This is a genomic window from Pseudomonas cichorii (assembly GCF_019719005.1).
Taxonomy (GTDB): domain Bacteria; phylum Pseudomonadota; class Gammaproteobacteria; order Pseudomonadales; family Pseudomonadaceae; genus Aquipseudomonas; species Aquipseudomonas cichorii_E.
On record NZ_JAIGPJ010000035.1, the window covers coordinates 375 to 58,045 of the forward strand.

General features: G+C 55.8%; 48 protein-coding genes, 1 tRNA gene and 4 pseudogenes (1 of these 53 only partly in view). 17 read left to right on the top strand and 36 right to left on the bottom strand.

Features of this window, described 5'->3' with window-relative positions; genetic code table 11:
* Nucleotides 1-153: 153 nt before the first annotated feature.
* The 10 genes from K5D32_RS20835 to K5D32_RS20880 all read right to left on the bottom strand — a co-directional run bounded on the left by K5D32_RS20835 (nt 154) and on the right by K5D32_RS20880 (nt 13,690).
* Nucleotides 154-2,646, bottom strand: a complete 2,493-nt coding sequence (locus tag K5D32_RS20835; RefSeq protein ID WP_221601675.1) for a TonB-dependent siderophore receptor — start codon at nt 2,644-2,646, stop codon at nt 154-156.
* A gap of 85 nt (nt 2,647-2,731) precedes the next feature.
* A complete protein-coding gene (locus tag K5D32_RS20840) occupies nt 2,732-3,730 on the bottom strand; it encodes a FecR domain-containing protein (RefSeq protein ID WP_260407485.1) in 999 nt (332 codons plus the stop codon).
* Complete coding sequence (locus tag K5D32_RS20845; protein WP_221601676.1) at nt 3,727-4,227, bottom strand: sigma-70 family RNA polymerase sigma factor; 501 nt, start codon at nt 4,225-4,227, stop codon at nt 3,727-3,729. The genes K5D32_RS20840 and K5D32_RS20845 overlap by 4 nt, the downstream gene beginning before the upstream one ends.
* Before the next feature lie 133 nt (nt 4,228-4,360).
* Nucleotides 4,361-4,837, bottom strand: coding sequence for an SRPBCC family protein (locus tag K5D32_RS20850; protein WP_221578476.1), 477 nt, complete (start codon nt 4,835-4,837; stop codon nt 4,361-4,363).
* A 38-nt stretch (nt 4,838-4,875) separates the two neighbouring features.
* Complete coding sequence (locus K5D32_RS20855; RefSeq protein WP_221601677.1) at nt 4,876-8,331, bottom strand: non-ribosomal peptide synthetase; 3,456 nt, start codon at nt 8,329-8,331, stop codon at nt 4,876-4,878.
* Nucleotides 8,328-9,275, bottom strand: a complete 948-nt coding sequence (locus tag K5D32_RS20860; RefSeq protein WP_221594714.1) for a diiron oxygenase — start codon at nt 9,273-9,275, stop codon at nt 8,328-8,330. Before K5D32_RS20860 ends, K5D32_RS20855 begins: the two co-directional genes overlap by 4 nt.
* Nucleotides 9,276-9,310: 35 nt before the next feature.
* On the bottom strand, nt 9,311-10,087 hold the full coding sequence (locus K5D32_RS20865; RefSeq protein WP_198729209.1) for a DUF3050 domain-containing protein: 777 nt from the start codon (nt 10,085-10,087) through the stop codon (nt 9,311-9,313).
* A 788-nt stretch (nt 10,088-10,875) separates the two neighbouring features.
* Nucleotides 10,876-11,616, bottom strand: a complete 741-nt coding sequence (locus tag K5D32_RS20870; protein WP_216704413.1) for a GntR family transcriptional regulator — start codon at nt 11,614-11,616, stop codon at nt 10,876-10,878.
* A gap of 233 nt (nt 11,617-11,849) precedes the next feature.
* Entirely contained in the window at nt 11,850-12,857 is a 1,008-nt protein-coding gene (locus K5D32_RS20875) for an aldo/keto reductase (RefSeq protein WP_198729207.1), read from the bottom strand.
* 143 nt (nt 12,858-13,000) lie between these two features.
* On the bottom strand, nt 13,001-13,690 hold the full coding sequence (locus K5D32_RS20880; RefSeq protein ID WP_221528442.1) for an HAD-IA family hydrolase: 690 nt from the start codon (nt 13,688-13,690) through the stop codon (nt 13,001-13,003).
* A 313-nt stretch (nt 13,691-14,003) separates the two neighbouring features.
* On the opposite strand from K5D32_RS20880, the gene K5D32_RS20885 reads away from it, so the two are divergent.
* Entirely contained in the window at nt 14,004-15,488 is a 1,485-nt protein-coding gene (locus K5D32_RS20885) for a YdgA family protein (RefSeq protein WP_221601678.1), read from the top strand.
* Nucleotides 15,489-16,073: 585 nt separating this feature from the next.
* Here K5D32_RS20885 and K5D32_RS20890 read toward each other — a convergent pair.
* The 5 genes from K5D32_RS20890 to K5D32_RS20910 form a co-directional block, all read right to left on the bottom strand.
* Nucleotides 16,074-16,910: a hypothetical protein gene (locus K5D32_RS20890; protein ID WP_221601679.1), complete on the bottom strand. Its 837-nt coding sequence runs from the start codon at nt 16,908-16,910 to the stop codon at nt 16,074-16,076.
* Between the two features lie 162 nt (nt 16,911-17,072).
* Nucleotides 17,073-17,549: a YMGG-like glycine zipper-containing protein gene (locus K5D32_RS20895; RefSeq protein ID WP_025262507.1), complete on the bottom strand. Its 477-nt coding sequence runs from the start codon at nt 17,547-17,549 to the stop codon at nt 17,073-17,075.
* Nucleotides 17,550-17,752: 203 nt separating this feature from the next.
* Entirely contained in the window at nt 17,753-20,089 is a 2,337-nt protein-coding gene (locus K5D32_RS20900; RefSeq protein ID WP_221601680.1) for an FdhF/YdeP family oxidoreductase, read from the bottom strand.
* Complete coding sequence (gene fdhD / locus K5D32_RS20905) at nt 20,086-20,925, bottom strand: formate dehydrogenase accessory sulfurtransferase FdhD (protein ID WP_221601681.1); 840 nt, start codon at nt 20,923-20,925, stop codon at nt 20,086-20,088. The genes K5D32_RS20900 and fdhD overlap by 4 nt, the downstream gene beginning before the upstream one ends.
* A 101-nt stretch (nt 20,926-21,026) precedes the next feature.
* Nucleotides 21,027-21,908: a LysR family transcriptional regulator gene (locus tag K5D32_RS20910; RefSeq protein WP_216704407.1), complete on the bottom strand. Its 882-nt coding sequence runs from the start codon at nt 21,906-21,908 to the stop codon at nt 21,027-21,029.
* Nucleotides 21,909-22,061: 153 nt separating this feature from the next.
* On the opposite strand from K5D32_RS20910, the gene lysM reads away from it, so the two are divergent.
* Nucleotides 22,062-22,508, top strand: a complete 447-nt coding sequence (gene lysM, locus K5D32_RS20915; protein WP_216704406.1) for a peptidoglycan-binding protein LysM — start codon at nt 22,062-22,064, stop codon at nt 22,506-22,508.
* Nucleotides 22,509-22,562: 54 nt separating this feature from the next.
* On the opposite strand, the gene yrfG is transcribed toward lysM, so the two are convergent.
* Nucleotides 22,563-23,225, bottom strand: coding sequence for a GMP/IMP nucleotidase (gene yrfG, locus K5D32_RS20920; protein WP_216704405.1), 663 nt, complete (start codon nt 23,223-23,225; stop codon nt 22,563-22,565).
* 99 nt (nt 23,226-23,324) lie between these two features.
* Between yrfG and nudE the strand changes: the two genes are divergently transcribed.
* Together nudE and cysQ are read left to right on the top strand one after the other, a co-directional pair.
* Nucleotides 23,325-23,891, top strand: a complete 567-nt coding sequence (nudE, locus tag K5D32_RS20925) for an ADP compounds hydrolase NudE (protein WP_198729196.1) — start codon at nt 23,325-23,327, stop codon at nt 23,889-23,891.
* On the top strand, nt 23,888-24,727 hold the full coding sequence (gene cysQ / locus K5D32_RS20930) for a 3'(2'),5'-bisphosphate nucleotidase CysQ (RefSeq protein ID WP_221601682.1): 840 nt from the start codon (nt 23,888-23,890) through the stop codon (nt 24,725-24,727). Before nudE ends, cysQ begins: the two co-directional genes overlap by 4 nt.
* Nucleotides 24,728-24,753: 26 nt before the next feature.
* Here cysQ and K5D32_RS20935 read toward each other — a convergent pair whose 3' ends face one another.
* The 6 genes from K5D32_RS20935 to rfbB all read right to left on the bottom strand — a co-directional run bounded on the left by K5D32_RS20935 (nt 24,754) and on the right by rfbB (nt 31,068).
* Nucleotides 24,754-25,224, bottom strand: a complete 471-nt coding sequence (locus K5D32_RS20935; protein WP_221601684.1) for a YiiD C-terminal domain-containing protein — start codon at nt 25,222-25,224, stop codon at nt 24,754-24,756.
* The gene (locus K5D32_RS20940) at nt 25,211-26,596 is read right to left on the bottom strand and encodes a sigma-54 dependent transcriptional regulator (protein ID WP_221578466.1); all 1,386 of its coding nucleotides are present in this window, start codon (nt 26,594-26,596) and stop codon (nt 25,211-25,213) included. The genes K5D32_RS20935 and K5D32_RS20940 overlap by 14 nt, the downstream gene beginning before the upstream one ends.
* Nucleotides 26,593-28,407: an ATP-binding protein gene (locus K5D32_RS20945; RefSeq protein WP_221594719.1), complete on the bottom strand. Its 1,815-nt coding sequence runs from the start codon at nt 28,405-28,407 to the stop codon at nt 26,593-26,595. The genes K5D32_RS20940 and K5D32_RS20945 overlap by 4 nt, the downstream gene beginning before the upstream one ends.
* Nucleotides 28,408-28,571: 164 nt before the next feature.
* Nucleotides 28,572-29,117, bottom strand: coding sequence for a dTDP-4-dehydrorhamnose 3,5-epimerase (rfbC, locus tag K5D32_RS20950; RefSeq protein ID WP_122321602.1), 546 nt, complete (start codon nt 29,115-29,117; stop codon nt 28,572-28,574).
* The gene (gene rfbA / locus K5D32_RS20955; protein WP_025262495.1) at nt 29,114-29,989 is read right to left on the bottom strand and encodes a glucose-1-phosphate thymidylyltransferase RfbA; all 876 of its coding nucleotides are present in this window, start codon (nt 29,987-29,989) and stop codon (nt 29,114-29,116) included. The genes rfbC and rfbA overlap by 4 nt, the downstream gene beginning before the upstream one ends.
* Nucleotides 29,986-31,068: a dTDP-glucose 4,6-dehydratase gene (rfbB, locus tag K5D32_RS20960; protein ID WP_221601686.1), complete on the bottom strand. Its 1,083-nt coding sequence runs from the start codon at nt 31,066-31,068 to the stop codon at nt 29,986-29,988. The genes rfbA and rfbB overlap by 4 nt, the downstream gene beginning before the upstream one ends.
* A 260-nt stretch (nt 31,069-31,328) precedes the next feature.
* Here rfbB and K5D32_RS20965 point away from each other — a divergent pair, with 260 nt between their 5' ends.
* The 5 genes and pseudogenes from K5D32_RS20965 to K5D32_RS20985 form a co-directional block, all read left to right on the top strand.
* On the top strand, nt 31,329-34,241 hold the full coding sequence (locus K5D32_RS20965; RefSeq protein ID WP_221601688.1) for an aminotransferase: 2,913 nt from the start codon (nt 31,329-31,331) through the stop codon (nt 34,239-34,241).
* A gap of 198 nt (nt 34,242-34,439) precedes the next feature.
* Nucleotides 34,440-35,318 carry an N-carbamoylputrescine amidase gene (gene aguB / locus K5D32_RS20970; protein ID WP_221537285.1) on the top strand — a complete coding sequence of 293 codons (879 nt, stop codon included), beginning with the start codon at nt 34,440-34,442 and terminating at the stop codon, nt 35,316-35,318.
* Nucleotides 35,319-35,323: 5 nt separating this feature from the next.
* Nucleotides 35,324-36,436, top strand: a complete 1,113-nt coding sequence (gene aguA, locus K5D32_RS20975) for an agmatine deiminase (protein WP_221601718.1) — start codon at nt 35,324-35,326, stop codon at nt 36,434-36,436.
* 638 nt (nt 36,437-37,074) lie between these two features.
* Nucleotides 37,075-38,376, top strand: coding sequence for an OprD family porin (locus tag K5D32_RS20980; protein ID WP_221601690.1), 1,302 nt, complete (start codon nt 37,075-37,077; stop codon nt 38,374-38,376).
* Nucleotides 38,377-38,561: 185 nt separating this feature from the next.
* Nucleotides 38,562-38,902 (top strand): annotated as a pseudogene (locus tag K5D32_RS20985) (zinc-binding alcohol dehydrogenase family protein); the annotation flags it as partial.
* Nucleotides 38,903-38,906: 4 nt separating this feature from the next.
* On the opposite strand, the gene K5D32_RS20990 reads toward K5D32_RS20985, so the two are convergent.
* Entirely contained in the window at nt 38,907-40,535 is a 1,629-nt protein-coding gene (locus tag K5D32_RS20990; RefSeq protein ID WP_221601692.1) for a methyl-accepting chemotaxis protein, read from the bottom strand.
* A 99-nt stretch (nt 40,536-40,634) separates the two neighbouring features.
* Here K5D32_RS20990 and K5D32_RS26140 point away from each other — a divergent pair.
* The 3 genes and pseudogenes from K5D32_RS26140 to K5D32_RS21005 form a co-directional block, all read left to right on the top strand.
* Nucleotides 40,635-41,515: pseudogene (locus tag K5D32_RS26140) on the top strand (Fic family protein); the annotation flags it as partial.
* 667 nt (nt 41,516-42,182) lie between these two features.
* Nucleotides 42,183-42,959 (top strand): hypothetical protein, encoded by a 777-nt coding sequence (locus tag K5D32_RS21000; protein ID WP_221601694.1) that lies wholly within the window; start codon nt 42,183-42,185, stop codon nt 42,957-42,959.
* A 145-nt stretch (nt 42,960-43,104) separates the two neighbouring features.
* Nucleotides 43,105-43,428 (top strand): helix-turn-helix domain-containing protein, encoded by a 324-nt coding sequence (locus K5D32_RS21005; RefSeq protein WP_221578455.1) that lies wholly within the window; start codon nt 43,105-43,107, stop codon nt 43,426-43,428.
* Here the strand turns inward: K5D32_RS21005 and K5D32_RS21010 are convergent.
* The 3 genes from K5D32_RS21010 to K5D32_RS26035 all read right to left on the bottom strand — a co-directional run bounded on the left by K5D32_RS21010 (nt 43,418) and on the right by K5D32_RS26035 (nt 45,071).
* Complete coding sequence (locus K5D32_RS21010) at nt 43,418-43,768, bottom strand: type II toxin-antitoxin system RelE/ParE family toxin (RefSeq protein WP_221578480.1); 351 nt, start codon at nt 43,766-43,768, stop codon at nt 43,418-43,420. The genes K5D32_RS21005 and K5D32_RS21010 overlap by 11 nt on opposite strands.
* A 91-nt stretch (nt 43,769-43,859) precedes the next feature.
* A complete protein-coding gene (locus K5D32_RS21015) occupies nt 43,860-44,138 on the bottom strand; it encodes a DUF6124 family protein (RefSeq protein ID WP_221601696.1) in 279 nt (92 codons plus the stop codon).
* Between the two features lie 633 nt (nt 44,139-44,771).
* On the bottom strand, nt 44,772-45,071 hold the full coding sequence (locus K5D32_RS26035) for an Abi family protein (RefSeq protein WP_260407487.1): 300 nt from the start codon (nt 45,069-45,071) through the stop codon (nt 44,772-44,774).
* 621 nt (nt 45,072-45,692) lie between these two features.
* Between K5D32_RS26035 and K5D32_RS21025 the strand changes: the two genes are divergently transcribed.
* Entirely contained in the window at nt 45,693-46,247 is a 555-nt protein-coding gene (locus K5D32_RS21025; protein ID WP_221601698.1) for a Panacea domain-containing protein, read from the top strand.
* 1 nt (nt 46,248) lies between these two features.
* Nucleotides 46,249-46,677 (top strand): hypothetical protein, encoded by a 429-nt coding sequence (locus K5D32_RS21030; protein ID WP_221601700.1) that lies wholly within the window; start codon nt 46,249-46,251, stop codon nt 46,675-46,677.
* Nucleotides 46,678-46,854: 177 nt separating this feature from the next.
* On the opposite strand, the gene K5D32_RS21035 is transcribed toward K5D32_RS21030, so the two are convergent.
* The 4 genes and pseudogenes from K5D32_RS21035 to K5D32_RS21050 form a co-directional block, all read right to left on the bottom strand.
* Complete coding sequence (locus K5D32_RS21035) at nt 46,855-49,047, bottom strand: helicase-related protein (protein WP_221601702.1); 2,193 nt, start codon at nt 49,045-49,047, stop codon at nt 46,855-46,857.
* A complete protein-coding gene (locus K5D32_RS21040) occupies nt 49,044-49,907 on the bottom strand; it encodes a DUF1837 domain-containing protein (RefSeq protein ID WP_221601704.1) in 864 nt (287 codons plus the stop codon). Before K5D32_RS21040 ends, K5D32_RS21035 begins: the two co-directional genes overlap by 4 nt.
* A 239-nt stretch (nt 49,908-50,146) precedes the next feature.
* Nucleotides 50,147-50,470: a hypothetical protein gene (locus K5D32_RS21045; RefSeq protein WP_260407488.1), complete on the bottom strand. Its 324-nt coding sequence runs from the start codon at nt 50,468-50,470 to the stop codon at nt 50,147-50,149.
* Nucleotides 50,467-50,985 (bottom strand): annotated as a pseudogene (locus K5D32_RS21050) (integrase domain-containing protein); the annotation flags it as partial. The pseudogene K5D32_RS21050 and the gene K5D32_RS21045, both read right to left, overlap by 4 nt.
* 102 nt (nt 50,986-51,087) lie before the next feature.
* Here K5D32_RS21050 and K5D32_RS21055 point away from each other — a divergent pair.
* Nucleotides 51,088-51,570, top strand: a pseudogene (locus tag K5D32_RS21055) (hypothetical protein); the annotation flags it as partial.
* Nucleotides 51,543-52,514 (top strand): hypothetical protein, encoded by a 972-nt coding sequence (locus tag K5D32_RS21060; RefSeq protein WP_221601706.1) that lies wholly within the window; start codon nt 51,543-51,545, stop codon nt 52,512-52,514. The pseudogene K5D32_RS21055 and the gene K5D32_RS21060, both read left to right, overlap by 28 nt.
* 126 nt (nt 52,515-52,640) lie before the next feature.
* Here the strand turns inward: K5D32_RS21060 and K5D32_RS21065 are convergent, their stop codons facing one another.
* The 6 genes from K5D32_RS21065 to K5D32_RS21090 all read right to left on the bottom strand — a co-directional run bounded on the left by K5D32_RS21065 (nt 52,641) and on the right by K5D32_RS21090 (nt 56,917).
* Entirely contained in the window at nt 52,641-53,249 is a 609-nt protein-coding gene (locus K5D32_RS21065; RefSeq protein WP_221601708.1) for a hypothetical protein, read from the bottom strand.
* Nucleotides 53,250-53,299: 50 nt separating this feature from the next.
* Nucleotides 53,300-54,112, bottom strand: a complete 813-nt coding sequence (locus K5D32_RS21070) for a hypothetical protein (RefSeq protein ID WP_221601711.1) — start codon at nt 54,110-54,112, stop codon at nt 53,300-53,302.
* A gap of 3 nt (nt 54,113-54,115) precedes the next feature.
* Nucleotides 54,116-54,940, bottom strand: a complete 825-nt coding sequence (locus K5D32_RS21075; RefSeq protein ID WP_221601712.1) for a phage antirepressor N-terminal domain-containing protein — start codon at nt 54,938-54,940, stop codon at nt 54,116-54,118.
* 318 nt (nt 54,941-55,258) lie between these two features.
* Nucleotides 55,259-55,417: a hypothetical protein gene (locus K5D32_RS21080; protein ID WP_221601713.1), complete on the bottom strand. Its 159-nt coding sequence runs from the start codon at nt 55,415-55,417 to the stop codon at nt 55,259-55,261.
* 648 nt (nt 55,418-56,065) lie between these two features.
* The gene (locus K5D32_RS21085; RefSeq protein ID WP_221601714.1) at nt 56,066-56,305 is read right to left on the bottom strand and encodes a hypothetical protein; all 240 of its coding nucleotides are present in this window, start codon (nt 56,303-56,305) and stop codon (nt 56,066-56,068) included.
* A gap of 536 nt (nt 56,306-56,841) precedes the next feature.
* Nucleotides 56,842-56,917 (bottom strand) — tRNA-Thr (locus K5D32_RS21090).
* 662 nt (nt 56,918-57,579) lie between these two features.
* On the opposite strand from K5D32_RS21090, the gene K5D32_RS21095 reads away from it, so the two are divergent.
* On the top strand, nt 57,580-57,671 hold the 5' portion of the coding sequence (locus K5D32_RS21095; protein ID WP_221601715.1) for a J domain-containing protein. Its footprint extends 925 nt past the window's final position; the window shows 92 of its 1,017 coding nt (coding positions 1-92); its start codon is at nt 57,580-57,582; the stop codon falls past the right edge of the window.

The following is a 57,671-nucleotide window of genomic DNA, read 5'->3' on the forward strand; positions in this document are numbered from 1 at the left end:
GTGGGTCAGCCAAAAATTCCTCCCCACCCCCCCTGTCTGCTGCCGCAGACATGGGTTTTGTCTTTCTGCTTCCTGCAAACGTGTACTCAATCAGCGCCCATGAAAAAGCCAGCCTCCATTGTCGAAGGCTGGCTGCTGAGTAAGAGCGGCTGTTTAGAACTGATAACTCAGGGTCGCACTCACATTTCGCTCTTCGCCCATGTAACAGAAGCTCAGGCTTGCGCATGACGCCACATAGGATTCGTTGGTCAGGTTGTTGGCATTCACCCGCACATCAACACCTTTCAGCCCGACCTTGCTCAGGTCATATCCCACGGATGCATCCAGCAATGTGTAAGCCGGGACCTTCATGGTGTTTTCAGCGTCCGCCCAGCTATAGCCGACATACCGCACACCACCGCCCAGACGCAGCCCGTCGAGAGCGCCGCTGTCGAATGCATAATCACCCCAGATCGAAGCCATTTGTCTGGGTGCCTGCGTAGGAGAGTTGCCTTTGTTCTCGATGAGATTGGTGGCGGTACTCAATGTGCTGATCATCGACTTCGAGTATTCGATGTCCGTCAGTGTGTAACTGCCCAGCACCTTGAAGTTGTCGGTCAGTTGCATATGCGCTTCAAGCTCCAGCCCCCGGGAACGTACCGCGCCAACAGGGCGATAGAAGTTCTCTTGAGGCAGCTTGGAAGCCAGGTTCTCCTGATCGATATGGAACACCGAGGCGGTAAACAGATTCTCGGTACCTGGCGGCTGATACTTGATCCCGGCTTCCCATTGGGTGCCGTCCGTGGGTGCCAGCGGGTTACCGCTGCTGTCGGAGTAAGAGTTCGGGTTGAATGACTCGGAATAACTCAGATACGGCGCAATCCCGTTATCGAACAGGTAAAGCACACCAGCCCGGCCAGTGAGCTTGGTCCGCTTGTCACTGATTTCGGTCCCTGCCGGACGCCCGGTCTCGGCCAGTCGGTTCTCGTCCGAGGTTTCCACCCAGTCCTGGCGCAGTCCCAGGGAAAAACGCCACTTGTCCAGCTCGATCAGGTCCTGCACATAAAGGCCTGTCTGTTCCAGGCGACGCAGGTAGCTGGTTGGGCTGTAATAACTGATGGCGGAATTGCCATACACGGGATTGAAAGCATTCAGGGGGGCTGCCTGGCCGCTGGTCCAGTCAACCACGGTCTTGCGCCGTTGATAGTCTATGCCGAGCAATGTCGTGTGCTTGGCCGAGCCGGTAAAGAACTCCGCCTGCAACATGTTATCGACGATGAATGCATGCAGACGCTCATCGCCTCCCGAGTAATAACGGTTCAGTTCATTGCCCGTCGCACTGGTCCAGCCATAGGCGTAAACCTGGTCGTTCTTCACTTTGGAGTCCAGGTAGCGAAAGTTCTGCCGGGCTGTGAAGACATCATTGAAGCGATGCTCGAATTGATAGCCGAATGACTGCTGGTCACGGCTGAAACCATCCACGCCTGGCTCGCCATCGAAGAAGTTCTGTGAAATGCGCTGGCCGTTGCGTTGATGAAGTGCGCCATCTGCCGGCACACCACCGTGATAACCGCCTTCGGGATCATGCTGCAGATAAGCTTGCAGTGTCAGCGACGTGTCTTCGTTGAAATCGATGCTGACGGTGGGGGCCAATGCATAGCGCTTCTCCTCCACATGATCGAACTGAGTGTCGGATCTGTCGGTCAGCCCGATCAGACGATACGCAATGCGTTTGTCTTCATCCACTGGGCCACTGAAATCGAAGGCCAGGCCTCGCTGACCTTGTGTGCCGGCAGTGGCCTGGATCTGGTGATAGGGCTCATAGAGAGGTTTCTTGCTGGTCAGCGCCACCAGACCGCCCGGTGAGCTTCGGCCATAAAGTACCGATGAAGGACCCTTGAGGATATCGACCCGCTCAAGGAAGTACGGATCGACCTGCATGGTGCTGTAGGTCCCGCTATCCCCCATGGACTTCAAGCCATCCAGATAGATGTTATCCACAGACCCGTCATTGAAACCGCGCATCGCGACATAGTCGTATCGATGAGTAGCGCCATAGGGATTGGTCAGTACGCCAGGTGTGTAGCGCATGGCTTGGGAAACCGTCTGCGAACCCTGGTCGTCCATCTGTTGACGGGTGACCACTGAGACAGACTGTGAGGTCTCCAGCAATGAGGTGCTGGTCTTGGTGGCGATCTGGCTGTGAGTCGCGTTGTAGCCTTCCATGCTGCCCAAGGCATTGCCCAGGGCAAACCCGCGAATGTCCGTATCTGGCAGCGATAACGTCTGCTCTTCAGCCGCACGTAATACATAAGTGCTGCCATTCTGTGACACGGCCTGCAAGCCGCTGCCACCCAGCAGAATGCTCAATGCCTGATCGACTGAATAATTACCCTGCAATCCTGTTGAGCGGGCTCCTGCCGTTTGTGCCGGTGTAGCGGACAAGGTGATGCCCGCCTGCCGGGCGAATTGATTCAGTGCATCACCCAGCGGTGCTGCCGGTATGGAATAGCTGCGTATGGCACTGGCTGATGAGGCGCTTTCCTGAGCCTGCACCTGAAGCGGCAGGACCGCTGTGCCCAGAGTCATGGAGATCAATGCTGCCCGAATGGCCATGCGCAGCGCTGGCGAGTCGGATGAGTGCGATATACCTTGAGGCCGTGTCATGGGAGGCAGTTCCGTCACGTTCAATCAGAAGAGGAGGGTTACTGATCTCCATGCCGGACACCTGAGCCAGACCCGCCAAAAATAATCAGGCCTGACGCTGCAATGTCACCCACCAGCGTGTGCGGTAACTGAGTTTCACAGGAAGTGTCTGAGGCAGAACCTCCAGCAACCTGTCGGTATCTTCCAGCCTGAACACACCGGAAAGACGCAGATCGGCAATGTCATCCGCACACCCAAGGTAGCCACGGCGATAGCGTCCGACTTCCGCGAGGAAATCTCCCAGGCGCATCCCCTTCGTCACGATCAGACCATCGGCCCAGGCGCCCGCTTCCATATCCAGTGGCGGCAGCAGGGTAGCGCGCTGTCCGGAAACCGAATAACTCTGGCCGGCCTTCACGTCTACAGGTGAGGTGGCAGGCGAACGGATAATCAGGCTGCCTTTCGTCACGCTGACCCGGGTGCTGTCCTGATCCTGACGAACAACGAAGCGTGCGCCGATCCCTTCAAACAGAGCATGGCGGCTCTGCACCCGTAACGGCCTCGGAGTGACACTGTGCGAGTCGGCCCCGCAGGCAACCAGAATCTCTCCGCGCGTGAGGTTTATCAGGCGATGCCGGGCATTGAAGTCCTGATCCACCGCGCTGTCAGTGTTCAATTGCAGGTCCGTGCCATCCTGCAATCGATAGCTGTTGCGCTCGCCCACGCCGGTCGCAAAGTCGGCCTGCCATTGTTGCCAGGGCGCGATATCACGAGAGAGCCAGGCCGCGGAGCCCAGCACTGCGATACCGGACAGTAATTTCAGGGTTTGCCTGCGTCCCAGTCGCTGCGCACTTTTCTCAAGTGCCTCGAAGGCGGCTCCCGATCCGGGCAAGGCCTGGAAGCTGCTGTTCAGCTCATTGCTCAGGGTCTGGATACGTTGCCAGGCACACTCATGATCGGCGTGCTCGGTTCGCCACTGTTCACATTGCTTGCGCAGATCCGGGTCGGCTGACGAGACGTTCAGGCGCATTGACCACTGGATGGCCTGCCTTACGACCTGCGGCGAAGGCTGGTTGTGGCGAGACGGCTGCAAGGTACGGCTCATGCGTCGTATCGCAGCAGATAGCAATGATAAAGGGCGTCGGCGATGTAGCGTTCGACCGAGCGCAGGGAGACACCCATCTGGGCGGCAATCTGCTTGTGTGGCATTCCCTCGCATTGAGCCAGCAAAAACGCCTGCCGGACTTTGGGTTTGAGGCCGTCGAGCATTCGGGCAATGCTTTCCAGCAGCTCGAAAACCAGCTCGCGGGACTCGGGCGACGGGGTTTCGCTGGGTGATAAATGAGCAATGGCTTCCAGGTAGGCCCGCTCAAGTTCTTCACGGCGCCAATGGTCGATGACCAGGCCTCTGGCAACGGTGCGCAGGAAGGCTCGCGGGGTTTTCAGCTCAAGCAGTTCGCTGCGATTGAGCAGCCGTACAAACGTATCCTGGGCGAGGTCGGCGGCATCGGCGCCATTGCCCAGTTTGCTGCGCAGCCATGAATGGAGCCAACCATGGTGATCGTTGTAGAGCGTATGCAGGGCTGAGTGCTGAGAAGGCATGGGGATGCGCCATCCCGGCGCCACACAAATGATAATGAGTCGCATTGTGTTAAAGCGCCCACCAATTTGCAACCGCCCATATGCCTCAACCCGCTCAGGCTTCTGGCGCTGAGCGGGTCGGTTCACGCAAGTATCAGGCAAACAGGCTGCGCACGTTACTCATGGCGCTGTCAGCGAAGCCCTGTAGAAACTCCTGAAAGCCTGGCAGGGCTTCAGGGCCACCCTGATCGGGTTCGGCAATGATCGTCCATGTCGCAACCGAATCGTTATCGCCCGTGGATTCCACAGTCATCGCTGCCCACAGGTTGCCCACCGGCAGGCTGGTGTAGATCAGCGACCAGGTCATGAAGCGGGCATTGTTGTCGTGAGAGTTCAGTTGTTCGATGGCGACGTTGCCGTCCTTGAACAGTTTCTTGCGCACCGAACGGACGCCTTTCCCCGTCACCTCAGTGCTTTCCAGCGCCGGGATGAAGGCCTGGAAACCGCCAAAGTTACCGACGATCGCCCAGACGCTATTGGCATCGGCAGGAATTTCCACGGCCGATACGACTTTACACAGCGAAGGGTTCTTGATCAGCGTGTCCGGTTGCAGAGTGTTGATTGAGCTCATGTGATTCTCCATGTATTTCACGTTGGGTTGGGGATGCTTCAGATAAAGTCGATTTCTTTCAGGTAATCGCAGCCCTTGCGCAGCAGCGCCGGGGTTTTCTGCGGGTAGTGCTCGCCCATGTGCCGGATACCGGCCAGAGCGTTCTGGTACTCGATCATCGAGATGTCGCCGATGTCTTCCTCGAAACCGTCCAGATAAAAACCCAGCACGCCGAATAACGCGTTCTGGCTGTCGACCCGGTTGAGCTGGGTCTGCCAGTGCGCCACGCTGACCATCTCGAACTCACGCCCGGCCTCGCGGAATGCATCCACGTAGCTGTTCCAGCTCAAGGGTTCGGGGTTGTGCAGGTTGAATACCGCACGGTTGGCCTGATAGCGGCTGGCATGGAAGCCGATGAAACGGGCGAGGAAATCCACCGGCATCAGATCGAAGTTCATGGCGAACTCCGGGACCTTGCCCAGTTGCAGCGAGCCCTTGAGCATCAGCATCAAGCGGTTTTTCTGTGGCTGGCACACGCCGGTGACGCTGTTGAAAGCGATGTTGCCGGGGCGATAAATGTTCACCCACACGCCTTGATCCCTGGCCCGCTGCAGCACGCGCTCGGCGACCCACTTGGACAGGTTGTAGCCGTTCTTGATGTAGATCGGCGGCGTAGCGGCGGCCGGTTGCTCCAGCACGCTGCCGGCTGCATCCACGGCGCTGGATGCCGATAGCGTGGAAACAAAGTTGAAGATCTTCTTGCTGCGCCCCTCGCACAGACGCAGGCATTCAAAGACCGGTGCCACGTTGTCGCGGATAAGGGTTTCGTAATCCTGGACATGGTTCACATTGGCCGCGTTATGCACCAACGCACCGAAGTCCCGGTCCAGTCGCTCATACACCTCATCGTTCAAGCCAAGCTGCGGCTGGGTTACGTCGGCGGGATAGACCGTCACCCGACTCAGGTCCAGATGCTCCAGGCGATTTTCCCGCAGCGACTGAACGAAGCGTTCGTGGGCGCTTTGTCCCGTGCCTTCGCGCACCAGACAGGCAACTTCCGTTGCTCCCCAGGCCAGCAGCGCTTCGACGATATGCACGCCGAGGAAGCCATTGGCGCCGGTCACGATGACTTTGTGAACATCGCCCAACTGGCTGATCGGCAGCACCGGTATTTCCAGTTCGGCATTGGCGTCCAGCAGCGCTTGCGGGCTGACGGTATAGCTTGAGACGCCTTCGCTTTCAATGAGGCTGGCCAGTGTCAGCACGGTAGGAGCTTCGATAAAACGGTTGATGGGAATACTGCGCCCGAACCGTTCGCGAATCCCCAGCAACATGCGCGACAGCAGGATCGAGTGGCCACCCAGATTGAAGAAGCTTTCGTCGGTGGAGATGTCCCCGATGGGCAGCTCAAGCAGTTCGGCCCACAGCTCAAGAAGCTTTTGCTCCTGCTCTGTTTCCGGCAAGCGACGGGGTTGCTGGTCAGCGAAACTCACCGGTATTTCCAGCAAGGCCTTGCGGTCGATCTTGCCGTTACTGGCGAATGGCATGTTTGCCAGAACCGTATAGGCGCCGGGATGCATGTAGTCGGGCAGCAGGCGTTGCACATGGGCTTTCAATGCCTGCAAGGCGACTTCTTCAGCTTCATGTGGCTGAGCGGCAAACGCCAGAATGCGGCGTTGGGCATCCACGACCACGGCAACCTGACGATACAACTGGCTGCTGCGCAGGCAATGTTCGATTTCTTCCGGCTCGACCCTGAACCCACGGATCTTCACTTGATTGTCACGACGTCCGGCCAGCTCGATGCCGTCAGGAATCCACTTGCCGATGTCCCCGGTTCGGTAAGCGCGCAATGGCTGTCCGTCCGGCAAGGTCAGCGTCACATAGCGTTCGGCCGTCAGCTCGGGATTGTTCAGGTAGCCCAGACACACGCCGGGGCCCGCGATGTACAACTCACCCTGAGTTTCTTCCGCTACCGGCTGCAACTGCTCATCCAGAATCCAGACCTGGCTGTTGGCGATGGGGCGTCCCAGATTGCGGTTGCTGCTGCCGGGCTTGAACTGTCCGGCGGTGACCAGCACCGTGGCTTCAGTCGGGCCATAGAGGTTATGAAAGTGGCACTGTCGGGTCAGGTGCTCGATGACATAGGGCTCGCAGACATCGCCGCCGGTCATCACATGCTCAAGGCCCAGCGGCTCGTCCAGCGGCAGGATGCTCAACAATGCCGGCGGCAGAAACGCATGGCTGATGCCGTCTTTCAGGAGGCTGACCAGTCGCAGGGGGTCGCGGCGTTGATCGTCGTCCGGGATCACCAGTTCCGCACCGCTGAGCCAGGTCGGGAAGATATCAATGACAGACGAGTCGAAGCTCAGTGTCGAGAACTGCAATACCCGACTGTGCTCCGACAGACTGACGTACTCCGCATACCAGGCGGTGAAATGGCTGAGGTTACGCTGACTGAGCAGCACGCCTTTTGGATGGCCGGTGGTGCCCGATGTGTAGAGCGCCATGCATGGCGAGTCGCTGTCAGGTCGCAGACGAGTCAGTGGCTGATCCAGCTCTGTTGCCTGGATCGAGCTGATATCCAGCGCAGGAAACTCGGCTTTGGCCAAGGGATGCGAGCCGTCATGCAACAACAGCAGGGCGCCCGAGTTTTCCAGAATGTATTGCTGGCGCTGGACAGGCTGACTCGGATCCAGCGGCAGATAGACTGCACCACTGCCAAGAATCGCCAGAATGCCTGCATACAGCGCAACCGACTTGGGCAGGCAGATGCCGATGACCACCGGCGTACTTGCGTGCTGCCGGGCTTCGATCAGCGGCCGCAAATGACGCTGGATGGCGACAGCCTGCGCGTACACCTCGCGATAGCTGAGTACCTGACCGGCAATCGATAGCGCCGAACGCTCCGCGAAAGTCTGAAAACTTTGCTCCAGCCGCTCCACCAGCGGCGTATCCGCCAGTGCCAGCAGATGCGGCTGGTCAGTCTGATTCAGACGATGCCTGAACAACTGATGGTCTATGGTCTGCAGGCCTTGCTGCCATTCGCTTTGTGCGGGAGCGGTGGTGGCCAGGGTGCTGAAATACTTCTCGTCCCTGGACAGGCGACTGATCAGCAGCGCTGCCTGATCGACAAACTCCGCGATGGCCACATCACGCAACATGCGGCCGTTGCCCGACTCCTGAACGGGCAGCCACTCACGGACGATCAGATGCTGAGCCGTTGTGGAGCCGTGCCAGCACAGCAACTCCAGACGTGGCAGACCTTCCGGTACATTCGGGCTCAAGCCGACCCGCAGGCTCAAGTGATCGGCGCTGCCGAATGCCTTGAGTCGTTCACCGCTCAGCTCCAGACTGCCATCCTCGACCAGGATCGAGGCGTTATCGACAGCGTTCGCCTGCAGTCCGTCCTGATCGCTCAAGTGATGCACCGAGTGTCCGTGCGCGAGCAATTCTGTGTGCAGTTCGCTCAGGGTCAGGCTCTGACCGATGAGCACGATCTCCAGGCGTTTCATTGGAGGATTCCCTGGGCTGGCAGGTAGTCGGCCAGTGCCCGCTGCACGCAAGGCGCTTCAAGCATCGAGCTGGTCTTGAAGAAGCGCACGATATTGCCAATCAGAGGATGATGGCGATTGATGGGAAAGCTCACGGCCATGGTTTCATCCTTGAGCGCCTGCTTCACGGACGGCGCGACCTGCAGATTGTCGATCAGGATGAAATCGAAGCCGTGCTGGATGTCATTGGTCAGATATTGAGCAATGAACACCGGCATGATGCGCGCGATGCACTCTCGATCCGCTTCGGGGGCGGTGTGCCAGTAGATACGCACCAGCCGCGCCCAGAACCCGGAATGGCGCCCCTCGTCCAGCAGGTGATCGGCCATCAGCCCCTTGACCGACTGCTTGACCGAGTCGTCCTTGGCGAAGGCCGCTACATCGTTGGTGACCGTGTTTTCCGCAATGGCCACGCAGATCAGTTCCACGGCGCTGCGCAGATGTTCCGGCGCCAGGGCCAGGGCGGCAGGAATGGCGCGGCTCAGCTCGATCTCATCGGGCAGGCGAATCGGTTCGATCCCGGTCAGAGCGATGGTCTGCTGCATGAAGTCCATCGCCACCAGAGCGTGGTAATCCTCATCGACGACCACGGTCATGGCGTCGTAGCGGCAGGCGAAAGGAAAGCGGATCGCGAAGTTGTTCTTGGCGATACTGCGCGCGGTCTTGTCGACGATCTCGGTTTCAAAGATCACGACATCGTTGATGAACTTGTAGAGGCTTTGCACCAGCGCGTAATCGCGCAGGTGCGGACACTCACGGGTGAAGGTTTCGCTCAGCACCAGAGGCTGGCGACTCAGGGGATAGATCAGTTTTTCATCGTTTTCGACGATCCGGCGTGGGCGAGTGCGAATGGTGGCGCGACCTTCCCAGGCATCAATGAACGAGCTGTAGTCTTCTGCTTTCATGATGGCTTCCTTGTAGAGGGGCTTGCGGCGCGAGGTCAGGCGCTGGCTTGCATCAATGGCGAGCGCATGCTCATGCGCAGCGTGTCCCACAGCTCGACCCGGCTATCCACGGCGGCGATGGCGGCCTGATACACCTCGCGCTGGCGCTGCTCGTCGCCGTTGACTAGCCTGGCCAGCAACTGCTCGGCCGCCGGGCCGTGGTCTTCGGAGTCGACTTCGATGTGGCGCTCTAGGTAGTAGCGAAAGGTCGGTGCCTGATCGACGGTGATGCCCCATTCATCGAGGATGCTCTGGAACATCATCGGGATAACGCTTTCGCGACCATGCAGGAAAGCTGCTGCCACGCTATGGGCCGGTGCATGCAGCGCTGTATTGAGTGTGTGGGTCACGAATACCGAGGCGGCCTGACCGGCGTTGACGCGCTGCAATGCGGTTGTGTAATGCACGCCCTGTTTCTGCAGCTCGACGAAGCGTTCGATCTGCAAGGTGCTGGCGCCAATCTCGCGCATGGCATCCAGGTACAGCTCGAAGTGGCTGTAGTGGCCGTGGCTCAGCTTGTCGTCGGATTCTTCCCCGAGCACGATTTCGTTGATCAGCCTGGCGGCCGATGCATCCCGAGGCGGCAACCAGGGCAACTGGGTGCAGGTCAGTTCCTGCTGTAACCGCTTGGTCAGTGACATGAAGTCCCAGACGGCGAATACATGGGTTTCCATAAAACGTTTAAGCACTTCCAGTGAATTGATTTCAGCAAAGATGGGGTGTTGGCTAAGTTCTGTTTTCTTGAGGTCTAGTAGCGTTTTCTGACAAGGCATGGCGATATCCCGGTAGTCTTAAATACAAGTTTTGTCTGTAACGTGTAGCCGAGTTACAGTTTTCGTTTTCGAACAGTCGGCAGCGGACCTGAATAACAGGCAAGCGAGAGCCTGTTAGTTGAAACGATCAGTAACCGTTAACGTCAGGTATTCCGTTGCAAGGTCCTTTGCAGAGCCATGGTGCTATAAGCAGCAGCCTGTGCGGGCATGGCCGGACAGCCTGGGGGTGCCGACCATTGATACGGGCTGCAAATAAAAGTTAAAGCACTTGTAATGTAATGCGCAATTATTTTTTAACATTATTTTAGTTGCTGTTTTTCGAGGATGTAAGTTGCTATATAAAACTCTTTCGGTGAGTTTTATAGGGATGTAAGCAACCCTTTCGGTGGATAAGCACCAAAATTATAAATAATGAACGAATGCCTCGCTCAGCGTTGCTGTTATGCAAAACAATCCAGGTTTTGTGTTTTTTGCGGGCACGATCGGAAACGACTTCCAATGCCTTGTTGCCCTTGCAGGAACTCCTTTCTCAGTACGTTCAAAGGAACAGATCGCTGCCCTGCACCTGACGGGCAGTTCAAGAGTGACCAGGGAGCAACCCTCCGGTAGGGTCCCGCCTTGGTCACGACCGAGTTTGCCTTATTCCTGAGACAGACCAACCCGATGGTTCAGGAAAACAGACATAAAAGCGCTGCCCGCGAGCAGATAGCTCGCAGCGCACGAGTGGCAGCGTGAGGGGGAAGGGGAAGCGTCAGGCCGCGCGGGTCAGACGATCAACCGCGATTGATTCAGGCGATGCTTTTCTTGCGTTGGCGTGCCGGTGTTTTTTCCTGCTCGGCCTTTTTGCTGTTCAGGTATTGAGTGATGGCTTTGACACCTCGGTTGAGGTGGTTCTGCAGAGCACCCACGATCTCTTCAACAGCCTTTTCTTCGGCAAGACGCAGCAATTCCCAGTGATCATCCTGAGACAGCTTGCCAAGGCCCATTGATGAGAGGTTGAAGCGCAGAAAGCGCTCCTCTTCGTTCAGGCCTTCTTCAACCAGACGCATCAGGCGCTTGTTGGGGGTCTTGGCGTAAAGCGCCATGTGAAACAGGCGGTTGAGAGTGCCCATCTTCGAGTAGTCGGTTTCAACCTCAAGGGCCTCGATGCAGCGCCGTGCCGTGGCCAGGTCTTCTGCATCCAGTAACGGAATGGACAGGCGCAGGGCTTGGGATTCCAGCAGGATACGCAGCCCGTAGGCGTCCACGGCATCTTCTGTGATCAGCGGGGCGACCACAGCACCTTTATGGGTTTCGACGCGCAACAGTGACTGGGCTTCGAGCTGGCGCAAGGCCTCGCGGACCGGCATGCGGCTGACACCAAAAAGCGTGGCCAACTCCTGTTGGCGCAGCGCTGTGCCGCTTGGCAGGCTGCCATCAATGATAGCGTTGCGCAGTTTTTCCTCGATAACAGCTCTTGCAAGGTGCGCGGGAGGCTGTTCGTTCCCCAGTACCGAGCACAAGAAGGCTTCTCTATCAGTTTTGCGCATTGCCATACTTCTTCATCAACCTGGCTGTATTGGATTCATGGTTGCCGACAAGCAGAGCCGGGTCTGTTCGCGTTTCGGCACAAGCCGCATCGCGGCAGTTACAGAGCATCTTAGCGCTCCTGTCGGCAACATGTTGAATGAGCATTTATATACACGCGGCTTTTTAAACGCTTTTTGAGAACATCGCGAGCATTTGCCGATGGCCTGCTCGCGATGAGGCTCCCAGAGCGCCCTCAGCGTGTCAGGCGCCCCGAAACAAAATGCTGCACATCATTGAAGCCGGCAGTCGAAGCGTGGCCCGGTATTACCAGCGAGTCGATGAAGGCTTCGTCCTCGGCACTGATCTTCACTTCCAGCGCTTTGGTGTAATGTCCCCACTGTTGCTCGGTACGCGGCCCGACAATCGCCGACGTGACGGCCTTGTTGTTGAGCACCCAGGCAATCGCGAACTCCACAAGGCCGACGCCTTTGTCCTGCACATAGGCCTGCAATTGCTGGGCGATGCGCAGAGACTCCACACGCCATTCCGTTTCCAGAAGACGCTTGTCCTGACGCCCGGCGCGACTGCTGCTGTCAGGTGTGACGTCGGGTGCGTACTTGCCGCTGAGCACGCCACGCGCCAGTGGGCTGTAAGGCACGACACCCAGGCCATGAAACGCGGCGGCAGTGATCTGCTCTATCTCGGCCTGGCGGTTGACGATGTTGTAGAGCGGCTGGCTGATGACCGGTTTGTCCACGCCCAGGCGCTGGGCGACGTTGACGATTTCCGCGATGCGCCAGCCGCGATAGTTCGACAGGCCCCAATAGCGGATCTTGCCCTGGCGGATCAGGTCGCCAATGGCAGACACCGTGACTTCCAGCGGCGTGTCGTGATCCTCTTTGTGCAGGTAATAGATATCCACATAGTCGGTATCCAGCCGCTGCAGGCTGTTTTCAATGGCATTGAAGATGTGTTTGCGATTCAGGCCGGCACGGTTGGGAATGCCATCGCTCGGGCCTACCGCGACCTTGGTCGCCAGCACCCAGTCACTGCGCCGCGAAGCAATGGCTTCACCGACGATCTCTTCGGAGCGCCCGCCATTGTAAACGTCGGCAGTATCGATGAAGTTCACGCCCTGATCCCATGCCTGATCGATGATGCGCAGGGATTCTTCGGTGCCGGTCTGCTCACCGAACATCATTGAACCGAGGGTCAGTGTGGAAACCTTCAGGCCTGACTGGCCAAGCGTTCTGTAAATCATGCTCAACATCCTCCATGTCATTGAAAGCGGGATCAGGAGGGCATACTGGCTTGTTTATGGGGGCGTTGAAAAGGCCCCTATGAGAATGCGACAGGCTAAAGACAGTTGAGGGTCTTCCTGCCGACGGGCAGGAAGACGCTGCATCAGGCCTTCCTGGGCAGGCCCCATGCCTCAAGCGGGAAGTCTTCCAGCGAGGTCAGCAGCAGGTCGGCATGTTCGTACTGTTCGACCGGCATGTGCGAGTCGGGTACTGCCACGGCGTACATGCCCGCAGCCTTGGCGGCGGTGACGCCGAATGGCGAGTCCTCGAACACCAGACAATCCTCTGGCGAAACGCCCAGGCGACGCGCTGCGACCAGGAAAATATCCGGCGCAGGCTTGGCGGCACCGACTTCAGGGTCATCGGCGGTCACGACGGTATCAAACAGCTCGAACCAGGCGCGGTGCAAGGTGGTCTTGGCCTCGAAGTAATGCACCGAAGAGCTGGTTCCGACCGCGATGGGAATGTTGTTGGCCGCCAGATGCCTTACCAGCGCCTCGGCGCCCGGCATTGCCGGAGCAAGAGGGAAGCGCTCTTCAAGCATGGGCTCGCGCACTTCCAGAAACTCGTCAATGGAAATGGGCAGTTCCAGCGCCTGGATAACGTAGCCTGAAAAGTCACGGGCGCCACGGCCAATGGTGTGCTGCTTGATTGACCAGTCGAAGGTTTTTCCATAACGGCTGGCAATCAGATGGGTGACCTCGGTGTAGACCCCTTCGGTGTCCAGCAGCAAACCATCCATGTCGAAAATCACGGCCTTGATCGGGCCTCGCTCACCTTGCTGTTCACTCATGTCGTCAGATCCCCCGTTTCTCAGATTCGATTCGATATCAGCCTAACGCCTACATCAAGACTGTGGCTACCCATGTGTTGAGTACCTCCCTGCAACGAAAGTGCATTCAGGTTTGTCTGAAGCTTCCTGAAAAGGCGTAATACCCGTGCAACCGGCCAACAACGCTGGGCGATGACAAACGCTCAATGCTAATCTCTCGCGACTTTTCGGCAGTGACACAGGCTGCGTCTACTCCGCTATCAAGGCGCGGCTGCAAGCTGTCGGGGCGCAGGGAAGACTTTCAAATCATCAGAACGGACATCGTTGAGTCGCTATGAATAAATCAGCAGGTATCGCGGTAGGCGTCATTGTTGTGGCCGGTGCATTGGCAAGTGCTGGCGCCTGGTACACCGGCAATCAACTGGAAGGCGTGCTCAACGAGTCGATCCGGACTGCCAATCAGGAACTCAAGGAGTCTCTGGAAGGCACCGACAACAGCATTACCCTGCAACTGGTTTCGCTGGAGCGCCACTTCTTCAGCAGCACGGCCCATTACCGCGTGGATCTGCAAGGCCCGGACCTGTCCCGCGATGGCCAGGATCCGCAGTTCCTGTTCGTTGATAACATCGAGCACGGGCCGATTCCGCTGTCGCGTCTGAAAGCGTTGAAGCTCATGCCGGTCATGGCCCAGAGCAATTTCGAGATGGAGAAAAGCACGTCTTCGGAAAAGTGGTTCGCCATGAGCGGTGATAAAACGCCACTCAAGGGGCAGGCGAGTATCGGCTATGACCGTTCCACCAGCGGCTGGCTGAAAGTTTCGCCGCTGGAGATGGTTGACGCAGACGGCACGTTCAAATTCTCCGGGCTCGACATCAACGCCGAAGCATCCGCCGATGCCGAGAAGCTCAAGGTCACGGGCACGCTGGACAACCTGCAACTCAATGTGGCGTCAAAAGAAGGTCCGGTGAGCATCGATATCAAGGGCCTGACCTTCGATACCGGCGGCACCAAGGGCCAGTCGGGTCTGTATCTGGGCCACAGCAACCTGAAAATCGACAATGCCGGCTTCCAGATAGTCGGCAAGCAGCCGGTGCTGATCAAGGACTTCGTCAATACCAACCTTGCTCAGGAGGAGGGCGGGAATCTGGCGATGCAGATCAACTATGATCTGGGCATGATTTCCTACAGCGGCAAGGACATTGGTTCCTCACACCTGGGTTTCAGGCTTTCCGGTTTCAACGCGCTGTCGACCAAGACCCTTTATCAGTTCTATCAGGAGCAGGTTCTGCCACAGCAACAGGCTGCTGCACAGGCCAGGCTTCCCTTCCAGCTGAAACTCAGCCCTGCCGACGAGCAACTGATGAAGAGCGAGCTGAGCAAGTTTCTGGCTGGCAAGCCTCATATCGAGCTGGAAAAGCTCTCGCTCAAGACCGCCAATGGCGAAAGCCACATGAGCATTGCCGTGGACCTGACCGATCCGGGCTCCATTGATCAGCCAGGCAGCGACACGGTGATAAAGACCATCAGCCAGCTCAAGGCCCGTGTGCTTTTGTCCAAGCCCATGATCAACGATGTGGCGACCCTGCAGGCAGGCTTTGACGGGCAGACCGACGCCCAGGCCATCGCTGATCAGGCCGCTGCCGCCAGTGACATGCTCAGTGCCATGGCCACCATGCTGCAACTGGCCAGGGTCGAGGGCAACAACATCGTTTCCGACCTGCACTACGCCAACGGCATGGTCGACTTCAACGGGCAGAAAATGACCCTGCAACAGTTCCTGGCCACAGTGATGGTCAAGGTAGGGGTGTTGAGTCAGTAACAAGGTTTGCCATCAGGGTTATTGCGTCAGAGGGCGCAATAACCTTGCAAGCCGGTAATTCGCAGGCAACAAAAAACCCGCCGAAGCGGGTTTTCCCAAGACCATTCCAACTCCCTGTCGGCAGCCTTCCCGGCCATGGTCGATCGTCCCTGATCCTGGTGAACTCCCTGCTCACCACTTGTTGGATCCAATACTACGGGCCTTGTGGCAGTACGAAAATAGCCATTCACCGGCGTGCGTGTAAGCCTTTGGCTATTCGTAGGCTTTTTCGCGAATGAATTCGCTCCTACGGGCGAGGGAGCGAATCGGGCGGCGCTCCGCTCATTCGCGAAAAAACCTCGGGTTTGCACGTTTTCGCAGGCAATAAAAAACCCGCCGTAGCGGGTTTTTCCAAGACCATCCCAACTCCCTGTCGGCAGCCTTCCCGGCCATGGTCGATCATCCTTGATCCTGGCGAACTCCTTGTTCGCCACCTGTTGGATCCAATAGTACGGAGGTTACCGTAGGGTAAAAAGAGCCAAATGCCGTCAGCGCGTGTAAGCCTTTGGCTATATATGAGATTGAGATTTAATCTCAATAATGATTTCAGGGGGTAAAGGTCGTCATGGCTTCGCAATAACGCTGAGCTGTATTTTTGCTTTCTTCGTTGCGATCCCGCGCCGCACGCTTGTTCCATTCCCGGCACTCTTCCTTGAAAAACACTTGGGCAGAAAGGCGGCATTCACGTCTTTCCACTGAGCGATTGAGGAAGTTCTCGCACACGCTGTCGCCGTCGATACGGTTTTCGTAGAGGCGCCATTGCGCACGATAGCGGCCATTGCCATCCCATTCGCGAATCGACACGGTGGCAACCGTATGCGGCTTCTGCTGGCGTGCAGGCGCTTTGCGTGAGGCATCGGACTTGAAGTCCGCCATGTAGCTGGCAGACACCATGCCTGTTGCAGGTGCAGCCTGAGCAGGGCGCGAAGCCTGGCCGAAGCGGCAGTTCAGAACACTCTCATCAATGACATTGCCATCCTTGATGCAGTTATCCAGAGGCTGGGCTATGGGAGCTGATTCCTGAGTGGCGGCCACAGGCGTCGGAACAACGTAGGGTTCCACCCGCAAAGCCGGACGTGCAAGCTCGTTGGCGACTTGAAGGGGCGTTTCATCGACGGGGTCAGGCCCGGCTGCAGGCTCTGGTTGTTCGAGTGCGATCAGCTGTACAGGCTTGGGGGTGCTGGTTCGGGTGGCCAGCCCCACTGCCAGCACTGCAAAAATGCCCACGCAGAGGAAAGCCAACACGTAGCCACGTGATGATTTACGAGGCTGGACGATTCGCTGTTTTCCGGGGTGCGAGCCCAGCACCACATCGACCTGACCGGGGACAAGGCGCTGAATGCGAATGATCCCGTCGTCATCCTGTGGCTTGGTGGAATCCATCCCTGCTCCTTGAGTGCTGATCGATAGGCAACGCGTAATTTTTCTAGACGGCGTTTCGGCAGAGACCTGAATTCCTGAAGGGCATATTTCTGCTTTTTAGCGGCTCAACGAAAACTGGCCGCTTTTCAGGGCGGCCAGTCTGGTATTGCATAGCTTGATCAATCAACGGTGACGCCAGTCACGACCGTGTTTGCGATGGCCGTAATGCTTGCGATGGCCATGGCCGCGGTATTCGCGACGATCGTCACGACCATTGCGATAGCGGCGATCGTCTTCGCGGCTTTCGTTACCCATGTAGTTACCCAGGGCACCACCTGCACCGCCGCCAGCGGCTGCGCCGACAAGGCTACCGGTGTTTCCGCCTACGCTGCGGCCGATGACGTTACCGCCGGCTGCGCCCAGGCCGCCACCGATGGCAGCTTCTGTACGGTTACGACGGTCTGCGCCAACCGCACTGCCAGCTGCGCCGCCCAGGCCTGCGCCAATCGCAGAACCCGTGCTGCCGCCGATCTGTTGACCGACAGCCGAACCCAGTACCCCACCCAATGCACCGCCTACGCCCGCTTCAACTGTTCCGCCTGCCGAGGCGAAACCGCTTGCGAGAGTAAGAGACAACAACAGTATCGAGGAATACTTCATGTATGGAATCTCATAGGGATGACGGCGCGATCCTGATATGCCGCAAGGAATGTAGCAACGAAATTCCGACGAGTAACACGACTGCAACACAAATAGCTAAGTTACTGTTTTACATAGGGAACTTAACTTGAAAAAGACAGTCTGAGCTTACTTGATACAGGCCCGGTTCTTACGAATCCGGGCCTTTTTCATGGGTAGCAGAATCAGATGATTCGTGCCGACTCGCTCGAACGTTCCAGGCGTATTGCCACGAATTTCGAGGTGGGGGTATGGCTGCCTTCGCCAACGCTTTCCAGCGGCACCAGCGGGTTGACCTCTGGATAGTAAGCCGCCGCCTGACCTGCCGGGATATCGAACGGCAAGAGGGTGAAGCCCTTGACGCGACGTTCGTGGTTATCGCTCCAGATCGAGATCAAGTCTGCTTTCTGACCCGGCTGGAAGCCCAGGCGGATAATGTCGGCTTCATTGACGAACAACACGTCACGTTGCCCTTTCACACCGCGATAGCGGTCGTCCAGGCCATAAATGGTGGTGTTGTACTGATCGTGGGAGCGCATGGACTGCATGATCAGGTCCGGGGTCTGGCCCGTGGAACTGATGCCCTCATGAATCAGGCTGAGCGGCAGTGCATTGGGCTTGAAGTTGGCGCGTGTCGACGCCGTGTTCCAGCGGCGGGCACCTGCGGCATTGCCCAGATAGAAACCGCCAGGATTCTTGACGCGCTCGTTGAAGTCCTTGAAGCCCGGGATGGTGTCGGCAATCAGATCACGAATACGGCTGTAATCTTCGATCAGCCATAGCCAGTCCACCGGCTGCTTGCCTACGGTCGCGTTGGCGATACCGGCGATGATCGCAGGCTCCGAACGCATCAGCGACGAAGAGGGCTGCAACTGGCCGTTGGAGGCGTGGACCATGCTGAACGAGTCTTCCACGGTGACCGCTTGCGGGCCGTTGGCCTGGATGTCGATGTCGGTACGGCCAAAGCACGGCAGGATCAGCGCTTCCTTGCCGTGGAACAGGTGGCTGCGGTTGAGCTTGGTGCTGATCTGTACGGTCAGGTCGCAGTTGCTCAGTGCTGCAGCAGTGCGCGGGCTGTCGGGTGTTGCCTGAGCGAAGTTGCCGCCCAGAGCGATGAACACTTTAGAGCGACCTTCGGCCATGGCGTGAATGGCTTCGACCACGTTATGACCGTTCTCGCGAGGGACCTTGAACTGGAAGCGTTTTTCCAGAGCGTCGAGCAGGAACACCGGTGGGCGTTCGTTGATGCCCATGGTCCGGTCGCCTTGCACGTTACTGTGGCCGCGCACCGGGCACAGGCCTGCGCCCGGCTTGCCGATATTGCCGCGCAGCATCATCAGGTTGGCGATTTCCTGGATGGTCGCTACCGAGTGACGATGCTGGGTGATGCCCATGGCCCAGCACATGATCACGTTCTGGCCTTTGGCGTACATGCGGGCCGATTGCTCGATATCGCTCAATGGCAGACCGGATTGCTCCAGGATTTCTTCCCATGAGGTTTCGTCGATGGCCGCCAGGTAATCCAGAACGCCCTGGGTGTGTTCGTTGAGGAATGCATGATCGAAAACGGCGGGTGCATTGTTGAGCTGGGCTTCGCGCTCCCATTGCAACAGGAACTTGGCCATGCCGCGCAGCAGTGCCATGTCGCCGCCCAGGGCCGGACGGAAATACGCGGTGTTGGTCGGGCGATCGCCGTTGGTGAGCATTTCCATCGCATGCTGTGGATGCTGGAAGCGCTCAAGACCACGCTCCTTGAGCGGGTTGACGCACACGACCTGAGCGCCACGCTTCACCGCATCGCGCAAAGGATCGAGCATGCGAGGGTGGTTGGTGCCCGGGTTCTGGCCCAGTACGAAAATCGCATCGGCGTGCTCGAAGTCATCGAAGGTCACGGTGCCTTTACCCACGCCCACGCTTTGCGACAGCGCCACACCGCTGGCTTCGTGGCACATGTTCGAGCAGTCCGGGAAGTTGTTGGTGCCGTAGGCACGGACGAACAACTGATACAGATAGGCCGCTTCGTTGCTGGCCCGACCCGAGGTATAGAACTCGGCCATGTTCGGGCTTGGCAGGTTGTTCAGGTGCTTGGCGATCAGCGCGAAGACATCGTCCCAACTGATGGGCTTGTAGCGGTCGCTTTGCGGGTCATAGACCATCGGCTCGGTCAGGCGGCCCTGATATTCCAGCCAGTAATCGCTTTGCTCCAGCAGTGCGCTGACGCTGTAGCGGGCGAAGAACGCAGGATCCACGCGGCGTTTGGTGGCTTCCCAGTTGACCGCCTTGGCGCCGTTCTCGCAGAACTTCACCATGCCGCTTTCCGGCGAGTCGCCCCACGCGCAACCAGGGCAGTCGAAGCCGCCGTTCTGGTTGGTCTTGAGCATCATGCGCAGGTTCTTCAGCGCGTTGTCACTGCCCAGCCAGGCCTGTGTCACGCTGATCAGTGCGCCCCAGCCGCCTGCCGGACCTTTGTAAGGCTTGTAGCGAGGCGTCGGGGTTTTGTCGGCTTGGTGATGAGTGCTCACGCTTGAATCTCCATCGCAGGGCTATAGACCCGCGGCGCACTGTGCTGCGGCAGGTGAATTAGATTGAGGTTATGACGGCGCGCCCATTGCAGGGCCAGGCCGGTGGGCGACGACAGGCTGACCAGCGTCTGGATGCCGGCGCGCAGGACTTTCTGGATCAGTTCCAGGCTGCAGCGGCTGGTGACGATGGCAATACCGCCTGTCAGGGCAATGTTCTGGCGGGTCAGGGCGCCGATCAGCTTGTCCAGGGCGTTGTGGCGTCCGATGTCTTCACGGCCCAGCAACAACTGGCCATTGCTGTCCATGAACACGGCAGCATGGACGGCACCGCAATGTTGGCCCAGTGGCTGGAATTCACCGATGCGCTGGCGCAGGCCTTGCAGCCACTCGGCAGGCGGCAAGGGCGCGCCGGGCAATACGTTCAGCTCTGGCAGCGCCTGCTCGACCGCTTCGACGCCGCAAAGTCCGCAACCGCTGGTACCGGCCAGTTGCCGACGCTGCTGCTTGAGGTTCCAGAAGGCACGGCTGGCGATCTCGACCTCGGCCTGCATGGCCGAGCCGCAACCGTTGAGCTTGAAGTCGTAGATTTCGTCCGCTGAAGCAATGATGCCGCTGCCCAGGCTGAAACCGACGATGAAGTCTTCCAGATCCGTGGGGCTGACCAGCATTACCGCCTGGCTGATGCCGTTGTAGGCAATGGCGAGCGCTACCTCTTCGGCAAGCGCATTGTGTGCCGAGTCATTGCCCTCGAGATTCGAGTAGCTGTAAGACTGGCTTGCTTGAGGCGCGTGCGCCTGAAGAGCGGGCGCCGCGCTGGCCGTGCGCTTGGCGTGCATGGACTGATTACCGGCAGTTTGATAGCGCTTAGCCTAGGCCTCTTGTCGGATATCGTCTAATCGCTAGTTCCAATGCTCTGATAGATGACGTCGATCAATACTTATTTCTGGTTTTCTGCCAGAAGCGTGAAGCAGGCCTCCGCCAGGGCCGAGCGCGGCGCGCTGCGGCGCATGATCAGGCCGATGGGCGCCAGCGTGCGTGCATCGGCGATGGGGTGCAGGCCCAGATGTTCGGTAAGCATGTCCAGACCGCCGTCCAGCGGCATGATGGTGCAGCAGAAACCGCCATGCACGGCCTGCATCAACTGGTGAACGGCATCGGTTTGCAGCAGTGGCTGCGGATGCAGGCCGCGGCTGTGGAAGTTGTGATCGATGGACTGGCGAAAATGCATGCCGCTGGTCAGCGCGCCCAGTGGCAGTTCGACCAGCTCGCTCCAGGTCAATGGCTCTTCGCCAAAGCTGAAGTGGCGGCGGTCATACAGCAGGCCCATGCGGGTTTCGTCCAGAGTCAGGGTGTCGAAGCGTTCGTTATCCAGGCGCTCCAGATACGACACGCCCAGATCGATGCGATTGCTCGCCAGTTGTTCCAGAACCTGCTCGGAGCTGAGCGAAGACAGCTCGAAGCGCAGATTGGGGTGGATCTGATGCAGCCGGTGCAACAGCGAGAGCGGATCGAAACTCGAAAGCGGCACCACACCCAGGCGCAGGGTCCCGACCAGATGCCCACGGCAGGCCGCTGCTTCAGCCTGCAAGCCGTCATAAGCCGAAAGAACGGTTCTGGCCCAGGCCAGCACCCGCTCACCGGGAGCGGTAAAACCTTCAAAACGCTGCCCGCGCATGACCAGCGGCAAGCCCAGCTCTTCTTCAAGATTGCGCAGGCGCATGGACAGTGTGGGTTGGGTGATATTGCAGCGTGCTGCTGCCTGGCCGAAGTGACGAGTCTCGTCGAGCGCGATCAGGAATTTCAGTTGCTTGATGTCCATCTTCACTCCGATAGGCGAGGCAGGGAATTGATTCTACGCGTTCAACGAAGCCTGTGGGGTGGGCAACGTTGGTCGGAACTCCGCAAACCCACGGTTACGGGAGCTATGGTTAATCCTTGCGGGCGTGGCAACAACCGTGAAGGAGAATGAGCAATGAGTCTTTTCGAGTTCTTGAAAACGGCAGGGGAAAACATCCTCGATGCACTGACACCAGGTACTGCCAATGCCGATGAAGCCCTGAAAAAGCGTATTTCCGAGTTTGGATTAGGTAATCCCGATGTTCAAATCACGCTGGATGGCAGCAAGGTCACCGTCACAGGAGAGGTATCCAGTCAGGAAGAAAAGGAAAAGATCTTGCTGGCACTGGGAAATATCTCGGGCGTCGATACCGTGGACGATCAACTGACCCTCGCGGCCGGTGCGCCTGCAACAGCGGCTGCCCGGTTCGTCACGGTGGAAAAGGGCGATACCCTGAGCGCCATCTCGAAGCGGGTGTACGGCGACCCAAACAAGTACCAGAAAATCTTCGAGGCCAACAAGCCGCTGCTCAAGGATGTGAACCATATCTATCCGGGGCAGCAGTTGAGGATTCCTGATTAGGCCTTGAAATGGAGTGGGAGCGAATTCATTCGCGCCTCTTCGCGAATGAATTCGCTACAAACCCTTGATCAGCTCCAGATAATCCTTCACTGCCTCGAACTCTTCTGTGTCCTTTGGCCCTTTCTGGCTATTGGGTTCGCTGACTGCCAGCAAGTGCGCCACACCAAAGCGTCCGGCACTGCGCAGGATCGGCAGGGTATCGTCGATAAACAGGCTGCGCGCCGGGTCGAACGCGGTGTCGGCCTGCAAGGCGTCCCAGAACTGCTGGTTTTCCTTGGGGAAGCCGTAGTCATGGGAGCTGATCAGGCGCTCGAAGTAGGGTGCCAGCTCAATCCTCTCCAACTTCAATGACAGCGAATCGCGATGGGCGTTGGTGATCATGATCACCCGCTTGCCGGCTTTCTGAAGTGCAGCCAGAAAGGTCTGGGCATCAGGTCGCAAGGCGATCAGGTGCGCGGTTTCGAGTTTCAGGTCGCGCACCGACAGCTTCAACTCCGTGCTCCAGAAGTCCAGGCAGTACCAGTTGAGTGTTCCCGCATGGCGCTCGAACAGCGGCTGCATCTCCAGCAGAGCCATGGCCAGACTGACGCCATGCAATTCGGCATAGCGCTGGGGCAAGTGCTGCATCCAGAAGTGGTCGTCGTAATGCAGGTCGAGCAGAGTGCCGTCCATATCCAGCAGGACGGTATCGATATCGCTCCAGGGCATTGAAAGCATTCTGGCCTCTTCAGGAATTGATGGCGGATGTAAGCATATCCGAGACAGACAATCGGAAAAGCCACGGTATAGTACCCCGTCATCGCAAAGGAGCCTGTCATGCGCCAGAAACCTACCGTCCTCGCCCGCGAAATCGTCGCCAGCAGTCGCCTGTTCAGGGTCGAAGAGCTGCAATTGCGCTTTGCCAATGGGGTCGAGCGTACTTATGAGCGGCTGGTCGGTCGTGGGGCGGGATATGGCGCGGTGATGATTGTCGCCATGATCGACGCCGATCATGCGCTGTTGATCGAAGAATACTGCGGCGGCACGGACGAATATGAATTGTCCTTGCCCAAGGGCCTGATCGAGCCGGGCGAAGATGTGCTGGCGGCAGCCAATCGCGAACTCAAGGAAGAAGCAGGCTTCGGTGCCCGCCAACTGGAACACCTGACTGAGCTGTCCTTGTCGCCCGGTTACATGAACCAGAAGATTCAGGTGGTGCTGGCCACTGATCTTTACGAAGAGCGTCTTGAAGGCGACGAGCCCGAGCCGATTCGTGTAGACCAGGTCAACCTGCGAGAGCTGGCCAATCTGGCCCAGAACGCCCAGTTCACTGAAGGCCGCGCCCTGGCGGCGCTGTATCTGGCGCGCGACCTGTTAACCCAACGTGGATTTTTCCTGCCATGACCGATGTGTTCGACAATCTGCCGCATCCGCTTCTTGCTCCTGTGATCGATCTGGTCCGGCTGGCGGGTGAGGCGATCCTGCCGTTCTGGCGCTCGGGCGTCGCCGTGACCGCCAAGGCCGATGATTCCCCTGTGACCGCTGCCGATCTGGCGGCTCATCAGGTACTGGTCGAGGGGTTGCAGGCGCTTGACCCTTCGATTCATGTGTTGTCCGAAGAAGATGCCGACATTCCCCTGAGCGAGCGTGCAGGCTGGGAGCGCTGGTGGCTGGTTGATCCGCTGGACGGCACCAAGGAGTTCATTTCCGGCAGCGAAGAGTTCACGGTCAATGTCGCGCTGATCGAGCGTGGGCGTGTGGTGTTTGGCGTGGTGTCCATGCCCACCAACAACCGCTGCTATTTCGGCGGTGCCGGGCTGGGCGCATGGCGCAGCGACAATGACAGCCACATTGCGCCTATCGTGGTGCGTAACGAGCCGGGTGTCGGGCAGGAATTTACCGTTGTCGCCAGCCGTCGCCATTCCAGCCCTGAGCAGGAGCGCCTGTTGTCTGGGCTTTCCGCCGGGCTGGGAGAGTTGCAACTGACCAGTATCGGCAGCTCATTGAAGTTCTGTCTGGTGGCTGAGGGCGCAGCCGATTGCTACCCGCGACTGGCTCCGACTTCCCAGTGGGATACTGCTGCCGCTCAAGGTGTGCTGGAAGGCGCTGGCGGCGAAGTGCTGCAACTCGATGGCGAAGTGTTCAGCTATCCGGCACGCGAGTCATTGCTCAACCCGTTCTTCCTGGCCTTGCCTGCAAAGGCCAAATGGCGTGAAAAACTGCTGGAACTGGCTCGGTAGGAGCGAATTCATTCGCGAATGCCGGTTCACCGATGCAGCACAAACTGCCCGGTAAACCTCACGGCCTCCGCTTCGCTGTCCTGAGCCGTGATGCGGGTCTGCAAGGTCAGGCGCGCACGGCCGCGGCGTTGATAGGTGGCGATGAATTTGTCCCACTGTGCATCATCCGGTGCATCGCACAGGGCAATGGCGTCGCTGCGAACCGGTAGCGGATAACTGATCTGTCCGTCCTGAATCACGATATGCCCATCGTCAATCCCGGCTTCCTGCAACCGCAGGTGCAGCCAGCCCCAGCCCGCCAGTACCGCGCCGCAATACAGGCTGCCGCCGAACAGCGTGCTTTTGTGATTGATATTGGGGGCCAGCGGCAGATGCAGGCGCAGCCTGTGGTTTTGCCAGTCGATAACCCGCATGCCCATTTCATGAGTCAGCGGGATGTCGTGGTGCAGGACGCGCTCCAGCGTCTGTGCGGGCGAGTTCCGTTCAGTCGAGCTCATCGGCTGCTCCCGTGCTGTCGCCAAAACTCAGGCCGTGTTTGCGCAGCTTGTCGTGCAAGGTCTTGCGCGGCAGCCCCAGCGCTTCGGCGAGGCTGCGGACCGAACTGTGCGGGCGTGTCAGTTCGGCAGCAATCAGGGCGCGCTCGAAACTTTCCACCTGATCGCTCAAGCCGCCGCTGACCGGCGCGGCGTCCGGCGTGGTGCTGCCTTCCAGCTCCAGCTCCAGTCCCAGAGCGAAGCGCTCGGCGGCGTTCTGCAGTTCGCGCACATTGCCCGGCCAGTTGTGGCGCAGCAAAAGAGCGCGTTGGCCCGGCGTGAGTTCATGCTTGGGAATGCCGTGGCGCATGCTGGCGGCATCGGCGTAATGCTCGAACAGCATCAGCGCGTCTTCGCCTCGCTCTCGCAGCGGCGGAATGCGCAGCGAAGCGACATTCAGCCGGTAATACAAATCCGCCCGGAAACGCCCTTGATCGGCGGCCTGACGCAAGTCTTCCTTGGTGGCGGCAATCACGCGGATATCCAGCGGGATCTGCTGGTTGCTGCCCATGCGCTCGACCACACGCTCCTGCAACAGGCGCAGCAGTTTGACCTGCACGTCCATGCTCATGCTTTCGATTTCGTCGAGAAACAGTGTGCCTCCATTGGCGAACTCGAACTTGCCGATGCGGCGCTTTTGCGCGCCGGTGAAAGCGCCCGGCTCATGACCGAACAGCTCGCTTTCCACTACCGACTCTGCCAGCGCCCCGGCGTTGATCGCCACGAACGGGCCGTTGCGACGGTTGGACAGGTCGTGCAAGGCTCTGGCAACCACTTCCTTGCCAGCGCCGGTTTCACCCAGGATCAGCACGTCCGCCCGGGTCGCCGCCAGTGCGCCGATCTGTTCGCGCAGGCGCAGCATCGGCGTGGACTGGCCCACCAGCCGGGTGCTCAATTGCTGGCGATCACTCAAGGCCAGCCGCAGACTGCGGTTATCCAGCACCAGTCGGCGCAAGGCCAGAGCCCGGCGCACGCTGTCGAGCAAGGCATCGCTGGCGAACGGTTTTTCGAGGAAATCATAGGCTCCGGCGCGCATGGCCTGGACCGCCAGCGGGACATCGCCATGGCCGGTAATCAGCAAGACCGGTAATTCCGGGTCCTGGCTGTGCAGGTGACTCAGCAGTTCCAGGCCATCCATGCCGGGCATGCGGATATCGCTGACGATGACGCCCGGCCAGTCGCGACCGATGCGGCTGGCCAGCCCGTTGGCTTCGGTCAGTGGCAGGACTTTCAGGCCCGCCAGGTCGAGCGTCTGGCTCAAGGCCTGGCGCAGGTGCGAGTCGTCGTCGATCAGCACCACTTGAATCTGGCTGTCGATGGCGGTATCCGAACTCATGCGGAAAGATCCTCTGGCGGTTGAAGGTTGGCCCCGGACGAACCGGCGCGCAGACGCAGGGTGAGCAATGCCCCGCCGGTCGGGTGATTGGCGAACAGCAGCTCGCCGCCCAGGGCGCGCATCAGCGTATCGCAGATCGCAAGCCCCAGCCCCAGCCCCTGAGTACGGGTCTTGGTGGTGAAAAACGGTTCGCGTGCCCGTGCCAGTGCTTCTGGAGTAAAGCCCGAGCCATTGTCGCGAATGTACAGGTTGACGCCTTCGCTTGTGGCTTCGGCACTTATCCACAGCCTGCGGGGCGGGCCTTTTTCGGTCAGGGCATCCAGCGCATTGGCCAGAAGGTTGCCCAATACCTGCCGCAACCGGGTTTCACCGGCCTGAACCCACAGGGTCGCGTCCGGCAGATCGCGGATCAGTTCGACTTCCATGGCGCGACGCCGTTTGGCCAGCAGCGCCAAGGCATCGTCCAGTGCCGGTTGCAGCGCAACGCTTTCCGGTGCATGCCGGTCCCGGCGAGCGAAGGCGCGCAGGTGGGCGATGATCGACGCCATGCGCCCGGTCAGCTCGCTGATCAGTTTCAGGTTGCCTCGCGCGTCCTCGGTGCGCTGGTGATCGAGCAGCACTTCCGCGTTTTCGGCATAGCTGCGGATCGCCGCCAGCGGCTGATTGAGCTCATGGCTGATACTGGCCGACATGGTGCCCAGTGCTGAAAGCTTGCCGGCCTGTACCAGCTCATCCTGGGCGCGCACCAGTTCCTGCTGAGCTTGCTCGCGCTCCAGAACTTCCTGCTTGAGTCGGCTGTTGAGGCCTTCCAGGTCGCTGGTGCGCTCCATGACGCGCATTTCAAGTTCTCGTCGGGCCTTGGCCTCGAAGGCGATGCGATCCAGATAGTGACGACGGCGCTGCATCATCAGGCCCAGCAGCGACATCAGCACCAGCAGGCCTGCACCACCAATCGCAACCACGGTGCGCACCTGCCGGTCGAGCAGCACACGGGGCGCAAGGATGCTGACGTTCCAGTCGGTTTCGGCAATCGAGCGGGTCTGGGTCAGCCAGGCACGGTCATCGAGCTTGAGCGGCTTTGGGTCGCGGGTCGGGTAAGGCTGTATGGCAACGATGGCTTTCTTTTCTTCCTCACTCAATTCGCGGGTCGCCCGGAAGCGCCATTCCGGGTTGGAAGTCAGGATCACCACGCCATTCTGGTCGGTGAGCAGCAATTGCTCTGGCGTCTTGCCCCACAGGGTTTCGGTGTGGTCCAGATCGACCTTGACCACCAGCACGCCTGTGACTTCGCCGTTGTCACTGACTGGCGCGGCGAAAAAGTAGCCACGCTTGACCGACGTTGTACCCAGGCCGAAGAAGCGCCCCAGTTTCCCGGCCAGCGCATCGCTGAAGTAAGGCCGGAACGAAAAATTGCGGCCTATGAAGCTGTCATGCTGCTCCGAATTGGAGGCCGCTATGGTCAGACCATGGCGGTCCATCAGGTACATGACGTCTGCGCCTGTTTGCCGGACGATGTCCTTGAGCAACTGATTGGCGTGTTGCTGTGTTGCCTGATCGCGAGGCTGGGCCAGGACTTCGTGCAGGGCCGGCAGGTCGGCGAGAATCTGCGGCAGGGTTTCGTAGCGATGCAGCGTGCCCAGCAGGCTGGCCACGTACAGGTCCAGGGTCTGGCGATTCTGGCTGGCCAGTTCGCTTCGGTAGTAGCGTTCGGCAAGGTGTTCGAGGGGCCACAGCATAGGGGCCAGGCACAAGGCCAGAAGGGCGAGGCTGCGCCAGCGGGGACGATTTGGAATGGCGGCTTTGGTAGTCATGTCTGGGCGATGGCCGAAAGTGTGCTGGCCTGTCTGTCGCGAATGAATTCGCTCCCCTGTTTGCTGCGAGACAGGTAGGAGCAATTCATTCGCGAACCTTACGATCGCGTCAGAGCAGGCGTCTCAGAAGGCTGCATTATGCATGCCCCTGAGCCGACAGGCACTCATGCAAACAGGTCAGCGTCTTTCAGACTCTTGCCCTGCTGGTCCTTGGCCGACAGTTGCGGTGCGTCGGTCAGCTCCCAGTCGATGGCCAGGTCGGCATCATCCCAGCGGATGCAGCGCTCGGCGGAAGGGGTGTAGTAGTCGGTGGTCTTGTACAGGAACTCTGCGTAATCGCTCAGCACCACGAAACCATGGGCAAAGCCTTTGGGAACCCACAACTGGCGACCGTTTTCAGCCGACAGGCGTACACCTGCCCATTGGCCGAATGTCGGAGAGCTGCGGCGGATATCCACGGCGATATCCAGCACTTCGCCAGCCGTGACCCGCACCAGTTTGTCCTGAGCGTTTTCGATCTGGTAATGCAGGCCACGCAGTACGCCTTTCTGCGAACGCGAGTGGTTGTCCTGGACGAAGTCCGGCTTGATGCCGGTCGCTTCGAAGAAAGCCCTGGCGTTGTAGCTTTCGTAGAAGAAGCCGCGCTCATCGCCGAACACTTTGGGTTCGATGATCAAGACGTCTTGCAACTTTGTGGCTGTCACTTTCACTTACGTTCCCCTGCAAGTTGGAACAGATACTGGCCGTAACCGGTCTTGCCAAAATAATCGGCACGGTGCAGTAAATGTTTACAGTCTATCCAGTCATTCTGATAAGCGATTTCTTCAAGGCAGGCAACCTTCAGGCCTTGTCGATGTTCGATGGTCTGCACATACGCCGAGGCATCGAGCAGGCTGTCATGGGTCCCGGTATCGAGCCAGGCAAAGCCCCGCCCGAAACGTTCGACCCGCAACTCGCCGCGCTGCAGATAGGCGTTGTTCACATCGGTGATTTCCAGTTCGCCGCGTGGTGACGGCTTCACGTCCCTGGCGATCTGGATCACTTCGTTATCGTAGAAATACAAACCTGTGACCGCGTAGTTGGATTTTGGAGCCTCGGGTTTTTCTTCGATGGACAGCGCACGGCCTTCATCGTCGAAATCGATGACACCGAAGCGCTCCGGATCTTTTACCCAGTAGCCGAACACCGTGGCACCTTTGGTATTTGCCGCGGCTTTTTGCAGTTGCTCGCTGAAATGCTGACCGTGGAAGATGTTGTCCCCCAGAATCAGGCACACCGAGTCATTGCCGATGAACTCTTCCCCGATAAGGAACGCCTGAGCCAGACCATCGGGCCTGGGCTGCTCGGCGTAGTGAAAGCTTACGCCGAACTGACTGCCGTCGCCCAGCAGTTTGCGGTACTGCGGCAAATCCAGAGGCGTGGAGATAATCAGGATTTCCCGAATGCCGGCCAGCATCAGCACTGAAATCGGGTAGTAGATCATCGGTTTGTCATAGACCGGCAGCAGTTGCTTGGAGATGCCCAGCGTGATCGGGTGCAAGCGTGAGCCCGAGCCACCGGCCAGTACGATTCCCTTGGTCATGCGATCAGATCCTTGTGGTCAGTGAAGCCCAGTCGCTCTCCTTGATAACTGCCATCCTGAACCCTGCGGCACCAGTCCAGGTTATCCAGATACCATTGCACGGTCTTGCGCAGCCCTGAGTCGAAGGTTTCGACAGGCGTCCAGCCCGGCTCGTGTTCGATCTTGCCCGCATCGATGGCGTAGCGTTGATCGTGGCCGGGACGGTCGGCCACGTAAGTGATCAGGTCGCTGAAGTGCCCTACACCCGCGGGACGTGCCGGGGCCAGCTCTTCCAGCAAGGCACAGATGCCGCGAACCACATCGATGTTCTTCTGCTCGTTATGCCCGCCGATGTTGTAGGTCTCGCCGACCACGCCCTCGGTCACCACCTTGAGCAGCGCCCTGGCGTGGTCTTCGACGTACAGCCAGTCACGCACCTGCAAACCGTCGCCGTACACCGGCAGCGGCTTGCCTGCCAGCGCATTGAGAATCATCAGCGGGATCAGCTTTTCGGGGAAATGAAACGGCCCGTAATTGTTCGAGCAGTTGGTCACGATCACCGGCAGCCCGTAAGTGCGATGCCAGGCCCGCACCAGATGGTCCGATGCCGCCTTACTGGCGGAGTAGGGCGAGCTGGGCGCATAGGGCGTGGTTTCGGTGAACAGATCATCGACGCCATGCAGGTCGCCGTACACTTCATCGGTGGAAATATGATGGAAGCGAAAGACCCGGCGTTCGGCCTCGGGCAATGTCAGCCAATAGCCGCGAGCTGCTTCCAGCAGGCTGTAGGTGCCGACGATATTGGTCTGAATGAAGTCGCCCGGGCCATCGATGGAGCGGTCCACATGGGACTCGGCCGCCAGATGCATGATGGCGTGGGGCTCGAACCGTTTGAGCACCGCACTGACTCTGGCCTGATCACAGATATCGGCCTGCACGAATTCATAACGTGTGTCGGTCGCGATGCAGCTCAGTGATTCAAGGTTGCCCGCGTAGGTCAGCTTGTCGAAGTTGAGGACTTCGTGCTCAGTGTTCTGTATCAGATGTCGGATCAATGCAGAGCCGATAAAGCCTGCTCCACCGGTCACGAGTATGCGCATGATCGGGTCTTCTCTGTAGTAGGTCTTGATCGTTATGCAGCATAGCCTGTCGCATTGCGACGTGCGGTATGCAGACAGCATCGGACAATATCCGGCGCACACGTAATGAAATAAATTGATAGACCACAGCCCCGTCGCCATAAAACCGCCGTCCGTTCAATGAACAGAAGTTGGTGACGTGGATCAGGCACCCTATAGTTGCTCGATTGGAATGCCGCTGCCGATCTGGCCGGGGATCATAACAAGAACGAGGTTGTTACATGCCGCTCGCTACGCTTATCCGCCGCTCCAGCCTGCCTTGTCCGCAGGTCGATACTGATCAGGCCCTGCAACTGCTTGAGCAGCATTACGGGTTGAGCGGTGCCCTGAAAGAGCTGGGCAGTCAGCAGGATCGCAATTTTCTGCTTGACGCCGGGCAACGCCGCTATGTGCTGAAAATCTGCCACGGCGATTACTCCACTGTGGAACTGGACGCCCAGCATGGGGCGTTACAGCATCTGGTAAGCCATTCGGCGGTGCGCGTGCCGGGCGTGATCCGCGCCAACAGCACCGAGCAGTTGCTGTCTCTGGAGGTCGATGGCCGGGCGGTTCATGTGCGTTTGCTGGAGTTTATCGACGGCCAGTCTCTGGGCCATGTCCAGCATCTGAGCCATGAGGTGGTGACCCGTCTCGGCGAGCTGTGCGCTCAGGTCGATCAGGCGCTTGCGGCATTTGAACACCCCGGTCTTGAGCGCATCCTGCAATGGGACCCCCGGCATGCCCAGGCCCTGATCAGGCACCTGCTGCCGGTGATCTCGAACGCCAATGAGCGTCTCTGCCTCATGGAGGCCGCCGAGCAGGCGCAGAAGCGTTTGTTGCCACTGATTCCGGAACTGCCGATCCAGGCTGTTCATCTGGATATCACCGAGCACAATGTGGTCTGGACTCGGGATGCGGAGCGGCGCTGGCAACTGCAAGGCCTGATCGATTTCGGCGATCTGGTCACTACCTGGCGAGTGGCTGATCTGTCGGTCACCTGTGCTGCGCTGCTGCATCATGCCGAAGGTGATCCGTTCTACATACTGCCGGCGATTCGCGCCTACCACGCCATCAATCCGCTGAAGACCGCAGAATTGAAGGCCTTGTGGCCTCTGATCGTCGCCCGCTCGGCGGTGCTGGTGCTCAGCAGTGAACAGCAGGCCAGCGTCGAGCCGGACAACGCCTATATCCAGGCCAATCTGGAAGGCGAGTGGGGCATCTTCGAGGTAGCGACCTCGGTGCCGATGCAATTGATGGAGGCTGCGATTCTTCAGGCGGTCGGTATCGAGCCGGAGGCTGCTGCACAGCCGGTCTATTTCCCACTGCTGCCCAGTCTGGCTGGCCGTGAATTCCAGATCGTTGACCTGGGCGTGCTCAGCGAGCACTTTGTTGCCGGGAACTGGGAACAAAGCGGTATCGACGAACGCTTGCTGATGGAAGCCGCCGCCTGTACCGGACAGGCCTCGAGCCGCTTCGGCGAGTATCGCCTGTCACGCACCTTGCCCGACAGCGCCACAGAGCCTGACACCTTTGCCTTGCACGTCGAACTGCATCTGCCAGCCGAAACGCCTCTGCACGCCCCCTTCAATGCAACCCTGCGCCTGACGGCCGATGCGGCGTTATGGCTGGTGGGCGACTCGCTGAGCGTGAGGTTGTGGGGTGCCGTGACAGACCTGAAGCCCGGAAGCCTCGTTGCGGCGGGTGATGTGATCGGGCAGGGCGGTGGTTCCCTGCTGTTGCAACTGTGTACCGATGCCGAACTGAGCCCGCCGCTGTTCACTACCGCGTCACGGGCTGCTGCATGGCGAGTGCTGAGCCCGTCGCCCGCGACCTTGCTGGGGTTCGATTGCGATGCGCCTGCCGTTACGGACGCTCCCGGACTGTTGACCCGTCGCGATGCCAGCTTCGCTCGCTCGCAGAAGCATTATTATCAGGCTCCGCCGCAGATCGAGCGGGGCTGGCGCAACCACTTGATCGACATGCAGGGCCGTTCCTACCTGGACATGCTCAATAACGTAGCGGTGCTGGGCCATGGTCATCCGCGCATGGCCAAGGAAGCCGGTCGCCAGTGGTCGCTGCTCAACACCAACTCCCGCTTTCATTACGCCGCCATCGTCGAATTCTCGGAGCGTCTGCTCAAGCTGGCACCCGAAGGGATGGACCGAGTGTTTCTGGTCAACAGCGGCACCGAGGCCAATGACCTGGCGATTCGTCTGGCCTGGGCCTATAGCGGCGGGCGCGACATGCTCAGCGTGCTGGAGGCCTATCACGGCTGGTCGGTGGCCACCGACGCCATCTCTACCTCTATTGCCGACAACCCTCAGGCGCTCAGCACCCGTCCTGACTGGGTGCATCCGGTGACTGCGCCCAATACCTACCGCGGCCCTTATCGCGGCAGCGACAGCACGCCGGACTATGTGCGCAGCGTCGATCAGACGCTGGCAACGCTGGCCGGACAGCAGCGGCAAGTGGCCGGGTTCATCTGCGAGCCTGTGTATGGCAATGCCGGCGGGATTTCCCTGCCGCCGGGTTATCTGCAACAGGTTTATCAGAAAGTCCGTGAGCAGGGCGGCGTGTGCATCGCGGATGAAGTGCAGGTGGGTTATGGACGCCTGGGCCATTACTTCTGGGGCTTTGAAGAACAGAACGTGGTGCCGGACATCATCACCATGGCCAAGGGCATGGGCAACGGTCATCCGTTGGGTGCCGTCATTACCCGCCGCGAAATTGCCGAAGCGCTGGAGGCCGAGGGTTATTTCTTCTCGTCATCCGGTGGCAGCCCGGTCAGTTGCCGGATCGGCATGGCGGTGCTGGACGTGATGGAAGAAGAAAATCTGTGGGAAAACGCCCGCCAGGTCGGCGACCACTTCAAGGCGCGGCTGGAGGCTTTGGCCGATAAACATCCGCTGGTGGGTGCCGTGCATGGCATGGGTTTCTATCTGGGTGTCGAATTCGTCCGGGACCGTCAGACCCTGGAACCGGCCACTGAAGAAACCGCACAGTTGTGTGACCGCCTGCGCGAACTGGGCATTTTCATGCAGCCGACCGGCGATTACCTGAACATTCTCAAGATCAAGCCGCCGATGTGCACCACTCTGCAAAGCGTGGAATTTTTTGTCGAGAGTGTGTCCGAGGTGTTGAGCGAGTTGGAGTAAAGTCGATGGGTATCGGCTTAAAATGGGTTTTTATTTTAATTTGAGCGGTTATCCACTTTAAAAGCCGATTTTTATCCGTTATAAAGCGGCAACTGATACCTGATATCTGTGGGAGCGAATTTATTCGCGAATAAATTCGCTCCCACAGAGTTTTCAAGTCATCCATGATTTTCATGAGTCCGCCCAGGAGGCATTTCCATGAGCCGTATCGTCACCGTCGCCGCCACCCAGATGGCCTGTTCCTGGGATCTGGAATCCAATATCGAAACCGCTGAAAAGCTGGTACGTGAGGCCGCAGCCAAGGGCGCGCAGATCATCCTGATCCAGGAACTGTTCGAGATGCCGTACTTCTGCCAGAAGCCCAACCCGGACTATCTGCAGTTGGCAACCAGCGTGGAATCCAACGTTGCCATCAAACACTTCCAGAAGATCGCCAAGGAGCTGCAAGTCGTCCTGCCTATCAGCTTCTTCGAGCTGGCCGGGCGTGCGCGCTTCAATACCATCGCGATCATCGATGCGGACGGCACCAACCTGGGCATCTACCGCAAGAGCCACATCCCGGACGGCCCTGGCTATCACGAGAAGTATTACTTCAATCCGGGCGACACCGGCTTCAAAGTCTGGCAGACCCGCTACGCGAAAATCGGCGTGGGCATTTGCTGGGATCAGTGGTTCCCGGAGTGCGCCCGCAGCATGGCGTTGCAGGGTGCGGAAATCCTGTTCTACCCGACTGCCATCGGCAGCGAGCCGCATGACAAGACCATCAGTTCCCGCGATCACTGGCAGCGTGTGCAACAAGGCCATGCTGGCGCCAACCTGATGCCGCTGATCGCCAGCAACCGCATCGGTAACGAAGAGCAGGACGGTTACGACATCACCTTCTACGGCTCGTCGTTCATCGCCAACCAGTTTGGTGAAAAAGTCGCCGAACTCGATGAAACCGAAGAAGGCGTGCTGGTCCACACCTTCGACCTGGACGAACTGGAGCACATCCGCAGCGCCTGGGGCTCGTTCCGTGACCGTCGCCCGAACCTGTACGGCGCGATCAAGACCCTCGACGGCTCGCTGGAGTCCTGATGGCCATGACGACGCTCAAGAGCACGCCACGCGCTGACGGCTTCCACATGCCCGCCGAATGGGCACCGCAGACTCAGGTCTGGATGGTCTGGCCGGAGCGTCCCGACAACTGGCGCCTGGGCGGCAAGCCCGCGCAGGCTGCCCACGTTGCCATCGCCAAGGCGATTGCCCGTTTCGAGCCGGTCACGGTTGCGGTTTCTGCCGGCCAGTATGACAACGCCCGCGCCCACCTCGACATGCCCAACATTCGTGTGGTGGAAATCAGCAATGACGATGCCTGGGTACGCGACACCGGCCCGACCTTCGTCATCAACGATCAGGGCGAAGTGCGCGGCGTGGACTGGGACTTCAATGCCTGGGGCGGTTTTGACGGCGGCCTGTATTCGCCGTGGAACCTGGACTCGCAACTGGCGAGCAAGGTCCTGGAAATCGAGCGTTGCCCGCGTTATGTCACCGAAGGCTTCGTGCTTGAAGGCGGCTCGATCCATGTCGATGGTGAAGGCACGTTGATCACCACTGAAGAATGCCTGCTCAATCGCAACCGCAACCCGGATCTCTCCCGTGAGCAGATCGAAGCGGTGCTCAGCGACAACCTTGCAGTGGACAAGATCATCTGGCTGCCCGATGGCCTGTTCAACGACGAAACCGACGGGCATGTGGATAACTTCTGCTGCTACGTGCGCCCCGGTGAAGTTCTGCTGGCCTGGACCGATGATCCCAAAGACCCCAACTACACACGTTGTCATGCAGCGTTGAGTATTTTGGAAAACACCCGTGATGCCAAAGGACGTGAAATCACCGTCCATAAGATGCCCATTCCCGGTCCCTTGTTCGCGACCGAAGAAGAATGCGCAGGCGTCGACAAGGTGCACGGTAGCCAGGAACGCGACCCTTCGGTGCGTCTGGCGGGCTCTTATGTGAACTTCCTGATCGTCAACGGCGGCATCATTGCACCGAGTTTCGACGACCCGATGGACGAGACAGCCCGTGAAATCCTGCAGCGGCTGTTCCCGGAGCATGAGGTAGTGATGGCACCTGGCCGTGAATTACTGCTGGGTGGAGGCAATATCCACTGTCTGACGCAACAGCAACCTGCTCCACGGAAGGCACTTCCGTAACATTTGCTTACATGCGTAACTGGCAAATGGTCCTGTTTTTGCTGCACTGAGCCTATCAACCGATAGGCTTTTTTTTGGGTAACGCTTTGTAGCAATTACCTTGAGTCTGGCCCGACGGTGGGTAAATAGCGGGAGGTTTTTTTCGTTCTTCTGTCACAAAGCGTCCGTAGATTTAGCCCCTCATGGCTCAAGAGGTTGTCATTATGAACGCAGGTATCAACCGGCATAATGCTCGTGGTTTGTCTGCTAGTAACGAGGCTCGCCAGATGATGGCGGATTGGTTAAGGACGACCAAACTCCCGAAACCCCGACCGGATGTGCGAGCAATGCTTCTGCAGCGATATCCGGCAGGTCTGTTCAACGATGCGGAACTAGAGGCTCTGTTGGGCGTACTGAAAGACTGATTATCGCGTAGGACCCTTCTAAGACGGCCATCTCCATGTTTGACACCCCTCAAGCCTTGGGACTAGGATTCACGTCCCACCGCTTGTGGCTATACGCCATGTACGTCCATCCGTAGTCCGCTGCGATGATTTCGTTCGGTCTTCTGTACTTTCGCCCAAAGTCAGAAACCCTCGGTCGCCCTCTCTCAGGGAAGCCGCCACGGCGCGTGTCAATCCGTAAAGAAGGAAAACAAGATGTTTAATAAACGTATCGGTTTGCTCGCTCTGGGCATTATCAGCGCCAGCCAGGCAATGGCGCAGGGGCAAGCAGATTCCAAGGGCTTCATTGACGACAGCCACTTGACCATCAATCTGCGCAACGCTTACATCAACCGCGATTACAAGAACAGGCAGCAAGACAAGGCTGAATGGGGCCAGGCGTTCATCGGTAACTTCACGTCCGGTTTCACCCAGGGCACCGTGGGTGTTGGCGTTGACGCATTCGGTCTGTACGGCCTGCGTCTGGATGGCGGTAAAGGTCGTAGCGGCGCTGGTGGTATCGACTTCTTCAAGCAAGGTAGCCCGGACGCAGATGGCACCAATGGCTCAGCGGCCAATGACCTGGCTCGTGCTGGCGCAGCGGTAAAATTCCGCGTTTCCAACACTGTGCTCAAGTACGGCGATCAAATGCCTCAGCTGCCAGTGCTGAGCTACGATAACTCGCGCCTGTTACCAGAAAGTTACACCGGCACCATGATCACTTCCAAAGAGATCGAAGGTCTGGAAGTCGTTGCTGGCCGTTTCACTCAGGAAGCCCGCAAGAGTGCTGAAGGTCGCGACAGCGGTGGCTTGAAGAGCATCAACGTGTTCGGTGGTAGCTACAAGTTCACCGATGCGTTCAGCGCAGCGGCTTATGCTTCCGACAACGAAGACGTCTTCAAGAAGCAGTACCTGAACCTGAACTACGTCTTCGCTCTGCCACAAGACCAGTCTCTGACTCTGGACTTCAACGGCTACAAGACAAAGCTGGACAAGGACTACTCGGCTGCTGCAGCCGCTGGCGCACGTGACAACAAGATCTGGAGCCTGGCGGCGACCTGGGCTGTGGGTATCCACTCCTTCACCCTGGCTCACCAACGCAGCAGCGGCGAGACTGCCTACAACTACGGCGGCTATAAAAATGCCCGTGGTTTCGGTGATGGCGGCAACACCATCTACCTGGCCAACTCCTACTGGTCTGACTTCAACGGCAAGGACGAGCGTTCGTGGCAAGTTGCCTACGGCGTCGACCTGTCCAGCCTGATCACTCCAGGCCTGAGCTACAAGACTGCCTACGTTCGCGGTGACAACATCGATGACGGCACCCCAGGTAGCGGCAATGGTACAGAGCGCGAGTTCTTCAACCAGCTGACCTACGTTGTACAAGGTGGCCCGGCCAAGGACTTGTCCGTTCGCCTGCGTAGCTCGATCCTGCGTGTTTCCGCTGACGCTCAGGATTACAACAGCGAAGGTAACGAAGTCCGTATCTTCGTTGACTACCCAATCAACGTTTTCTAATGACGTGATTGTGTAACCGCTGTCTGAAAATGCCCCGTTCCCTGGATCGGGGCATTTTTTATGGGGCCGATCAACGTTGTCGGCTACCCTGGACCGACTCCCGCACAAGTCGGTCAGCCGGATTGCCCATATACGCCCAGTAGCTTCAGCGACATGTTCCATCGTGAGCAGGGCATGGCACCTTCGCACTATCTGTAAGCGCGATTCTGCTCGATACACCGCAAGGCCTGGCCAGCCAAGTCAACGAAACCTTCAAGGGCGGTGCAGACGTGATCTTCGACACCACCGACTTCTGGCTGCCCACTGCTGTAGCGGCACTGGCCACCTTCGGCCGGTGGTCGGCATCAACTCGTTGCTCTACGACTGCCAGGCCTGTGCCGGGATGCTCAACCAGTTCGGGCAGTTCTTCGATCAAGGCTTGCCGGAACTGCCGAGCGGGCTGCTTGAGTCGCCCTTGAGCGAAGGGCGGGCGCGTTACATCAAAGTGAACGAGGGCAGGGGAGAGAAGGTCATCCTCATCCCCTGACGCTTCATGACACCTTGAAGCGGGTCACCATCTTGTTCAAGTCCACTGCCAGGCGTGACAGCTCATGGCTGGCAGTGGTGGTTTGATCGGCACCGGTCGTGCTCTGCAATGAAAGATCGCGAATATTCACCAGATTGCGATCAACCTCCCGCGCCACTTGTGCCTGCTCCTCGGCAGCACTGGCGATCACCAGATTGCGTTCGGAGATTTCATTGATGGCCTTGGTGATCTCTTCCAGTGCCTGGCCAGCACTCTGGGCCACATTCAACGTTGCCTCGGCTTTGGAGCTACTGTTCTGCATCGATATCACGGCCTGTTCGGTATCGTTCTGGATACCTCCCACCATGACTTCGATTTCCTGAGCCGATGTCTGGGTACGATGGGCCAGCGCCCGAACCTCATCCGCTACCACCGCAAAACCTCGGCCTGCCTCACCGGCACGGGCCGCTTCGATTGCCGCGTTCAAAGCCAGCAGGTTGGTTTGCTGCGCAATGGCCTGAATCACATCCAGCACTTTGCCAATCGCCTGGGATTGTTGAGCCAGTGAGCGGACCTGATCGGATGTCACCGCCACATCCCGTGTCATTTGCTGAATCGACGACAGGGTTTCACTGACCCGGTTACGTCCTTCCAGCGCCGAATGGCTGGAAAGGCGTGATGCTTCGGAGGTCGACACCGCATTGCGCGCCACTTCCTCAACTGCCGCAGTCATTTCATTGACCGCCGTGGCGGCCTGCTCGATCTCGTTATTCTGCTGCTGAAGCCCGCGGCTGCTCTCATTGGTCACGGCATCCAGCTCTTCTGCCGCAGAAGCCAGTTGGGTGGCGGACCCGGAAATCTGCTGGATGGTCTTGCGCAGATTGAGCTGCATACCGCTCAAGGCCTGCTGCAAGCGTGAAATCTCGTCGTTGCCTTGCACGACAACGTCTTTGCTCAGGTCGCCCGCCGCCACATCTTCCGCCACCTGGACTGCATCCTTGAGCGGACGCACGATACTGCGAGTCAGCAACACCGCCAGCAGAACCGTCAGCAAGGCCGCCGCAATAATCATCCCCACAATGATGAAGCGAGAGTTCTGGTATTGATCGCTGGCATCTTCCACGGCCTTGTTGGCACCGGCGGTATTCAGGGCAATCAGCTTTTCGAGAATCGGTGCCATCTGGTCCGAGTAGACTTTCAGATCACCGACAATCAAGCCATTGATCTGATCGGTTTCACCCGCCAACGAAATCTTGCGCAGACGGTCCTGCGCTTGCAGATAGCTCTGCAAGGCACCCTTGAACTGCTTGAATGTCTCGGCTTCTTCCGGGGTACTGATCAGCGACGTATAGCTATCCGCAATCTGATTGGCCTTTTGCGTCAGCGTATTGAGCCGAGCCTCGGCTTTATCGACATCAGCCTTGGAGCGATTGACCAAGATGAAATACGACATGGTACGAAAGCGAGTCGTGGTGTCCGCCATTTCGCCCAGCAACCGCGTACTGGTCAGCCAGACCTTGCCGATGTCACTGCTTGATTGATTCAACGACTGCAATTTCTGCAGGCTCAACAGCCCGAGCAGCACCACGATCAGAGCGATCAGCGCAAATCCCAGAGTGGCCCTTGATGCGATACCCAGGTTTCGTAACGACATTTTTGTGTTCTCGTAAGAGCCAGGAGAATTTGTAGTAACCCCTCTATATCGGTCGTTGTGAGTGTTTCTTAATGTTTCGGTGATACCAAATAGGTATCAGTGCTGTTTTCGTTTGAAGTACAAGACATCGACGGCAAGCAATTGCTGGTGATAGAAGTGCCTTCCGGCAAGGACGTTCCATACGCTTTTCGCAATGACATTTACATCCGCCACCCGCAGGCACGGGTACGGGCTGTTTGTTATAGCAGCAAGAACGCCGATGAATATCAGGATTTGCAACACTTTGCTGGCCCTATGGCTGAAGTGATTGAGCAACTGTTCACGTTCATCATGCGTAATACGCCATCGAGAGCGCGCTTCAGCAACGACAGCACCCAGCGTGAAGATATTCCCCTGTACCCCGAAATGGCGATCCGTGAAGGCATCGTCAATGCTTTTGCCCACCGTGACTACAGCAGTTTCTCCGGGGCATCAAAGTGGAAATAAGCCCGGTACAGGTTCAGATCTGGAATTCGGGGACGCTACCTGAGGGTGTCAGTGCAGATCAATTGCAGCATGGGCATATTTCAGTGCTGCGCAACCCGGACATTACCCATGTTCTTTACCTGCTCGGCTATATGGAAAAGCTCGGGCGCGGCAGCGTATTGATCTGTCAGGCATGTGAAGAGGCGGGGCTTCCTGCACCTATCTGGCATTGCGAAGGATCTTCCGGGGTCACGCTGACCTTCTTCGCCCCGGAAGTCACCCCGGAAGTCGAAAGGCTCGTCCTGGCCCTGAAGGGTGACGTGAGCCGCATGGATATTCAGCATCAATTGAAGCTGAGCGATGCCGAGCACTTTCGCAAACAGTATCTGGTTCCGGCCCTGGAGCAGGGGCTCATAGCCATGACCGTTCCCGACAAGCCCACCAGCCGTAACCAGAAGTACCGTCTGACCTCTCTGGGAGGGGCGATCAGGCGTCGTCTGGAAGATAAGCGGTAGATATCAGCGTAATTGTCTTGGGAGCCGTATTTCATCTGCACAACGGATTCCCAAGCTCCCGCTTTTTACCGCACTCCAATGTCACTGAATTCAAGTGCCCTTCATTTAAAGCCTGGCTCGACAGCAATCGTTATAAAGTCCTTATCATTAATATAAGTGATAAAGAATTTTACACATGCTGCTGCGAACGGCTTTCTGTGACTATGGTCATATGCTGCTCGTTATGGGGTTCAGTTTATTCCGAGCCTCGCTTACAAACATGTTCTTTCAGCAGCGCGATCCCAGTACATTTTGCGCCCAGGCACTGGCGGTATCCATGCCTGCTTGGGCGCGACCAAGGCGCGGAGTACCCGTACCCGAATCAGGACGTTTGCAAAATGAAGCTGTTAATTTGTTTTCAAAGGATTTAAAGTACTTACGCAGAGGTAAGTATGGGTAAAAAGCTAAAGATTGATACAAGCTTTGTAAGAAAATATTTCAGAGTGAGAAGTTAGTAAGGGAAAATAAAAAACTTCCAATTACTCATTTGTGGGCAATAAAAATCAAGACATATTTTTCAAATTATCCAATATAGAATTTTCATTACATTTTTAATTTCTGTTCATTATTCTTCGGCAAGGATCTGGCTTTCTCATGGATAAGGTCTCCTTGACCGAGGTAATTAAAAATGGACAAACGAACTGCTAGCCCGCTTTATTTAGTCATCCCTTTGATAGCCGGAGCATTGGCACTGATTGCCAGTGAGCCTGTGCTGGCAGACACACGTGCGCTACGCATCGACTTGCCCGATCCACTTCCCCACGTTCGGGTACTGACCGTTCTGGTAGGCCTTCATCTTCTCGGCCTGTGTTTCGGCCTGGGCGGCGCGACCATGCTGGATTACTGGATCCTTCGCTGGATGCGCAAGGGCAGTTTGCCGGTTGAAATCAAGAGCACCTTCACTTTCATCAGCACAGTGGTCGCCATAGGCCTCGGCCTGCTATGGCTTTCCGGCCTGGGATTCCTCGCTCTCTACGGCCTGGAGTCTCCGGAAAAACTCAGCAACCCCAAACTCTGGGCAAAGGTCTGCATAGTCGCGGCCCTGACCCTCAACGGCATGCTTATCCACGTATTCGTATTGCCCGTCGTGTTACGCGACATGAGCCAGCCGATTCTTGAAGGCGTTTCGCGTAGCCGCATCGCCATCTTCCTGGTATCAGGCGCACTTTCTGCAATGTCCTGGTACACCGCGTTTGCCCTCGGCATCTTCCGGGAGCTGAACAACGGCGTCTCTTTCAACTTGCTGATCGCGTTGTGGCTGACTCTGACTGTCTCCGCCTCTCTGGCTGCCAGCCTGCTCTGGATGCAGCTTCGTGATGCGCGGAAGCGGAAGTCTGTGGGCACGAGTGCTGCTGCGGTTGATGTAATTGACGAGGCCAAGGTTGAGAGGATTGTTGTTTCTTGATTGGTTGGGCTGACACCTTTCGCTGTCAATCAGGAGGGTGGCGACTGTACGCTGACCGTAAATAACGGTTGCATCAAAATTGACCTGTGGCTAACCTGATTATCGTAAATTATAGATAATCCCCCAATGCGAGGGTAAAGGAAAAATGGCACTTCAGTTCTTTGATAGTCCGTTCCACGCAACGCACGATGCCGAAACGGCAAGCAAAATGGCGGTGAAGATGGATCTGTCCATCTTCATCACAGATTGCATAAAAAAAATGGGCCTCAAACAGAGTGAGGCCGCTGAGAGGCTAAACGTGGCTCAATCCCGTGTTTCAGAGCTAGCAACGGGCAAAATAGAAAAATTCACAATCGACGCCATGATGGACATGCTCGATAAATTAGGCTTTCAGATCAATTTCACCTTACCCAGCGAAGTCGCTGGTGATGAAGCCCAGATCGTGATTTCTCAGCGTTCTAGCATTTGATTCCTTGCTTACGGAGCTCAATTTTGAAATCCGTAAGCCGCTGCTCTGCTACTTTCATCGCCTGTTGATCTGTACCGTTTGTGGTTTTCACAAACGAGTGGAGCACAATGACAGTATCCTCATACTTGACGATGTAGATGCATCGGAAGGCTGGGCTCCCGTTGATAATCAACTCCACTGCGCCAGGACCAACAGAGTTCGTTAAGTGCTTGATAGCGAGCGCTGGCTCTGCGCCATACTGAATGCGCCTCAGATCCTTGCCGAACTCATCTTGCACCCATTCGGGCAGATCCTTGTACTCACGCGTTGCGGCTTCATTCACAAAAGCAAATTTTTTAATAGAACAGCTCCCTATGCATGAAAATGAATTGCCGCAGCCGGCACTCTTTTAACAGTAGGCATCCATCACAGGGCGCGAACTCATACGGACTTCATCCCGCCGTCTGCCTCTCCTCCAACCCCGCCACCGAAGCCTCAACCAGCGCCCGCGCTGCCTCTATCTGATGCACTACCGCCTGCGCCAATGGCCGGAACTCCTTTGTACTGTTATCCGCCGTCTCGTAAGCGGTCGCCGCTGCGCAGAGCAGATATTCGGAAGCGAGCACCAGAGCATCCTCGATCTTGATACCAGGCTTTACATTGAAAAAGCCGATATTGAGATCACGCGTCGTTGCTTGAGTCTGGGGTGGATGTGGTGTGGATCTGATCATGCCGAATCTCCCTGATTGATTGAGACGACACCCTCTGCTGTCAATCAGAATGGTGGCGACTGTACGCGGGTTGACAGACCAGGAATCAAGGAACCCGGCGCACACGAATGTGCCCCACGCACAGCCGCCATAGCACACCAGCGGATACAAGGTCTGCTGGCTGATTGCGGGTGTTGCGCCTCGATTGTACGGCCTGTCAAACCGGTCGCTTTGTTCCGCGACGCAGGGAGGTTAGGCCTTGATTTACGTGAGGCGCAAGACGGCCAAGAGGATATCTCTAAAGTTCAGAAGCGTCCTACAGCTTGATGGGGTTTAGAAGGGAAGGTTGTTTCAGTTTGTTTGCCGTAGGGCAGTGGTCGGTCTGCTTTATTTGTGACAGGCCACGATTTTTTGTTTGAGTGATCAAGCAAGACATTAATCGTGGTCCATTTCTGTCTTCCTTACTCCAAACACCAGTTTTCAATCCGCTGTTGCTGGACGTCATCAGCTTGATGGCTCTTTTTTATACGATCTACCTCACGTCCAAGTTTGTTTCGTTCCTTGCTCAGTTTATCTCGCAGGGGACGCAGTAGATCCGAATGTAAATATGACGAGGAAAAGACGGACGCACCAGCTATCCAGCCAGGCCCATACTTAGGGCTCATATGATTGCTGATAGTTGCTCGTATGGCGTCCGATGGCATTCATGGTGATGCGTCGCAATGAACCGTCGAAGCGGTAGATGTCGACGACTGCTTTCAGAGTGCTACCTGGCTTGAAGGTGTGTTCCGGGTCTGGCTCCTGGAAGGGGCGCATGTAGGGGCTCAAGCGAAACAGCGTGACCACTTCAAGAAAGCGCATAGCCCGATCATCGTTGGCGACGTGCAGGCCTCGTTGCTTTAGCAGTTCCAATTGCTGTTCTACGCTGAGGGCCGGCTTGTCGAAGGGCCTCATGTAGTTTCTCCAGGCAAAAAAACTGCACGATTTGAGCTTGCTGAATGGGTCAACCTAGGCTTGGCGGGTGTGTTGGGGCAGTATAGGTAGGTGTGAGAGCCCGTCAACGTCGCTCTGGCGTGACATTTTAACGGCAGGGCGTGCGGGCAATGTGGCAACGTCCTGGAGAGTTTCCAAACCTCGGAAACAACAAAACCCTCGTATTTCTAAGAAGGATTGAGTTCAGAAGATTCCTACAGCGTTGGGGGGAAATGTTGATGGGCTAGCACTTCAATGGCCTAGTCGTGAGCAAGCTCTCTCCCCCCAAAAACGTGCCATAAACAAAAAAGACCCACCTTTCGGTGAGCCTCTCCTGGTACTTCGTATGGTGCGGCACCAGAAGTCGAATAAATGCATAAGCATTTGATTTTAAATAATATTTTTTGGCGTAATGCTGACTCTTACCTCAAAAAATATCTCAAGAAGTGCTTCGTTTTTTGCACAAGACCGAACTGCATACCGCGGCGCTCTCGGTGTGGCGCCCTAACGAACATCTTAATCAAGCGCGGCATCAGCCGACTGCCAGCACCGGTAATCCAGTGCACTGGAGCTTTGAGACAGGTGTGAGCTATCATTGCATCTATGCTAATCGACCACGAACGCGAAAAACTTATCGAAGCAGTTAAGTTTTTTGCGCAAAACACCCGAAAACTAGGGAAGACAAAGCTTTTCAAGCTCTTGTATTTCCTAGACTTTACCCATTTCCGTGATACTGGACGACCGGTCACAGGACTCGAGTATTTTGCATGGCCGATGGGCCCGGTTCCCACCGAGCTCTTCGAGGAGCTCAAGCGTCCTGACCAAGACTGGGAAGGAAATTGCTCCTTCGAGTTCACTCCTACTGCCAGGGGCCATATGCTTCGAGTTGACGCCTTGAGCAAATTCGATCCATCGCACTTCTCAAAACGCGAGCTTCGCATCCTGCACAATCTGGCAGATCAGTTCAAAAATACTGATGCAGAACAAATGGTGGAAGAAACCCATCTAGAAAATCTGCCATGGCATCAAGTTTATGAAGTAGAGGGACGGAAGCAAGCGAGCATCCCGTACCGAATGGCCGTACGTAGTCAGGAAGAAGACGCAGTTATGGGGCTCGCCGCTGAACGAGCAGAAATGGTCGCAACTCTAAGGAAATAATGTGACCCCTGGGACCATCTACCTCCATAAAGAGTTTGTGTTCGCTGACGGTTCAACCAAAGATAAGTTCTTGGTTGTGCTCGGCAACTTGAACAATGGAGTAGTTTTGGTTGCAAAAACCACTTCTCAAGGTCATCACTATCGAAATGATTTCGGCTGTCAAAGCGCAAACAGATTTGCTGCTTTCTTTTTCCCTGCGAACTCTACTTGCTTTCAGAAAAACACATGGATTTGTCTAAGTGAATTTTATGAGCTTAGTGAAAATCAGCTAACACAAGGGTTGGCTACGGGGGGCGTTTTCAGGATTGGTCACCTTGGAAACCCTTTCACACGAGATGTACAATTTTGTGCTAAAGGCTCTGATGACATAAGCGCTGTTCAAGAATCTATAATTGAGGGCAGTCTAGCTCCAGCTGAAGCTACCTCGTGATCGTGAAAATGCTATAAAACATTAACCACCTGCTTTTGTCCAGAAAAATTAAGCTTGACAGCTACGAACTTCTATTTACCCCAAAAAGGACTAATGATTCGCAATACCATCAGTCCTTTCAGAGAAAAATCAACTTACAGCAAAAAAGCGCCACCACATCAACACATAACAGTCACTTCAAATTCGTTTTTTTAACATCCTGGCTTCAATCCCACTTAACCTGCTTAGGATCCCAGGATTACGACTAAGGCGGTCCTTAATAGATTCGATTGTTGTGGCCCCATTCAAAACTCCCGACACTTGGACTATTATAGATCTAGGTATGCCAGCATCAGCCAAGAGTATATCTTGCGGCTCAGTACTTCCATACTGAAGCTTGGTAACAAACAATGCAAAAGATATTTTTTCCGAATATACAAAATTAACTATATTCTCAAGCGCAGATATATATTTAGGGAGAGAATATTCAAAATATGTATATATCAGATCGAGAACATTTCTAATCCTCGTGTCCTCCTTCACCGCGTGATGCTCTCTTATCAGCTGTTTTATAGACGGACTGTGATACACGTGATACTTAACGAATCTCGAAATATTCCCGGTACTCCAATTGTCTCTCTTGTCGGAGTCAGAATAGAGAAAATCATGGACCAGATGAATTATTAAATCGACTTGCTCTTTTCGTGGCGGGTTGTGTGCTCCTAGCAGTTCCCTCCTGATTGAGGGATTTTCTCTGAGGTGCATTATGAGCCGGATTTGATTATCAAGCGACACATACTTATTCTTCTTTAGTACCTCTAGAGGAATCATCAAGGAGTCAGCAAGGTCATTAATTCGCTCTCTTTGATTACGCCCAGCGTCATTCAAATCATCTAGCGATATCTGAATATTGTCTTCTTCTCTCAAATTTTCTGAATCAAATATAGGAAAAGAAATCTCTTCGATATCATCTTGCTCAGCGTGAGGCTCCAAGAATACCGCACGCCCTACGAAATGCTGACCAAATCTACCTGATCGGCCAACTACATTCTTAACCTCGAATCCAGTTAAGCTTTGATCGGCCTTTGTGGTATCAAAGAAAACAACGTTTTTCGCAGTGGTATTCACCCCTTCTGTTAATGTGGGCGTACAAACAATCACATCGAGCTCCCCAGCATTAAACAAGTCAACTATCTCTGACTGTATATATTTTGGGATGCCCGCATGATGAAAAGCGACTCCTGACTGCAAAAAATCAATTAGCCTCCACTCCGTGGATATCGTTTTTTTAATATACTCAACAAGCTCTTCTACTGAATCGCTTTTTTGCCGCAACGCCTTAGACTTTATCTCATGGATTATTTTTGCTCGGGTTTCTGCGGTATCCTTACGACCCACATATACAATGGTAGGCCCATCGATTTTTTTTAGGACTTGTTTTAGCCTCGCATCTTTACCAACTCTCACAGGAAGTGTTATTTCTCGATAGGTCGGCGACCCCCCATCAAAATAGCTTATGATTTCTTTTTGCACGATGTCAGTCTGATATCTCTCAAAATGCCCAGACGTCCTCTCCAAGTATCTCGTGCTAAAACTTTTGAAGTAAGGGCCAATCAGATAATAATCACACTTACGCTTGTACGCCTTATATAAACAATTTGAGAATACAGAAGAACGCCCATCATAGTTGCCGACCTTATACACCTCATCAAACACAAAGAAATCAAACTGTATTCCATGCTCGTCCGTATACAAATCAAACTTTTCAGGCGTAAATATATAAATAGTTCTCCCTTCTGGGGGGTCAGTATGAGTTGAGAACACCAAAGAATACTCAGAAAGCCCTCTATCCTCTCTAAAAGCTTGATAGGTTTCATTCAATAGAGCATTGGTGGGTACGATCATTACTACACACTGATAGGAGCTGTGAGAAATAATTTCTCTGACAATGCGAGACTTCCCAAAGGATGTAGGCGCACTAATCACTAACCGCCTTTTTTTCAAGAAAAGATCATATAAATCTTTTTGCTCTTTGGTCAAAATTACATCACTCTCCAAAGAGTAAAATGCCTTTTGAGCCACCTCTAAGAAACCTTCAGCCGACGGAGCATACTGTAATCGTTTCCGCAGCATTTCCTCATATAAAAATATACGAGATGAATTTATACACTGTTCTAGTAGAGCAATCACCATTGGTTCGTTTACTGCGGCCTCGCACGCAAAACAAAGTTTCTGCACACCGAATGTATAGTACTTGGGGGATTGAAGTACTTTGTATATGTCTTGAACATGCCTGGCGAAGATTTTTGAGTCGCAAGCGAGAGAAATAGCTTGCTCGTCATTTTGCAGTCGTTCGTGCGCTCTATCGGCAATCCTTTGCAAGAAATTCATCTGTAAACCGCCTCAATTTGTTCTAACTTGCTCTTTATTGAATCGACATCCGACAGCGGGAGTAACAAAAAGAACACTTCGACATTAGGTGGTATAGTGATATCCCTAGAATTTATGAGATCATACTTTTTCTCAAATTGTTTCTTTATGCTATTTTTGAAACCTTGATCGATGGATGTGTGCGCTTTAAGGACTGCAGTCTCATAAGTAACCAATGCAGGAATGACTATTTTAACGTCATCTAGCGTAACCGTACCATCTAAAATGTCGACTACGGAATTCGGAATATCTACACCGCCATTAAACTCTACATTTGGGCAAAGAATTGAAAACTCATTTTTTAAATACTCGCCCTTTGTGTGCGCAATAATTTCTTCGACAACGTCATCTAGAGCGCCAGAAAAGGACTTATAAAATTTAACTTCACCCAGCCAGAGAAGAGGTTGTCCATCATCACCAACTGTAAAATGAGCGCAGTCAAACCCCTTTATTTGGTCTTTCACCGAGCTTCTCAGCTTGACCTTTGTGACTAATCGTTCGGTATTATAGAATGACTGCAACAACAAGAATAATAGAAGCTCTCCATAGTCGCCCTTCTTATCTTTTTTTGCTTTTGATATCCTAGAGAATGCAAGCCTATACATCTCATCAATATCGTCCTGCTCTTTTAATCTGCTATATTCTTCTGGTGTTAAAGCAAAGTGCGGCATTGCACCACGAATAATTTTAACAAGATCAGACTCTCTGTAGACACCACTTTCATAATTCAAATGATAAGGATGCTTACCAACACCGCTGTCTTCGATATCTTCATCGAATCTGAATACAAGCTTAGTGAATCGCGTGTATATCTTTTTCAATCACAAGCCTCCACACAGACAGCCGGACTGGTGGGGGCGGCACAGACACAAGCCACAGCACTCATTTGGACTTCCCTTCCGATGGAGCATAGCGGGCGACGAGCGCAGAGGCATTTCGTCATCTAGACCTGAGATTACCAGCTTGAGCGCGCTATCGGAATGCCACCACCGATGCTTTTCATCCAAAAGCACAGACCTTTTTATCCTTAAAGGCGGCCGACCATCAGCCAAGTATCAGCCTATTTCAGGGATTCAATCTCTGCCGGTGGGCGAGCCGAATACATAGACTTACTGCTTGAATATCCATGGTTTTCTAATCGATGCACGATTAGTTGTACCGTCAGGTGGTAGTAATATCGTGTCGCCTCGCTGTTCCGGCATAGGCGAATTTCGAGAAACCAAACCAAGTGCTTTCTCTGCCAAGTCCAAGGCGATCCCCGCTGCCAGCGCTCCGCAATCTCAGCCTGGATGATTTTCGCTTGTCGCACATGGCGTTGCCGAGTTGGGTGCGAGCCCGTCAGCACCGCAGCCAAGAACAGCTCCATATCGAAGACCTTACTCATCTGAGACCTCCTGCGTAGGAAGCGACCACATCGATCCGAGCGTGTCCCAGCTCTTGGCTGATTTGTCTCCGGGCCTGAAGATCAAGCTTCCTATCTAACTGGCAGCAGTGGCCGCCATTGATAGGCGCGTGGTGTTGGGTGATTTGCTCATAGCGCTCACATGCGTAGGCCGCTCGTAGCTCATGGAAACCTTTGAGGTTGTGTGCATGCAGGATGTCTCGTGCTGGGCGGATGGTTTCCTGCAGCACACCAAGATAGCTTTCGTGTGGAGCAATCAGATTGCGGCTACCAACAGGCGACACCTGCTGTGCAAACCCGAGTGCCTCGCGAACATGGTCGTCCACCACAATCCAGCGGGGTGCCGAGGCACCTGCGCGGCCGCCTTTGGTGCCATCCTGAATATTGATCCTGCCTAGGTCGCTAGCCTCACGGCTTAGCCGTGACAGGTCGGCCAAGATGGCCTCACGCAGGCGCATGCCGGTGGCTCGCGCCAACAGGACGATAGCTGCGACCCGTCCACAGAAGGTTCAACAGTGTGGTCTTTCCTGCACCGGCTTCTCCGGTGGCTTCCAGGAACGGGAACGACTGATGCCGAGCACGGATCTGTTCGCAGAACAGAGATGGTGTTCTGCCGCGAACTGGCCGCCGTGCTGGCCAACCCGTTGCCGATGAATATGCGTCATGCAGATCTGCGCGCCGTGCTGGCCGACATCAGCACAAAGACCGGTCTGCGTTTCCGTGTGCCGGACAAGGCCTACACCCGGACCAATGTCGCCTATTTCTACAGCCTGGCGGCTGGGTATCAGGCCCTGGACAGCCTCGGGCGGGTCTTCGGGATCGAGGACTTTATCTGGCAGCAGCAGGGCGATGGAGAGGTGTTTGCCGGATCCTGGGCTGACAGCTTCTTTGGTGCTCGATCTGCACTCCAACTACCTGTCAGCCTGTTCGACGGCTACCAGGGCAATCAAAGCGCAATGATCGCGGCTCTCCCTAGGCTGCGACCGGGCGTTTCATTCAACAACGGCGAGCGGATCACGAGCGTGACGCTGGCCGGCACACAGATGGCCATCAAATGGACGACGCAATCAAGCGCGGTGTAGAACGCCTTTTTCCTGAACTCACCGGCGGCTACCATTTGCCGCGTTTTGGCCGTGTGGTGTCCGTTCCGGACGCGCCGGCCGGAGCTGGCCTATGCGACGACTTTCGCCCGCGCTACGCGGTCGATATCGAAGTGCTGGCAGCGGACGGCGAGCCGGATCCGGATCTGCCGGTGCTGGCCGGCGTGCCGTTACCGCTGGCCAACGGCGGTGATGAGATGGGCATGTTTGGCTTTCCGGAGGAAGGCACGCGAGTCGTCGTGTGCTTCGCTTACGGCCTGCCCAGCAGCCCTTATATACAGTCGATCCTGCCGCATGGCCTGAGCCTGCCCAAGGTGCCGCAAGGTGACCAGGTATGGCAGCACAGTGACGCTGTGCAGCAGCGTGTGGATGCGGACGGCAACTGGCTGCACAAGACGGATGGCAAGATCAGGAACGAGGCCATCGAGCGCGAGGTCGAAGCCCTGGGCAATTCGGAGCAGTTCCAGAGCCACACACGGAACGTGGACGATCATTCAACGGAGACGGTCGGAGGGATCAAGAAGATCGAGGCGCTGGGTGCGCTGAAGTTGCAGTCAGGAGGATCTGCGAGCCTGGTAGCGGTGGACGACCTGCACATTGCAACTACGCGGGATCTGAACCTGGTCGTGGCTCAAAAGCATAACGCAACGGTCCGTGGCGACATGCAGGAGCGGATCGAGGGGCTGCGTCAGAGCATTGCCCAGGAAAGCCAGCGCCTGCAGGCTCCAAAGAACTGGGTAGGCTCCAGCGGCGTGAACATCTTCAAGGTGCTGTGCGACACCCTGGATCTGCTGTATGAGATGAACACTCAGATTGCGGCACATGTGCATGGGCAGTCGCCCCCGCCGAGTAATGCGGCGGCCTTCACGGCAGATGCCGCCAAGGCTGCACTGCTTTCCGCAACGCTTGGAGCGGTTACGCTTTGAGGGATCGAGCATCCAGCGTAAAATTGATAGGCTAGTTGAAAGCTCCCCATGAAACAAGAAGGCCGCCATACTAAGGCGGCTTTTTTGTTTTCTAAAGCTGTATGGAAATTGGCAGGAAAAAGCAGGCTATTTAGTTTCACCTTCGAGTGTATAATATTTTTGTAATTCGGCTCGAATTTTTTTTATGTCGATCAATGCTGTATTGATCTTGCTAAAACATTCTTCTCTATAGCCATCAAAATCCGAAGTGTAAATCAGTTTGTTTCCGTTGATATCATATGCTCTTTGATTAAGACCTCTTGCAGTTGCGCATCTTTCAAGTTCAGATGACAGAAATCTTATCTCCTCGTGTCTAGATGACATATCCGTACTAAGTGCTTGGGTAATGAGACGCCTTTCAGCAGCTTCAAGACTTTTAGCTTCCAGTATCGCCAGTTCTGCTTGTGCTTTCGCGGTGGCTTCTTGGTGCTTGGCACTATCTTTAAGTGCTTGCTTTGTTTCGCTTAGCTCTTCTTTTTGCGCCAAATAAGTTTTAATCAGGAAGTATAACGCCATTAGTGAGGACAATGGATTAATCAAACCTCCAAAGTAGTCCCCCATTGCCCCCCATTTCGATGGGTCCTCCGAAAAACTATAGTCATGGAATTTTGCAAGATAGGAGCCCCCAATTAGAATCATATATAAGAATATTAAAATCCAAGGCCATTTGTGCTTGACTGATTTTGTGGTTGACATCTTTCTTCCTTAAAGTACATGGTTTCAGAGCGCGCAATTTAAAATAACAATCATTTTTGGGTTAACATTAGTTTCTTTCTAGTCTCATAAAGACCCGCTAAGAGAGGCGCTCCGTAAAACATGCTAACCCTATTGAGAGTCCCGTTCATAAGGTCATCAGTGTTTTTTTGGTTGAAAAATTCCTCGTGTACAGAGTCAAGCCAAATGCAGTCAGCAAGATTTATATTTTTCACATTTTCTATCTGGCACGTGGTATGGGCCGCAGCATAAAGATGGGCTACATTACTGAGTGGCCCATTCTGGGCATTGGAAAAATGAATCGCATAAATCAGATTTATTGTTTTTATCTCTACGCCACTATTAAGTAAGAATTTTTCATATGGTAGCGCCTTCGTTATTGGAATTAACGAGTTTAAGTACATCGATTGCCAATGCATCCTAGCAATCCCCTTCAGAATATCCTCACTCATCTCATTAAATATCAGTCTAATATCGCCAGCAATATTGGTGATTTTCGTAAACTCCCGGCCGTAATCTGAAATGTTCGGGTTCGTGTTTGGGATTTCAATAATAATCTCCGTAAGTCTCTGGCAGAGCTTTTCACATTCGTTGAAAAGAACAAGCTGCCGATCTTTTAGCTTAGAGTCTCGGTACTGCTTAAAGCCTATATAAAAAGCGCCTGCAGTAGCTATCTGTGCTATGGCGGCGATTACGTCTGAAAATTTCAACACCCAAAATTGAGATCTAAAATCCACGAACATGTATATCGCGATCATCAGCACCATTACAAAAGTTATAACCGCCAACGGATGATCAGAAAAGCTATCACCTGTTTTTTTCTTGATTCTTTTTTGATAAAGCATGAATCATTCCCCCATTGTGAACACATGGCATCTATGTTGTGTTCCGAGATCAATTGCGCTATCGACTGGTTTGCTTAGATGAAAGCGAGGGTGCCGACTTTCTTTGGAAATCGCCTGTATCTCTCGTGATGCAAGGTAGGGGATGCCATTGGCGGTGAAAGCTTTGTTCAGGCTTGTCCAGTGCAGAGCAAGCAACTGCTCTGGCTTCTTGGAGTGATTGAACGGCACACGCAAGTCCTGAAGCCGCTGCAATGCAGCCCAAAGCGGTGCTAGGCGCTCCTCGACACCAGATGTACCGACGCCAATGTCATTGATCGCTGGTACCGAAAGCCCCTGTTGTTCCGAAACCTGTGCGACCTGTTCATGTAGTGCAGCACGGAGGCCGTTGTCGCGAGCTTTATGCAGCTCCTTCAACAGAGCAATGCGGTGCCTGGACAAAGCCAACTGTTGGTTGACGTTGGTGCTGCCGGGCCTTGAGGCACTGCCCTTGGTCCAGTAGTCCCAAAGTGCATCGTCGCATTCTTCCTGGTAGCGGATGATCTTGTCGCGCAGCTCGGGCTTCACTTTGTTCGGGCTGATCGAGTAGAGCCAGGCCGGGAGCTTGCGAAGCGGGAGGCAGATCATTCCACGCAGCTTTCCATCCTCTGCAACTGTGTCGATTTCCGACACAGTTGAATCGAATTTCTCAACGATTTTGATTCGCTGTGCTGACCAAGCGAGGCCCATATTCTCAACGATTGGCCGCATAGCGACATATGGTTCATTGCCTTGGCCAACTAGGACTACGGTGTCTTCGTAAAACGGGACCGGCATCAATTGTGGGTGCATATCAAATCCTTGTGTTCGGCGATCAGGTGTCACCGTAATGGTGATAACTGGCGGTCAACTGAGGCGGAAATGACTGCAGTTGACCAAGCAGGTGTGGCGGAGATCGACAACAGCTCTATCGAGCCGAAAACGTCCGTCCGACGGCCTGCAGCACCGTTGCCATGTCCTCTTCCGTCGTCTCCAGTGAGGCCGACAGCATCTGTGGGGTCAGTGTACTGGCCCTTTGATGCTCTTCAAGCAGAACCATCAGTGTTTTGATCGTGAGCTGTGCCCTGTGGAGCACGTGGTACTCGTCCTCTGTCACTCGATACCCGGCGCTCATTGGACACCGCCTTGCGTTTCCAGAACGCGAACGATGGCCATGTGGTGGTTGTAACGAGAGAGGCGGGTCGCGAGGGATGAATCAGCGTGCAGCGCGGCAAGGGCCATGCGGCGGTGCGCTAGGGCGCGGATCTTGGACGGAATGAGGGCGGTCATGGTGAAGCTCCTTTACAAGGCTGGAGCTGCCACGTTCGTTACCAAGCGAATGGGTGGCAGCTGTGCACAGGTTGGTAAACCGGGGTAAAGGAGCCCGGCAGGCCCGAAGACCTCCCACGCACAGCCGCCATAACACAGAGCTGCAGACACAAAAAAAGCGCCTGCAATCGTGATGGGGGCGCTGTTGCGCCTTTACTGATCGGGTTACCAAGCCCGTTCGCTGAATTTGCAGCGACAGCCGGAGAATAGGGCGTGGTGCCCTATTCGTCAATAAAATCGGCGGCAGCAAAAAAAACGCGAAGGAAATTCACTTATCCCCCTCCCGCCGACGCGCTTTGCGTCCGTTTTTTGTGCAAATCCTAATGTAGTGCAAACGAACCTGCAGCCCAGGCGGGCCGTGGGCTTCTGTAGGTGATCGGCCATTTCATTGTGTGAAAGGTTTTGCAGAGAAATGAAGCGCGATTGCACAGCGGCGCTGCAGGCGGTCATGGACGGGGGAATGCTGGAGTGCCCGGATTCATTGGGTGAAAAATTGAAAAACCGGCGAAAGGGTGGGTTTTCAAAAACAGATCGGCTCTCGAAACACTGCACCAGGTTATTGCCGGTCAGATCCACGCAAAACGATGGAGGCAAGGCGTATCAAGGCTATCAGCCGCTTTCGGTGCTGCTGGGGGCTTGCACAGCGGTGCATAGCTCGCGACGAGCTTGCAGTATGGAATTTAAAGCTGATGGATTGGTAGCCCACACCTGGTATTCGTCCCAAGTGAAACCCAAGTACTCATGAAGCGCCATGTCTTCCCCGACAAGCCCAGCGTGCCAACTCTCGACAAGTGCATCGAGTTGATCATTTTGCACCTCACCTCTGAGGCGCATCTCTACGAAACTCATTCTGCTTCCTCGTTACCCACAGGGAATACCGCACTCATATCTCCCAAAAATACCTGAAAGTTTTCGGGCTGTCAGATAGCCATTTCCAGTTGAGGGCTGGGGAAAAGGTAATTTTGGTTAGGAGGGCGGCGAGCGTGGTTGCAGGCCTTGTAAAGCGGGGCTTTGAGCAATTACCAGAGAAGGTAATTTAGGGTAATTGGAAAGGTAATTTTTTTGTAAGTTACTGATTTTAAAGGACTTTATGAGTGGCCGATATGACCATAGTAAAAGGTAATCTGATTACTAAGAAATTACCCTATTATTACCGTTAAGGAATCCTGCTAAGACATTGATTTTAAAGGCCTTGGCGGGTCCATGAAAATCAAATTACCAAAATTACCTTTTCCCCATGGGTCAACATAAAACGTGGAATGGGCGTGTGCGTGGGTCGCTCAAAGGCGTGCTCTTGCAGCCAGGCTCATGGCCTCTTGTTACGTGGCTTGTTACGTCTGGTACAAAAAACAAAGGCCTGCATCGCTGCAAGCCTTTGATTTATATGGTGCCGGCACCAGGAGTCGAACCCGGGACCTACTGATTACAAGTCAGTTGCTCTACCAACTGAGCTATACCGGCGTAATGGGCTGCGAGTATATAGAGTCTGTTGCGCTTGTAAAGCCTAGCTGTCTGATTCGGTTGAAAAAAACCGAGGAGTGGTGTGGCTTGTGGTCTGAATGCAGGATTGCTACAGGTCGATGCGTAGGGGATTTCCCCGGTTGTTGGGCGATGGGGCTGGAGGGTGGTGTTGAAAGCGGGGCGGTTGGGCGTTGTATTGGCGGCTTGGTGTTGGGGCTGATGCTTGCCTGGTATTCGGACGTTTTGAGTAGGCCTTTTGAATCAGGTACTTGAGGGGTAGTGGCCATTCGGACAGGTTTTCCTAACATGATAGGTATTGGCCATTTGCCCCCATTTGCGGCGCTTCGGGTGCTTGCATAAGCTTGGTTTCAACGGCCCGGACCACTGGCAACACGGAAAGGGTTGTTGGCTTTTCAGCTGACAGGACAAGGATTGTCATGAGTATTCGAGGGATCGAGACCTTGCCACGGTATGCAGTAAATCGCTGGTCGGGGGTTGTCTGAAAAGTGGTCATTTTTAATCTGAACTCATGCTTCAAAAATGCCCGGGTCCAAGGATCCGGGCATTTCAGTCTGTCTGCTGGACACATGAGACTGATGTAAGAGCAAATCTTGCCGATATAGAGCTTGTTAAGTGGCATGTCGCCATGGATTGCAAGACATATGCAGAGAACTCTTACTCATTACGAGCAGCTCAAGGTCGCTCGCGATGCCACACCTGAGCAGATCAAGAAGGCCTATCGCAAGCTGGCCCA

Bases quoted from the DNA above. Each gene is read 5' to 3' on its own strand.
- K5D32_RS20860 (WP_221594714.1), bottom strand. From the start codon at position 9,275: ATGAAAGCAGAAGACTACAGCTCGTTCATTGATGCCTGGGAAGGTCGC.
- K5D32_RS21015 (WP_221601696.1), bottom strand. From the start codon at position 44,138: ATGATCAGATCCACACCACATCCACCCCAGACTCAAGCAACGACGCGT.
- K5D32_RS21035 (WP_221601702.1), bottom strand. From the start codon at position 49,047: ATGAATTTCTTGCAAAGGATTGCCGATAGAGCGCACGAACGACTGCAA.
- K5D32_RS20840 (WP_260407485.1), bottom strand. From the start codon at position 3,730: ATGAGCCGTACCTTGCAGCCGTCTCGCCACAACCAGCCTTCGCCGCAG.
- K5D32_RS20945 (WP_221594719.1), bottom strand. From the start codon at position 28,407: ATGACTACCAAAGCCGCCATTCCAAATCGTCCCCGCTGGCGCAGCCTC.
- K5D32_RS21005 (WP_221578455.1), top strand. From the start codon at position 43,105: ATGGCACTTCAGTTCTTTGATAGTCCGTTCCACGCAACGCACGATGCC.
- K5D32_RS20910 (WP_216704407.1), bottom strand. From the start codon at position 21,908: ATGGACATCAAGCAACTGAAATTCCTGATCGCGCTCGACGAGACTCGT.
- K5D32_RS20885 (WP_221601678.1), top strand. From the start codon at position 14,004: ATGAATAAATCAGCAGGTATCGCGGTAGGCGTCATTGTTGTGGCCGGT.
- K5D32_RS21085 (WP_221601714.1), bottom strand. From the start codon at position 56,305: ATGAGTTTCGTAGAGATGCGCCTCAGAGGTGAGGTGCAAAATGATCAA.
- K5D32_RS21045 (WP_260407488.1), bottom strand. From the start codon at position 50,470: ATGAGTAAGGTCTTCGATATGGAGCTGTTCTTGGCTGCGGTGCTGACG.
- cysQ (WP_221601682.1), top strand. From the start codon at position 23,888: ATGACCGATGTGTTCGACAATCTGCCGCATCCGCTTCTTGCTCCTGTG.
- fdhD (WP_221601681.1), bottom strand. From the start codon at position 20,925: ATGCACGCCAAGCGCACGGCCAGCGCGGCGCCCGCTCTTCAGGCGCAC.
- K5D32_RS20850 (WP_221578476.1), bottom strand. From the start codon at position 4,837: ATGAGCTCAATCAACACTCTGCAACCGGACACGCTGATCAAGAACCCT.
- K5D32_RS20990 (WP_221601692.1), bottom strand. From the start codon at position 40,535: ATGTCGTTACGAAACCTGGGTATCGCATCAAGGGCCACTCTGGGATTT.
- nudE (WP_198729196.1), top strand. From the start codon at position 23,325: ATGCGCCAGAAACCTACCGTCCTCGCCCGCGAAATCGTCGCCAGCAGT.
- K5D32_RS21070 (WP_221601711.1), bottom strand. From the start codon at position 54,112: ATGCTTTATCAAAAAAGAATCAAGAAAAAAACAGGTGATAGCTTTTCT.
- K5D32_RS21025 (WP_221601698.1), top strand. From the start codon at position 45,693: ATGCTAATCGACCACGAACGCGAAAAACTTATCGAAGCAGTTAAGTTT.
- K5D32_RS20935 (WP_221601684.1), bottom strand. From the start codon at position 25,224: ATGAGCTCGACTGAACGGAACTCGCCCGCACAGACGCTGGAGCGCGTC.
- K5D32_RS21065 (WP_221601708.1), bottom strand. From the start codon at position 53,249: ATGTCAACCACAAAATCAGTCAAGCACAAATGGCCTTGGATTTTAATA.
- K5D32_RS20890 (WP_221601679.1), bottom strand. From the start codon at position 16,910: ATGGATTCCACCAAGCCACAGGATGACGACGGGATCATTCGCATTCAG.
- yrfG (WP_216704405.1), bottom strand. From the start codon at position 23,225: ATGCTTTCAATGCCCTGGAGCGATATCGATACCGTCCTGCTGGATATG.
- K5D32_RS20870 (WP_216704413.1), bottom strand. From the start codon at position 11,616: ATGCGCAAAACTGATAGAGAAGCCTTCTTGTGCTCGGTACTGGGGAAC.
- K5D32_RS20845 (WP_221601676.1), bottom strand. From the start codon at position 4,227: ATGCCTTCTCAGCACTCAGCCCTGCATACGCTCTACAACGATCACCAT.
- K5D32_RS20855 (WP_221601677.1), bottom strand. From the start codon at position 8,331: ATGAAACGCCTGGAGATCGTGCTCATCGGTCAGAGCCTGACCCTGAGC.
- K5D32_RS20835 (WP_221601675.1), bottom strand. From the start codon at position 2,646: ATGACACGGCCTCAAGGTATATCGCACTCATCCGACTCGCCAGCGCTG.
- K5D32_RS20865 (WP_198729209.1), bottom strand. From the start codon at position 10,087: ATGCCTTGTCAGAAAACGCTACTAGACCTCAAGAAAACAGAACTTAGC.
- K5D32_RS20875 (WP_198729207.1), bottom strand. From the start codon at position 12,857: ATGATTTACAGAACGCTTGGCCAGTCAGGCCTGAAGGTTTCCACACTG.
- aguA (WP_221601718.1), top strand. From the start codon at position 35,324: ATGACGACGCTCAAGAGCACGCCACGCGCTGACGGCTTCCACATGCCC.
- K5D32_RS20980 (WP_221601690.1), top strand. From the start codon at position 37,075: ATGTTTAATAAACGTATCGGTTTGCTCGCTCTGGGCATTATCAGCGCC.
- K5D32_RS20965 (WP_221601688.1), top strand. From the start codon at position 31,329: ATGCCGCTCGCTACGCTTATCCGCCGCTCCAGCCTGCCTTGTCCGCAG.
- aguB (WP_221537285.1), top strand. From the start codon at position 34,440: ATGAGCCGTATCGTCACCGTCGCCGCCACCCAGATGGCCTGTTCCTGG.
- K5D32_RS21075 (WP_221601712.1), bottom strand. From the start codon at position 54,940: ATGCACCCACAATTGATGCCGGTCCCGTTTTACGAAGACACCGTAGTC.
- K5D32_RS21080 (WP_221601713.1), bottom strand. From the start codon at position 55,417: ATGACCGCCCTCATTCCGTCCAAGATCCGCGCCCTAGCGCACCGCCGC.
- K5D32_RS21000 (WP_221601694.1), top strand. From the start codon at position 42,183: ATGGACAAACGAACTGCTAGCCCGCTTTATTTAGTCATCCCTTTGATA.
- K5D32_RS21060 (WP_221601706.1), top strand. From the start codon at position 51,543: ATGGACGACGCAATCAAGCGCGGTGTAGAACGCCTTTTTCCTGAACTC.
- K5D32_RS20880 (WP_221528442.1), bottom strand. From the start codon at position 13,690: ATGAGTGAACAGCAAGGTGAGCGAGGCCCGATCAAGGCCGTGATTTTC.
- lysM (WP_216704406.1), top strand. From the start codon at position 22,062: ATGAGTCTTTTCGAGTTCTTGAAAACGGCAGGGGAAAACATCCTCGAT.
- K5D32_RS20940 (WP_221578466.1), bottom strand. From the start codon at position 26,596: ATGAGTTCGGATACCGCCATCGACAGCCAGATTCAAGTGGTGCTGATC.
- K5D32_RS26035 (WP_260407487.1), bottom strand. From the start codon at position 45,071: ATGAGGCCCTTCGACAAGCCGGCCCTCAGCGTAGAACAGCAATTGGAA.
- K5D32_RS20895 (WP_025262507.1), bottom strand. From the start codon at position 17,549: ATGAAGTATTCCTCGATACTGTTGTTGTCTCTTACTCTCGCAAGCGGT.
- rfbA (WP_025262495.1), bottom strand. From the start codon at position 29,989: ATGACCAAGGGAATCGTACTGGCCGGTGGCTCGGGCTCACGCTTGCAC.
- rfbB (WP_221601686.1), bottom strand. From the start codon at position 31,068: ATGCGCATACTCGTGACCGGTGGAGCAGGCTTTATCGGCTCTGCATTG.